A 57,671-nucleotide genomic window follows, 5' to 3' on the forward strand; every position below is an offset into this window, starting at 1 on the left:
CCCTCCGCTTTTCTTCCCGCAGGCTTGCCGAGGAGGCTCACGGGCTACCCGCGGAAAGCGAAGTCTTGCACGGAAATCATTAGCGGTATTAAGAGTCTACAATGAAATTGCCTCTTTTTAGATAAGGTGTCTTTAAATTAGAAATTGTTGTTTTAATATGTAGCTTAGCAGTATGATTTTTTATTTTTTCTTAGAACAAGAGTTCGTGGAAGCGTGTTATAATGGAGAAATAATAAATGGACAGGAGACATTCGATGAAAGTTGTGATAGCCGAAAAACCTGATCAAGGGGCAACTTTAGCCAAACCGTTTCCTCATCGGAAGAAACAGGGGTACATAGAAATACAACCGAACGATATGTTTCCAAAAGGGGCTTATATAACATGGGCTGTGGGACATCTCTTCGGGCTGCAAAGTCCAGAAAAATATGATAGCAAATGGAAAAAATGGATACTTGACGATCTTCCCATCATCCCGGCACGATTTCAGTATGAGCTGGCAAGAGCCAAAGCGAAGCAATTCGCAGTTATCAAGCAGCTGCTTCACAAAAAAGAAGTAACTGAAATCATCCATGCAGGGGATGCCGGACGTGAAGGAGAATTGATTATCCGAAACATCATCTCCATGGCAGGTGTGCAAAAGCCGATGAAAAGACTGTGGATTTCTTCACTGACTGAAAAAGCGATTGTTAACGGCTTTGGAGCATTGAAGGAAGAAGGGGAGCTGCGAAATCTTTATTATGAAGCATATTCACGAGCATGTGCCGATTGGCTGGTTGGTATGAATGCTTCAAGGGCCTACAGCATTCTTTTGAAACAGCAGGGAATGTCGGATGTATTTTCTGCAGGAAGGGTACAGACCCCGACGCTTGCTCTAATCGTTAAGCGTGATGAAGAAATTGACCGCTTTAAGAGTGAGCCCTTTTGGGAAGTGAAGGCTGATTTTCAGTTTGGAGATCATACCTACGAAGGAACCTGGCAAAAAGACGGAGAGAGCCGGATTACGAGCAGGGAGCTTGCCAGGAAAATTGCTTCATTTTGTGAAGATAAGCCTGCGGTGATAAAAGAAGTGAAAACAGAAAGAAAAGAGTTCTCACCACCCATGCTATTTAATCTTTCATCCTTGCAGGCAACCGTCAACAAGATATTTAAATTCTCACCAAAGAAAACACTGGATGTACTCCAGAAGCTTTACCAAAAAGGAATCGTGTCTTATCCACGCTCAGATTCACAGTATGTAACCAAAGGGGAGGCTGAAACATTTCCTGATATATTAAATAAATTGAAGGAATTCGGTCATTATAACCAATGGATACCAGCACCTAATGCGAGCTTGATGAATAATAAGCGGTATGTAAATGACGCTAAAGTATCCGATCACTATGCAATTATTCCGACAGAGCAGGTTACTGATCCCGACTCCTTGTCCCAGGACGAGAAAAAAATATACGATGTCATCATTAAGCGTTTCATTGCCGCTCATCACGATAAAGCCATCATAAATTATACAACCATAACGACCCTGGTGAATGAACGTGCAGAATTTGTGTCTAAAGGGAAGCAGATTCTGCAGGAGGGCTGGAGAAAGATCATTGCAGAAAATGAAAAAGAGAAAGAGCCTCTGCTGCCTCCCGTAAATGAGAGCGATCATGGCAGGGTAAATAAAGTGCATATCAAGGAAGGGAAGACTCAGCCTCCTAAAAGATACACAGAAGGACAGTTGATTACCTTGATGAAGACTGCAGGTAAATATATTGATAATGATGAACTCGAAAAGGTTCTCAAGCAAACGGAAGGGCTCGGTACAGAAGCGACACGTGCAGGAATCATTACGATGCTTAAGGACCGGCAGTACATAGATATACAGAAAAATATCGTATTCCCAACGGATAAAGCGAAGGTTCTCATACGTGCCATAGGAGATAACGTACTGGCATCAGCTGAAATGACAGCAAAATGGGAGCAGCGTCTCCAGCAAATCGGAAAAGGGAAAGCATCTGCCCCTGAATTTATGGAACAAGTAAAGAAACTGAGTCATTCTCTCGTACAGAACGCGTTACGAGAAGCAGAATCGTGGAATTTTACAGATCTCGATACAGCATCCATCCAGCGGACACCAGGCAAAAAAGGAAAACGGGGAAGCAAAGCAAGCCTTGGAACATGCTTGAAATGCGGTGGCAAAGTTATAGATAAGGGCAAGTTTTACGGCTGCTCTAATTACCAAAAGACGAAATGCAGCTTTACGATTTCCAAGACAATTCTTTCAAAAAAAATTACGGAAACAGTAGTTAAAAAAGTTTTAAAAGAAGGAAAGTCAGATCGCATCGACGGATTTAAAAAAGGTGACAAACAATTTTCAGCTTACCTTGGCTGGGATCCCCAGCAAAAAAAAGTACAGTTTTTATTTGATGTGAAATAAGGGTAATAACTTGAACAAAGGTGGTGAAAGCATGCTGGCAGCCAGTCTATTTAAAGAGGTTTTCTATCAATCTAGAATTCCCCAGCTAGTGATGACGCTAGATGAGACAAAGGTAATGGTCAATCCCGCTTTCAAGCAATTTATCGGGTACAAGGATGAAACATGGCAATGGAACTCCCTTAAAGTTTTTTCACATCCGGAGGATTATGAGGTTGATATGAAGTTTCTTCAGGAAGTGATTGAAGGGCAACGCAGAGAATACCAAATGGAAAAACGCTTCATCACCAGGGCAGGGGAGCTTAGAACTGGAGACCTGCACGTATCACTCATACAAGATCAAGGCGTTTCATATGTATTGGGTCAAGTGATTGATATCACTGAAAAGAAAGAAATAGAGGCCAAAAAACAAAAAAGCGATGAGAAATATCGTCTGCTGGCTGAAAATTCATCTGATATCATTAATCTTCATGAACCTGATGGGATGTATATTTATTTGTCTCCATCTATTCAATCACTAGGTTTCTCTCCGGATGAATTAGTGGGTTCGCACCCTTATGATATCATCCACCCGGATGATCAGACTAAAATAGAAGAATTATTATCCTCGCTCAATGAAGAGAACAACGTCATCCAAGCAACATATAGAGCAAGGACAAACTCGGGTGAATACAGCTGGTTCGAAAGTGTTCTTAAAGCAATTATCGACCCAGAGTCAGGGGAAACGACGAACGTTGTATCAGTTTCCCGTAATATTGATGAACGACTGTTGGTCGAGGAACATATCAAAAAATCAGAAAAACTCGCTGTCATAGGACAAATGGCTGCAGCTGTCGCTCACGAAATCAGAAACCCTCTTACACCGATTAAAGGGTTTCTTCAATTGTGTGATGATAAGAAGCAGTACAATGAAGATTATCTACAAATCGTAGTGAAAGAAATTAACAGAATGGAAGAAATCATTACCGACTTTTTGTATTTGGCTAAACCTCAGGAGATTATAAAGAAACCTTTGAATATCAATGAACTCCTCAATGAAGTGGTCACGATTGTAGAAAATGGGGTCGGGAATAAGAACGGGACTATCACCATTCAACCCTTTGAACAAAAAGGGACAGTACTCGGCTGCTCTAATGGGTTGAAACAAGTATTCTTCAACATTATCCAGAATGCCATTGATGCAATTGGGCAGCACGGCAGAATCGAGATTGAGACAAATTCTGAGCAAAATATGTATGTCATTATGGTCAAAGACGATGGAGAGGGGATTTCCAGTGAAGTGTTTCGACATTTAGGAGAGCCCTTTTACTCTACTAAAGAAAAAGGAACAGGACTCGGACTGCTGATTTCACACAAAATAATTGAAAATCACAATGGAAAGATCACTTATGAATCCCAAAAAGGGACAGGCACAATAGTAAAAATCTGCTTGCCTGTCCAAAATTGCGGTGCTCATTAAGAGCATAGCTGTTTTAGTTCCCACACACTTTTTATGAAGTAATTAATCATTTGGTGAACTAAACTTCCCACAAAACGTTTAATTTTCTTCAGAAAGGATAAAACAATTATGTACACAGGAGAAGTAGATATAAACTGGAGGGTATACATTGAAAAAAATATTAATGGTATTAACAAATGCAAGCAAAATTGACGATGAGCATGAAACTGGACTATGGTTATCAGAGTTTGCAGAACCATATGAGGAGTTTAAAAATCAAGGCTTCGAAGTCGATGTAGCAAGCCTCAAAGGGGGTAGGATACCTCTTGACCCTAATAGTTTGGATGACGAAAACGTGGAAAAATGGAAAGGCATTACAAAGGAACTTGATCAAACACTTGTGCTTTCACAGTTAAATGTAAATGAGTATAGCGGCATTTTCCTTCCTGGGGGACACGGAACGATGTTTGATCTGCCGGACAGTGCTGAACTTCAAAAAGCACTGGCACACTTTGCTGAAAGCAATAAAGCAATCGGAGCTGTATGTCATGGACCCGCAGGATTTGTGGGAACTAAGCTGTCAACTGGTAAATGGCTCGTTGAAGGAAAGAGCTTGACAGGGTTTACGAATGAAGAAGAACAGCAAACAGGTCTAGATTCTTTAATGCCATTTCTTTTAGAAACAAAGCTGCGTGAACAAGGTGCTCAATTTGAGAAGTCAGAAGCGTGGAGCGACCATGTAATGACGGACGGGAAATTTGTAACTGGTCAAAATCCTCAATCCAGTCAATCTACCGCAGAAGCGTTTGTAAAAGTCCTTTAACAGAACCTTCATCAGTGTGGGTTGAGTATCTAGACGGTTTCGTCATATCAGGTGGCTCACGGGCCACCCGCGGAAAGCGAAGTCTTGCACTGAAATCAAAAGCGGTATTTAACAGAGCCTATCAAAAAAAGCCAATGGAGTGATTACTCCTTGGCTTTTTTTCATTAAACTGAATCAAAACATCACACAACTCTTTTTGTCGGCATTATGTTAAAATCATCTCTAAAGTGATTGAAGGGAGCAAGCCATTGCAAGTCATCATTCAGATTTTAATCCTATGTTTATTTTATGAAGCCGGCAAATGGATTGCTGACTTATTTACATTGCCTATACCAGGAAGCATTATCGGAATGCTTCTCTTATTTACACTATTGATTACCGGAACCATTAAAGAAAAGCTCTTACTTGAGGGGGCCAACTTCTTTTTAAAGTATTTCTCGTTTTATTTCTTACCATTATCAGTAAGTGCGATTATGTTGGGACCTTATTTGCTCCAATATGGCTGGAGACTGGTATTCATCCTTGCGGCGAGTGTTTTTGCAGGTTTCATCGCCACGTCTTTATGGGTTCAGGGATTTATTCAGATGAAGGAGAAGAACTATGATCAATCTCATTAGCATCATATCAGCCATAGGAATAACGGTCATTTACTTTATTCTTTCAATTAAACTTCATCGCGTTTGGAGCAGTCCGTTAACGATACCCATTTTTTTGAGCTCGACAGCACTTATTTTCACATTACTTGTCCTTGATATACCTTACGAAACGTATGCTGAAGGCACTGCATTAATTACTTATTTATTAGGTCCTGCCACAGTGGCGCTTGCATATCCTTTGTATCAATTTCGGAAACTTCTCCTAAAGCATTGGCAGCCTATTTCATCTGGTATTATTGCAGGCAGCGGAGTATCCATGTTCATCTCTTATTTTCTTGCGCACTTTTTGGAGATACCCGAAGGATTCAACAGATCTTTTCTTGTAAAAACAATCACTACACCGGTAGCAGTGGATATAGGGAGACTGATAGAAGGCCAAATAGAAGTAATCCCAGCAGTGGTCATCATAACAGGAATAATGGGAGCTATGTTTCTTCCGTTTCTTATAAAGGTACTGAGAATCTCTCACCCAATCGCAAAAGGACTTCCATTCGGCGTCATCTCCCATGGCATTGGAACGGCTCAGGCCCTAAAGGAAGGGGAGCTCGAGGGAGCAGTAAGCGGTGCAGCAATGGCGTTAACTGCAGCGGTCATGTCATTTATCATCCCGATCGTGTTTCTGTTTATCTGATAAAACGACAACTGATTTTAAAGCTTTTTCTTTAAAAAATGAGACTGTTTCGTTATAGTAAGGGAAGATGAAATTCATAAAGAGAAGGAAGATTGTATGATAGTCAAAACAGATGAAGATTTACAAGCTTTGAAAGAAACCGGACGCATAGTCGCGATGATCAGGGACGAATTAAAATCTCAAACCAAACCTGGAATAACGACAAAAGAACTTGATGAGATTGCAGGAAGAATGTTTGAAGAAAACGGTGCGATTTCTGGCCCGAAAGGTGAATACGACTTTCCGGGGTATACTTGCATCAGTGTGAACGAGGAAGTGGCACATGGCATACCGGGAGACAGAGTCATTCAAGAAGGAGACCTTGTGAACATTGATGTGTCTGGATCAAAGAATGGTTATTATGCTGATACCGGTATTTCGTTTGTGGTGGGAGAAGGAGACCCAAAACTCACCGATTTGTGTGATGCCGCTCTGAAATCTTTTGAAGCTGGCCTGCGTAAAGCGAAAGCTGGTTCAAAGCTGAACGGGATTGGAAAAGCCGTTCATAATGAAGCGAGAAAAAATGGCTTCACGGTGATTAAAAACCTGACAGGTCATGGCGTTGGAAAATCACTTCACGAAAAACCGGACCATATCCTGAACTATTTCGACCCTTGGGATAACGGGCTTCTAAAAGAAGGCATGGTGATCGCCTTTGAACCATTCATCTCCAGAAGAGCTCAAAACGTCATCGAAAAAGGGGATGGCTGGACATATATCACTCCCGACAAGAGCCTCGTAGCCCAAATTGAACACACCATCATCATCACCAAAGATGAACCAATTATTTTAACACAGTAAAGCAGTGAGGGACGGGCCTTAAATAGGCCCGTCCCTCTTTTTATTAAACGATTTTTGTTTTACCGCATTCCTGGCACTTGCGATAGAACTTACCATCAAGCACACGGGATTTAAATACATTATTGCCGCATTCGCATCTGCCGGCATGCTCATCTGGTTCATCTTTATATAAGACAATATGCTCTTCTTGATTTTCCACAGATTAAACCTCCCACGCTAGTTCATATATCTATCTAAGTATAAATTGTAGCCAATGAGTTGTTAAGAGAAAAATAGATTTCTTTTCTTAACAATATCCATAACAGTTATTTCCTATTTTCAACCAACAAATCCAAGTTTATCTATATATATTGGTTTTTTATTCCTCTACAAGATAGTTTATACAGGAAAGCGCTTAATATTACAGGTGTGAAATATTTCTGACGCATGTTTATAATTTTCTTGTTATTGTATTGAGATTTTACTATGTTAGTATTTTCCCTGTTAGCAAAAAAATATATCGCTAGCTACATAAGGAGGAATTTTTCTATGAAACTTAAAAAATCGATTATTTCTGTTGCTGCATTCACCACTCTCGCAGTTTCAGGCGGTGCTAGCGCTTCAGCACAAGAAATCGAAGTCAAAAAGGGAGATACGTTATGGGGATTAGCGAGTGAATATGGAACAACTGTTGATCAACTTAAAACATGGAACAACTTAGGTTCAGATCTTATTTTTCCCGATCAGGAACTTAAAGTATCTTCTAAAGAATATTATACAGTAAAAAAAGGTGACACTCTTTGGGGAATCTCTTCAAACTATGGCATTTCAGTGGACAGCCTTCAAGGGTGGAACGCATTGGAAAGTGATCTGATCGTACCTGGTCAAGAATTATTGATCAACTTAGATGATAAGCAAACAACTTCAACTCCTGTAAATACTTCTGAGCAAGAAGAGGCAGCACCAACGCCTGCACCGGAAGAAACACCAGAAGTAGCTCCAGAAGCTGAAGAACCTGCAGCCGAGCCTGTACAAGCCGAGCCTCAGGAAGAACAGGAAGCGGTAGCAAAAGAACTAACGGTTGAAGCAACTGCTTATACAGCTGAATGTGAAGGCTGCTCAGGAATCACTGCTACAGGTGTTAACCTTAAAGAAAATCCTGATGCAAAAGTTATCGCTGTAGATCCAAATGTTATCCCACTGGGATCAAAAGTATATGTTGAAGGCTATGGCTATGCAACTGCTGAAGACACTGGCGGTGCAATTAAAGGTAACAGAATCGATGTATTCATCCCATCTAAAGATCAAGCCATTGACTTTGGACGAAAAACTCTTAATGTAAAAGTTCTTGAAACAAAATAATATAGATAAAAAACCTCATTGGGAGTCTTTCCTGATGAGGTTTTTTATTACTACTAATAATTGTAAATTCATATCACCACTCTATTTATTTCCATTCAACACACTTCATGGGTTAACTTCCAGTCCAGTTGATTAAAAACTGTTGCTTTCCCCTCATGTTACATCTATGTCATCTAATTGTTACTCACTTATAAACAGATTGATATACGCATGATGCATGTCTATGTTACTATTTCTTTTGTTGGTTTCATCTTCAAACCACAAAAGGAGGAATTTAACAATATGAAAAAAGTATTATTTTCCATCTTTTCCTTCACAGTCATACTATCAATCGGACTACCATCTGCAGTTGCAGATACAGACGATAACACAGAAAAAGATCTTAATGATTATCATAATATAGAAAAGGGCGATATCCTATGGGAAATTGCCAATCGTTATCATATTTCCATTGATGAAGTAGTTACCCGTCAGGAACTGCTTGAAAAAGGTGTTACTGTGAACAGTGAAAAGCAGCAAGAAGAAGATGTAAAGACTGCATCAACAAAGAATGCTGAGAATAAAGACAATGTCATTAACGAAATCGATGTAACAGCCACTGCTTATACAGCTTACTGTGAAGGCTGCATCGGTATTACGAAAACAGGAGTGGACTTAATCGAGAATCCTGACGCCAGAGTCATTGCGGTTGACCCAGCTGTTATTCCACTGGGATCAAAAGTATATATAGAAGGCTATGGCTATGCACGTGCAGAAGACACGGGCGGAGCGATTAAAGGAAACCGTATTGATATCTATATGGAGCATGAAAAGGACGCTCTTCAATACGGTGTACGAGACGTAAAAGTAAAAATCATAGAAGAATAAAATAAAAAAAGACGTTCTCCACTTTTCCTGGGAGCACGTCTTTTTTTAGGCTATGCACAGGTTGAAGCATTAAACAATATGGACAAGTCCACATTTGTTTATATGAAATTATCCAGAATGAAAACGCTCTATTGGCAAATACTAGACAAATCAAGGGTTTTGGCTTGCTTTTTCATCATTAATTTTGATAGTGTAACAAATGTTGGTTTCATGGGAGGAAAAAAGGGAATATGGTAAAGGGCCTATTCCTGATTTCACTCTCCACACACATATTTAAAAAATTCAAAAAAAGACAAAATGAAAGGAGATACTTATGAAACGCATTTCTAATGTTTTCTGGATTACAGTTGCACTCGTGGCAGCAGCTGTATCATATGGAGTAATTGCTCCAAAATCTTTTGAAACAGTAACCTCCAATATGCAGACGTTCATTACATCTACATTTGGCTGGTATTATCTAATATTAGTAACCGTAATTGTGATATTTTGTGTCTTCCTGATCTTCAGCCCTATGGGGACGATTAGATTAGGAAAACCGGATGAGAAGCCTGAATACACAAAAGGGACTTGGTTCGCTATGTTATTCAGTGCTGGTATGGGGATCGGACTTGTATTCTGGGGGGCTGCAGAGCCGCTTTCTCACTTTATGGCACCGCCACTTGCCGAAGGAGGTACGGACCAAGCAAATAAAGAAGCGATGCGCTACACATTCTTCCACTGGGGTATCCATGCTTGGGCAATATATGCGATCGTTGCTTTAGCTCTTGCATACTATAAATTCCGTAAAGATGAACCAGGCTTGATTTCTGCGACGCTCAGACCTATCTTCGGTAACAAGGTTGACGGTGTTTTAGGAACAGTAATTGATGTACTTGCCGTCTTCGCAACGGTAGTGGGTGTCGCGACGACCCTTGGATTCGGTGCTGCACAAATTAACGGTGGTTTGTCTTATCTATTTGGCATTCCAAATAACTTTACCGTTCAGTTCATCATTATTGCTGTAGTCACAGTATTATTCATGATTTCTGCCTGGTCCGGTTTGAGTAAAGGAATCAAATACTTATCCAACACAAATATGGTATTGGCAATTGGATTATTTATTCTAGTTTTCTTTATTGGGCCTACACTGTTAATCCTGAATATGTTCACTGATACAATCGGAGCGTATATCCAGAATATCGCTGCAATGAGCTTCAGAATAGCACCATTGAACGAAGAACATCGCTCTTGGATCAATGGATGGACTATATTCTACTGGGCATGGTGGATTTCATGGTCTCCATTCGTTGGGATCTTTATCGCCCGTGTTTCACGAGGCAGAACGATACGCGAATTCCTGATCGGCGTGTTGCTGCTTCCGGCACTTGTCAGCTTCCTTTGGTTTGCTGCATTCGGAACATCCGCGATCGAGATACAACAGGCTGGAACGGATTTATCCCAATTAGCGACTGAAGAAGTTCTCTTTGCTGTATTTAACAGCTTTGAATGGTCCACTATTTTATCTGTTGTTGCAATCACACTGATTGGAACATTCTTTATCACTTCAGCGGATTCAGCAACATTCGTTCTGGGGATGCAAACGACATACGGCTCATTAACTCCTCCAAATTATGTGAAACTAACTTGGGGAATCGCACAATCAACCGTTGCATTGATTCTCTTATACAGCGGCGGGTTGCAAGCACTGCAAAATGCGCTCATTGTCGCAGCATTGCCGTTCTCAGTCATCATGGCACTCATGATGATCTCATTATACAAATCACTAAATCATGAGAAAAAAGAACTTGGTTTATACATTAAACCCAAACCAAGAAAAACCACCGAACCTCATGAAAAAATTTAATCAATTATCTGCGTCCAGACATTGTCTGGACGTTTTTTTGCATAAAAGTTAATAAAATATAGGAACTTTGTTAAATAGGCTCTGTTAAAAGCTCCACCTTGATCATAAATGGTTATAGTTGTTGATTGCAGTGCAAGACGAACACTACTGCGGGGAAAAGACCATTATTAACATATAGACATTTTTATCAATTATCTTTTCAAAAAAGTCCTAATAAGCCTTTTATGCCGCGCTTTTTAACCATTAAGCACAAGACTTCTGATGATTTTGATTAACCTACAATTTGTCCCATACATACATTAATATCGTAGTTAGATAACTGGAGGTGACTGATTATGTATGGATACGGATACCCTGGATACGGATGCGGATACGGCGGAGCTGGATACGCGGGAGGCTTCGCATTAATCGTCGTTCTATTCATTTTGTTAATTATCGTTGGAGCAGCGTTTTGTTATTAATAAAAAATATAAAAATGAATGATCCGAAGAGTTCAAAAATGACTCAATCGGGTCATTTTTTTATTCTGAGAAAATCAGACAGTGGCAAACCAGAAAATTCCATAGAAAAAATATATACGATTGATTCCTTTCTACGATTGTATTAATCGTGTTCTCATATTAAAATACAAAAGGGAATATTCAATGAAGAAAGGGGCGTGTGTATATGCCAAAAAGACCAAAAAAGAAAAAGACAACCTACAAAAAGAAGCACGCCTCACCGTTTAAAATACTGTTGATTCCTTTTTTTATTTTGGTGGTTTACTTTGCAGTTAACGATATACCCAATAGCAATAAGCTTTCATTGTTTGGTAAAGAAGAGGTGCCGTCACAATATATTCCGATTTATAAAGCAGCCGAAAAAGAATACGGAGTCCCTTGGAATTTATTAGCTGCTCACCATCGAGTGGAAACAAAATTCTCTACAATGAAATCACTCATTTCCCCTGTTGGGGCTGAAGGACATATGCAATTTATGCCATGTACATTTGTTGGCTGGTCACACCCGACATGCGGTGATCTCGGCAAAGGGAATATTCCCGACGATCAAAAAACCAATCCTGACATCATTGAAAAATATGGGGGATATGGAGTTGATGCGAACGGGGATGGACTTGCCGATCCATTTCATATTGAAGACGCCATATTCAGTGCAGCAAATTATCTCGCACGGAATGGCGCAGCAAACGGTGATGTTGAACAAGCGGTCTTTGCTTATAATCACAGCACAGAATATGTAGAAGACGTCCTTTATTACGCTGAAAAGTATATTGAGAAACCTGAAGAAAGCGATAAGAATAAATAGTCCTAAAGTCCTGTTTGATAGACAATATTTTCACTAAACACCCTGCTTATCTGGGTGTTTTTTGGTATAGTAATAAGAGATGTTTTCCTATAGAGGATATATTATACAGACAAATGAGGGGTTTCAGTGTTACTAATGAAGAGAAAGAGCATTCAAGAAAACAGACTAAATGAAACAGAATGTCTCAGCAAAGTAAGCATTACAGTATCAAAAGACATGAGCGAACAGCTTGCAATGATTCAATTGACAGAAAACGATTTGGCAGTCCTGAAAGCTTCCCAACAGATCGTGGAAGATAATATTAAGGAGATCGTTGACGGCTTTTACTTTCCCATCGAACATAATCCAACGCTTTCATCGATCGTGAATAAATATAGCTCGATTGATCGTTTAAAAGGGACACTTGCCATACATATTTCAGAAATGATGGATGGAAAAATCGATCACACCTTTATTGATAAAAGAAGGAGAATCGCAAACATGCATATTCATATCGGACTTCCGACTAAGTGGTATATTGCTTCTTTCCAAAATATGCAGATGACGTTATTACAAGTATTATTCCGTACTTTCTCACACTCAGATGATTACCACAAAGTGATTAAATCTGTCACAAAGATTCTAAACCTTGAGCAGCAGCTTGTGCTGGAATCCTATGAAAATCAAAATGAACAAATGCGTGAGGACGCACATCTTCTTAAAGCAAATGTCACTAATAAAGTACAAGATGCCACTACCGGACTTGCTGCGATTTCGGAAGAATCAATGGCCTCCCTTGACACGATTACTTCACGGATGGAGGAAGTAAGTACACTAAGTTCAGAAGGCACACATGCAATTGAAAAAATCGGCGAGTTCTCAATAGAAGGAAAAGAGAAGATGGGCTTGCAAAAGGATCATATGAGTAAAATTCTTTCTGATCTTGGGGAGATGCTGAAAGAAATTCATCAGCTCCAGCAGATTTCCAATCAGATCTTTGATATTGTTTCCATTGTACAAACCATCGCCGAACAAACAAACTTATTGTCCCTCAATGCCAGCATAGAGGCTGCGCGAGCGGGTGAACATGGTAAGGGGTTTGCTGTCGTTGCCGAAGAAGTCCGCAAATTATCTGATCAAACAAAAAATTCCGTTTCGAATGTATCCAGTCTCATTTCAGGAACAAAGGAACAGGTGGACAAGATATCGAAGTACATTACATCTGTAGAAGGATTGGCTAAAACAGGAATGGATTCTACAAATGAAGCTCATCTGTTTTTTGATGGCATTGTAGAATCCATTGATGATAGTAAGAAGAAAAGCGAAAAAATCGAAGTGGAAATGAAGGAAATTTCTTTTGCCGTTGAGGAAATTTCACAGGCTATCTCCCAATTAGCCCATTCTGCAGATCAATTAAGCAATTTGACAACAGAATTATAATAGAGGCAAAAGGGAACCGGTTGTATCCGGTTCTCTTTTTTATCCTGTATTCACCCAATATTAATACCAAGTTCTAGCTGAAGAGTATTTCCCTTCACAGCCTAACAAAAAATTGTTATGATTATTTTTTGTTTGATTATAGAAGATACAGGTGGTTAAAGAATGAAGGTTACCTCTTTGATTGAGGAGTGGCAGACTGCTCTGGAGATTGAAATCGCACATTTAAGAAAACGAGAATCCACAGGAATTTATATAGAAGAGGGCAGGTGTTTGAGAAAGGATGAATCTACTTTCATTTATTGGTTCACCCTTGGATATTCTGCTTCCCTCCCCGAAGGTAGCAACATCTCCTTTAAAACAGGAGGGAGATTGCTGCCGGGTGTAGTGATCAGTTCTGAAGAGCGTGAATGCATCATTGAATTCGAACAGTTTATTGGAGACCCCGTTTCAGGGGGGCAACTTTTTCACGAGCCATGGGAGCTGCTTGAGAAATTGATTGAAAGGCTTGATGAGGCGAAAGAAAGACATGGAAAAGCAAGCAGAATATCAGATCTTATGTTTCCTTCAGAAAGAACATTTCATCATACAGCAGCTGTAAAAAACACCCTGCACGAAGCATATTTAAGAAGTAAACATAATCCTGTGACCTATCTTTGGGGACCGCCTGGAACCGGCAAAACGTTCACCTTAGCACGTGTGGCAGCCTATCATTACTCTGAAGGAAAGCGAGTGCTGCTCTTATCTCATAGCAACGCAGCGGTTGATGTATTAATAGAAGAAATGCGCCATTTCCTTTTCGAGCATGACCGCTGGAAATCAGGAGAGGTCATCCGGTATGGAATCAATCGAAAATCTTATCAGGATGAAGTAACTGATTTGAGCGTGACGCAGCTGTTGGAACAGCAGGACCCAAAGCTTGCGCTGGAAAAGGATAAAGTGGAGACCTACAGAAGGAAGCTGAAGAAAAAACTATCAAAGTCTTTCTCTCACTATGACTCCGAACGGTTATCACAGTTAGAGATACATTATCAAAAGTTGAAAGAACAACTTAAAAGGCGGGAAGGGGGACTCGTCGATGATGCGAGGGTGATAGGGACCACTCTTAGCAAAGCCGCGATCGATCCGCTTATATACGCTGAGGAATTTGACCTTGTTATTGTGGATGAAGCAAGTATGGCGTATGTGCCACAGGTTGGATTTGCTGCATCGTTAGGAAAGAAAATCATCATTTGTGGAGATTTCAAGCAGCTTCCGCCAATTGCAGGAAGCTTTCATCCATCGGTTTCGAAGTGGTTAAAAGAAGATGTCTTCCATTTATCGCAAGTGGCGGATTCGGTGGAAATGGGGAAGGAACATCCCCAATTATTGCTTCTCCCTGAGCAAAGGCGTATGCATCCAAGTATTTCCGCTTTCACCAACCACTTCATCTACCATTCTAAAGTGGGAGATCATCCCGATGCTGCCAAAATGAGAGAAGGGATTCTTTCAAGAGAACCATTCCCCCGAGAAGGAAGTATTCTGTTATCGCTACAGGAAGGATCGGAATGGGGAGAAACTGAGAGAGGATCGCGATGGAATGTGCTTTCAAGCTTGATCTCTGTCAAGCTTGTAATGAGAGCACTTGATGATGGAATTCGATCCATCGGCATCGTCACCCCCTACCGGGCACAGGCAAGATGGTACAACCTGTTGATTCAAGAACTCATTGAACCTCTCTATCAGCGGGAGAAACCAACCATTTATTCGGCTACAGTACACGGTTTTCAAGGTTCAGAAAATGATATGATCATTTTCGATGCTGTGGATGGAACAGCTCATGAAAAAGCAGGTTCTTTATTTACCCGGAGTGGTAGTGAGAGGCTTATCAATGTAGCCGTTACGCGTGCAAGAGGGAAATTCATCCTGGTCGCAAACGACGAATTCATGAAAAGAAGTACGAATCCATTGCAGCCCATTCATCAATTGATTAATTTCCTTCAAACCACAGGTTTTGTTAGAAGTGGTTCGGATTTAATGGAATCAGAGATCAGCTCCATTAAAAAATTGAAATGGTATTCAGTTCAAGACCAAAAGAGGATACTTAACGACCTGCACGCATGCAAAGAGGAGATAATTGTGAATGTTAACTCAATAAGCGATATTCCTTCTGAAATTATGTCCGCATTAAAGGATGCAGAATCAAGGATTGTCGTAAAAATATTATGTAAACAATATACAGACGAAAAGTACCATATTAAAACTGAAAAATCAACGACCAACGTTCCTTTCCTTAGCATGGATAGAAAAGTTCTCTGGTTTAATTGTTTCCTTACCGGGGAGCACCATAGGTATCCTTATCAAATAAGGATGTTTTCAAGGAGAATTCACCAGCAGTTCTTTAAGCTGATACAAAAAACCCCCTGAAAGTGAGTGAACACTTTCAGGGGGTTTTTTGTATCAATGAGAAATGGCATACTGCATTTTATAGTTCTCATACCAGTGTTTAAATTCCCAAGCGGTGAGAGGTATGCTGTAATAATATCCTTGAGCAATAATATCGCCTTTTGAAACAAGGTAATCCACTTGTTTTTTCGATTCCACTCCCTCACACACAACGGTGCTTTCCAATTTCTTAGTCAAATCCAGAATACTGTCAAGAAATGCTCTGTCCCTGTCTGATTCCACATGATCAATAAACACTTTGTCGATTTTAATTTTATGAAGAGGCAGCTCTTTCATTTGCCGTAAGGAAGAATATCCTGACCCGAAATCATCAAGAGCGAGTTTGATTCCCATCTTTTCAAGCTCGGTCAATGTCTGCAATGTCTGGCTTGAATATTCAAAGAACACATCTTCGGTAATCTCAAGTTCAATATATTCACTGGAAACATTCCATGCTTTGAAGTACTTGTTTAATACTTCGGCAAAACTTGAGTTAACAATAGTGGAAGGGGAGATATTAATCGCCATTTTCATACGCGGCATACCTTCTTCAGTCCAACTATTCTGCTGCTCCAAAGCTTTCTTTATCACCCAATGAGTCACTTCATCTATCATGCCGTTGTTTTCACAAAGTGGAATAAACTCAGCCGGTGATATCATCCCCAGTACAGGGTGGACGTATCTGAGAAGAACCTCAACACCTGCAATTTCATTGGATTGCACATGAATCTGCGGTTGATAAACAAGAAAGAAATGATTTTGCTCAAGTGCTACCCGCAATCCATTTTCTATCGTTGTTCGGCGGCTGTAGGTCTCTTCTATAATACTTGTATAAAATGAGGACGTATTTCTACCTTTCGATTTAGCATGATATAACGCCTGATCCGCATGTGCAAGAATCGATTTGAAATCTTTCCCGTCCATTGGATAACGAGCAATACCGATAGAAGATGTGGTAATGAATTCATGTTGTTTTATCTTCCAGGCTTTCTGAAGTGCTTTTAGCAATTTGTCAGATCTGCTTTTAATGTGTTCTATATTATTACAAGGCAGGATAAGAGCAAACTCATCTCCGCCAAGACGTGAAAAAAATTCATCTTTATCAATATTATCCTTTACACGTGCAACGAAATCGATCAATAATTGATCTCCAGTATCATGACCAAATGTATCATTTACCCATTTAAATCTGTCAAAATCCAAAATCATGACCGAAAACCCACCTGTTTCCTCTGAAAACTCTTTGATCTTTTCTTCTAATCGAGAAGAAAAATAGCCTCGATTTGGTATATGCGTAAGAGAATCATGATACGCGAGGAACCTCAGTTTCTCTTCTAATTCGATTCTCTCAGTAATTTCACGAGAGGTTACAAGATAATATTGTTCTCCAGACTCTATGATCGGAACCACGGAAGATTCCAAACAAATATAGTCACCGCTTTTCATCTTATACCTGAATATTTCATTAGAAGGAAGACAGGTCTTTTTTATTGTTGCAAAAGTACGTTCAGCTTTTTCACGATCATCAGGATGAATAAGGGCCAATGCGTTATATTGAAGTAATTCTTCTTCTTGATAACCTAACGTGTTGAAATGAGAAGGAGAAACAAATTTAGGAGTACCTGATGAATCCATTAAGAGGATCAGTTCTCTGCTGAATTCAGATACGAGACGATAATGATTTTCTTTTTCTGATAGTTTAAGTTTCAAGTGAACGTTTTCAGTTATGTCCTGAATGATTGCATACACACCGTTGATTTTTTCCTGATACACAATCGGAAAACTTTTTACTTTTATCGTGAGTTCTTCATTTATACCTGAGATGATTTTCGTTTGAAACTCTGCGGTGTTCCCTCTTAGGGTAGAAAAAAAGTTAGTAAGCGCTTCTTTATGATATTTCTTCGGAACAAAAGCACGGTAGGATTTATTAATGAGTTCTTCCAAGGGATACCCTGTTATTTTTTCTGCTGCAGGATTGCAGTTCACAACTCTTCCTCTAGAATCGAGCGCATAAATGGCATAGGGATTTTGATGGAAGAGGGAGTGTAACCGAATTCGTTTAATATCCTGTTCGCGCCTCATTCGCTGATTTGATAGCATTTGAAAGATAAACCCCGTTACTATCAGAATGAATGCGGCAATTGACACTAATATAAACGTTTCTCTTTCTGTCATAAGAAAAGCAGGCTGCACTGCTTCAGGGCTAGCCCATAAAACAAGGCTCTTCAGACAAAGATAATTCATGATCAGAATGCCCAATCCAAGGGAAGAAGTGCTTCTAAGAATATTGGTTGAAGCATTCAAACCATCGAATATGAAGTAAAAAGCTGCCAAGCTAATAAGAAAGGGTATTACAAGGGAAAGAAAAACGATCTCCCACTTAATATCCACCTGTACGTTCCACATTGAATACCCATAAATAACATGAACGAATTTAATCGTTCCCGTAAATGCCACTGCACTGCCCGTTACCGCTCTCCACTTGAAATCAGTGGAATGAATCATATGATAAGCAAGGAAACATCCTCCTGCAGCCACAATAAACCCAATGATGAAATACAGTTGATTATAGTATATTGGATTATCGTATCTGATGACTGACACATATTGTATAGACCAGATTGTCAAACCTAAAAGAACCGGACTAAACCATTTTTTCAGACGGGGAAACTTATGGTTTTCTCCACTCTGATGAAATAGCTGAATGGAAGTATAGCTTCCTGAAAAAGAGAGTAGGGCTATAAAAAATAGAGTAAAAGGTTCATAATTAAATGTGATTAAATCCATATATGTAAATTTCCTCCTTATACCATAGATACATCATAGAAAAGGGAGGGGGTGCCGTCAATCATAAAAGAAAAAATATGTGTTTATTAATATTGGAAATAAGATGTTTTTTAACTGAAAAGAAATCCATTGAGAAGAATGAAGAAGAATAATCAAAAGAAAACTTCTTACATAAAGAAAGTGAGCCCCGAGTGAAAATACCATCTCACAAGAAGCTCACTATGCTCTATTACTTTAAAACATAAATGGATTTATCTTTTTTATCAGTTACTTCCCCGATCAGCCAGGCTCCATCAGCATAGTCATTCATTTCCTCGATGTATTTATAGGCCTGTTCTCTAGGCATGCTTACCATTAAACCTCCGGATGTAATGGCATCACAAAGGATCAGCTGTTCATCTGTTGTAAGCGCAGAGTCATAGGTGACATCACCCTGCAGCCAAAGGTGATTCGCTTTGGATCCGCCCGGAATAACCCCTGCTGCCGCAAGTTCTTTAGTTCCCGATAACTGAGGGATCGATGAGTAAGAAAGTTGAAATGTTACATTACTACCTTTCGCCATTTCAAAGGCATGGCCTAAAAGTCCAAATCCTGTTACATCGGTGACAGCGTTGACTTGATACTTTTGTAAAATCTCTGCCGCCTTCTTGTTTAATAAGCTCATTGCTGCCACTACTTCAGCTTCCTGCTGTATCGTCAAAGACTGACGTTTGATACCTGTCGTCAATATCCCTGTGCCGATTGGTTTCGTCAATACGAGTACATCTCCCGGATGGGCGCCTTTATTCGTCCAATACTTTTCCGGATGAACGATGCCCGTTACACTTAATCCGAATTTCGGCTCCGGATCATCGATTGAATGGCCGCCGGCTGTAATGGCACCCGCTTCTAATACTTTCTTCTGAGCACCTGCAAGGATTTGAGTTAACACCTCACTGCCCAGTTTTTTAATCGGGAAGCCGACGATATTTAACACAGTTTTCGGTGTGCCGCCCATGGCGTACACATCACTCAAAGCATTTGCTGCTGCAATTTGACCAAACAGATAAGGGTCATCGACGATAGGGGTGAAGTAATCGACGGTTTGAACAAGAGCGATATCATCCGTTAATTGATAAACACCCGCATCATCAGAGGATTCATTTCCTACTAACAATTCTTTTGTTTCCGGTTGGGGAGGCAGCTGACGCAAAACTTGCGCCAAGTCGCTTGGACTTAATTTGCATCCTCAGCCAGCTTTAGAAGATAGAGCCGTCAAACGGATGATCTCTTCTTTACTCATAGCTTTCACTCCCTTTATGTATGGATATCTATATTGTACAGGAAACATAGGAGAACGAGCAAAATTTGCAAGGGGACATTCCTTTGTGATTTGCGTCAATAAATTGTCTCCTCTAGAATGTAGTAAAGGACAAAAAAGAAGGGGAGTTGATTATATGAAAAAAGCAAAAATCAAAATCGAATTCTGTTTGAGGTGAAACTACTCACCAAAAGCCGCGAGTTTCGCGGAACAGTTATTCACCCATTTCCGCTACGATATTGAGGAAGTACTTCTTATTCCTTCTTCCGGCGGAGCCTTTGAGATATTCGCAGGAGATAGCCGGATATACTCCAAACTGGATACAGGAGTATTTCCAGATATTAATGAAATCATCAACAAAATCGAAAGCATGTAACCATTAGAAAAAGCCTGGGAAGCCCAGGCTTTTTTATTTTAGAGAGAATGGTGATCATCGTCACAAATTCCTTGGACTCGAATAATTAACGAAGTATTCTCTGAACATTCGTGTTTCGGAATTTTGATTTCAATCGTATGGTGCTCTAAAGAATAGCTCAATCTTCTTTGACGGAGGCAAAAGGGAAATTCAATATCCCTGTTCCGTGCTTTCAATTCATTTTTTAACCTGATTGAAATGACAAGCCGGTGATCTTTTTTCATCAGAATTAATTCATCCGGACAAATATTTTCAGTTTCTACTTCAATTATGAATGCGTCTGTCGTGTCGAGGAAGTCTATTCGAAATTCTTTTTCATCTAGCCGAACTGTTTCAGGATCCAGTAACCATTCCTTCATTCTCTCTTCCCAGTTCTCTAAATAAAAATCTTCCTTGTCCTTACCCATTTACATCTGACCCCTAACTTCTCTTTTACACATTCTATTCTTTCTGCATTAAATGGTGAGGGTGTTATAATGGGAGAAAAGTTATAAGGAGGGGGAATCATGAAAGCACTGCTGAGACAAATCCCGCCAATCCATGAACTTCAGAATACAGCGGAATTTGTTCGCTTCATCACTACACAGGACCTTTCCCTCGAAAAAGGGACCGAGATAGTGAAAGAAAGTGTAGCCCTTATAAGAAAAAGAATCCTGGAAGACTTGTGGGATGGCCCTTCTCCTGATACAGGTCGTTTTCTTCATGCAATCTTCACTCAGGCCGCCCTTATTAAAAAGGAGAAACTCTCGCTATCTTTACATAAAGTCATCAATGCGAGTGGAACGGTTCTACATACGAATTTAGGCAGAGCACGTATGGGCCAGGAAACAATTGAGCACATGAGTAAAGTGGCAAGTTCCTATTCAAATCTTGAATATCAACTCGAAAATGGAAAAAGAGGGTCTCGCCACACACATGCAGAGAAATTCATATGTGAATTAACAGGTGCCGAGGCTGCAATGGTCGTTAACAATAATGCTGCAGCTGTGTTTCTCGTTCTTACTGCACTTGCCAAAAACAAGGAAGTGATCGTATCACGAGGGGAACTCGTTGAAATAGGAGGTTCCTTCCGTGTCTCATCCATCATGGAAGAAAGCGGAGCAAAATTAGTGGAAGTCGGCACAACGAATAAAACTCATTTAGGTGATTATCAAGAACATATCCGAGAAGAAACAGCGATGATCATGAAAGTACATCAAAGCAACTTTGTCATAAAAGGATTCACTTCATCAGTTGTTACTGAAGACCTTGTTAATCTGACAAGTGAGCATGAGCAGGTGATCTATTATGAAGATTTAGGAAGCGGGGCCCTTTATGACTTTTCAAAACGTGGAATCGGGCAAGAGCCGCTAGTAAGAGAGGTGATCCAGCAGGGATCCGACCTCGTATCATTCAGTGGAGACAAGTTATTGGGAGGACCCCAAGCAGGCATCATCGCAGGGAAGAAAAATATTGTGGACATATTAAAAAAACATCAGCTTGCCCGTGTTTTGCGTGTCGATAAGATGACACTTGCTGCACTTGAAATGACTCTTCTTCATTATCTGCAAGAAGAAGAAGATAAGATACCTGCCATCTACGCCATAACCCGGTCGAAAGATGAAGTGATGCAGCAATCCATCGAGATGATTGCACAATTAAAACAACGGAATGTTCCTTTTACATTTGAACTGATGGAAGGCAAAAGCCAAGTTGGCGGGGGGACCATGCCAGAAGTTGATTTGGATACATGTCTTATTTCTCTTTCTCATGATCGTTATTCTTCACATGAATTACACAAAGAATTGAGGCTCCAGGAACCTTCCATCATCACGAGAATTCAACAGGATCGCCTGCTTCTCGATTTAAGAACCGTTTCACGCGATGAAATGGATGAATTAATTGAAGTTCTTTACAATCTAAGCAATGATATAGACCGAGAGAACAATTAATTCAATAAAAAAGGCACATTCCATTTTATTTGGAAGTGCCTTTTCTGTTTTATTGTTGCTGTCCATTGACTTCAGTTACGATCGATTCAAGGTCTGACTTGAATTTTTGCAGCTGTTCTTTCTGTGTGTCTGAAGCTACCTCAAGAGCATTATCAATTTGCTGATACGCTTCGTTCACTTCATTTCGAAGGTGTGAAAGCTGTAAGCCATAGCTGCCGCCGTCAAGAACTAATTCATTCACCGTGTTTTGCACGTCTGTGAATCCCTGCTGTGCGGCTTGAAACGCTTGCTGTTTATTTTTATTATAAGGCATTATTTATCTCTCCTTCAAAGTAAAATCGCCTTTATATTATAGGCATTTTTGCACAGTTTTATACGAATGCATAAACTTTCATCACCAAATCCATTCTAAAGAAGAGGAGGGATGGATCATGAACAAAAATGACAGCAAAGACATGAGAAAAAACGCACCTAAACAATCCGGGCAGCCAGAACCGTTAAGCGGCTCCCACAAAGTGAAAAATCAAAACCATACCCGTCAAAAGCACAATAGTAATCACGATATGTAATTTACAAAAAACTCTGCAGTTGAATGTGCAGAGTTTTTTGTTTATTTTCCTATAGAAAGGGTAAGTGAGAAGGGAGTCTGACTATAGGGAGGATTCACCTTCTGTAAAGATGACTATTGATTTGTTTTGCGCTTTTTATTGTTCTGTCGCTGAGCTTCCGTTAATGGCTCATTGGAGTATTCTTCGTTATAACCGGCACCCTTGCCCTGAGCTTTAGCTGCGTTCATGCCATTTATCACGTGATTTGCTTTGCGTTTGGCCAATTGAAACACCTCCATAAGAATAGAATGCCACCATGACCATTCCGCTATTAGAGGAAAACCCTAACAAGCCCGTTTATTTTTTCGGAATAATAATTTTATTCCGCCGACAACTTTTGACATGGACAATAATCCTTCAATACCAATATTTTGTTAGAAAACAAAAGGTGTTTAGACATTCGGATAAGTAAAACTTATCAAAAACAATAACTTTATTGTTATTTACTTATGTAATCGCTTGTATTAATATTGTTATTGTGAGAAAAGTTCGTTAGTTATGAACGAAGACTTTTCGACTTAATGTGTATATGTAGTTAGAGGGGGAATCGAAATGGCAAAGAACGATGTATTTAATGCACGATCTTCTTTCGAACTGGAAGGAAAACGTTATCATTATTATCGCTTAAAAGCACTTGAAGAAGCAGGCGTTTCAAACATTAATCGTTTACCTTACAGTGTGAAGGTATTACTTGAATCAGTACTGCGTCAGTTTGACGGACGTGTGATCAATAAGGAACACGTGGAAAACCTGGCAAACTGGGGAGCAGCAAACAAGGATGCAGAGGTTCCATTCAAGCCTTCACGTGTCATCCTTCAAGATTTCACTGGAGTTCCGGCTGTTGTAGACTTGGCTTCATTACGTAAAGCCATGGCTGACATTGGTGGAGATCCTCAAAAGATCAATCCTGAAATTCCGGTTGATCTCGTAATTGACCACTCTGTACAAGTTGATAAATACGGTACAGCAGATTCATTACAAGCAAACATGGATCTTGAATTCGAACGTAACGCAGAGCGTTATCAATTCTTGAGCTGGGCACAGAAAGCATTTGAAAATTACCGTGCTGTTCCGCCTGCTACAGGTATCGTCCACCAGGTCAACTTAGAGTACCTGGCAAACGTTGTTCACGCTGTTGAAACAACAGAAGGCGATTTTGAAGCATTCCCGGATACTCTTGTTGGTACTGACTCTCATACAACGATGATTAACGGTATCGGAGTTCTTGGCTGGGGTGTTGGTGGAATTGAAGCAGAAGCTGGTATGCTAGGTCAGCCTTCATATTTCCCGATTCCTGAAGTTATTGGTGTTAAATTCACTGGCGAGCTTCCAAATGGAGCAACAGCCACTGACTTGGCACTGAAAGTAACTCAAGTACTTCGCCAAAAAGGTGTAGTTGGTAAATTTGTTGAATACTTCGGACCAGGGGTTGCTACACTGCCATTGGCAGACCGTGCAACAATCGCCAACATGGCTCCTGAATACGGCGCAACTTGCGGATTCTTCCCTGTGGACGCAGAATCACTTGATTACTTACGTCTGACAGGCCGTGACGATACGCACATCAAGATGGTGGAAGAATATTTGAAGCAAAACGAAATGTTCTTCACACCTGAGAAAGAAGAACCAACTTACACTGATGTAGTGGAAATCGACCTTTCCAAAGTGGAAGCGAACCTATCAGGACCAAAGCGTCCACAGGATTTAATCCCGCTTTCCGACATGAAAGAAACTTTCCATAAATCCATCACAGCTAAAGAAGGCGTGCAAGGCTTTGGTCTGGATGCTTCTGAAATTAACAAAAAAGCTAAATATACTACTGAAGACGGCAAAGATGTAACTATGCCGACAGGTGCAATCGGTATTGCTGCAATCACTTCTTGTACGAATACATCGAACCCATATGTAATGCTTGGGGCAGGTCTTGTCGCCAAGAAAGCTGTTGAACTTGGAATGGACGTTCCTGATTTTGTAAAGACATCCCTGGCTCCTGGCTCTAAAGTTGTAACTGGCTACTTAAGAGATTCCGGATTACTTTCTTACCTTGAGCAAATTGGATTCAACCTTGTAGGTTACGGATGTACAACATGTATCGGTAACTCCGGTCCATTACGTCCTGAGATCGAAAAGGCTGTATCTGAAGCAGATCTACTTTTAACTTCTGTTCTTTCAGGTAACCGTAACTTCGAAGGGCGTATCCATCCGTTAGTGAAAGCAAACTATCTTGCTTCACCACCGCTTGTCGTGGCTTATGCTTTGGCAGGTACTGTTGATATCGATCTTCAAAAAGATCCAATCGGCAAAGACAAAGACGGCAACGATGTATTCTTCAAGGATATCTGGCCTTCTCAGGATGAAGTGAAGGATGTTGTTAAATCAACAGTAACTCCTGAACTATTCCGCAGAGAATATGAGCATGTATTCACTGAAAACGAGCGCTGGAATGAAATCAAGACAAGTAACGAGCCTTTATACAGCTTTGATGAAAAATCAACTTACATCCAAAACCCGTCATTCTTTACAGGTTTGGCACCAACTCCTGAAGATATCCAAGGATTGAATGGTCTTCGAGTTGTAGGTAAATTCGGTGACTCAGTAACGACTGACCACATTTCACCTGCAGGTGCGATAGGTAAAGATACACCAGCCGGTAAATACCTGCGTGCTAACGGCGTAGAGCCACGTGATTTCAACTCTTACGGTTCTCGACGCGGTAACCATGAAGTAATGATGCGTGGTACGTTTGCCAACATCCGTATCCGTAATCAAATTGCTCCAGGTACAGAAGGCGGATTCACCACTTACTGGCCTGAAGATGAAGTTATGCCTATCTATGATGCATGCATGAAATATCAAGAAGACGGCACTGGCTTAGTTGTACTGGCAGGAAAAGATTACGGTATGGGATCTTCTCGTGACTGGGCAGCTAAAGGTACCAACCTTCTTGGAATCAAAACAGTTATCGCAGAAAGCTACGAGCGTATTCACCGCTCCAATCTTGTGATGATGGGTGTTCTTCCACTTCAATTCAAACAAGGCGAAAGTGCTGAAACTCTTGGCTTGACTGGAAGAGAAACAATTTCTGTTAACATCACCAACGATGTTAAGCCTCGTGATATCCTGACTGTCACAGCTGTTGCTGAAGATGGTACGAAGACAGAATTTGATGTGCTTGCACGCTTTGATTCAGAAGTTGAAGTAGACTACTACCGTCACGGCGGTATCCTTCAAATGGTACTTCGCGGCAAGTTCCAAGCATAATGAATAATGAAAGCCCTGAGAATTTTTTCTCAGGGCTTTTTTGTGATAGAAATCAATAAAAATATGCGTCTAATCTGAAAACAAATCATTAAAAAGACTAATCTGAGACAAGCTTACATAAGATGTTAATAATAACTATTCAGAAGGGGAGAGACGAGCTGTTGAAATCATTTTTCGGGGTTATGCTTGTCGCATTATTGGTATATACACTTTATGTTGACAATACCTCACGTCCTGATGTATTTACGAAAGAACAATTTGAGCAAGCTTCCGCTAATCAACCTTACGACCAGTTAATTGATATTGAAGAAGGGGAAGTGGCAAACAGTTCCGAACCAGCTGATCATTTTCCCGGCCCGACTGTGGGGGATAAAGCAATCGATTTCAAACTATCGGACCTGTCTGGAAAAGATGTGACATTATCACAATTTAAAGGGAAAAAAGTGATAATAAATTTCTGGGCGACCTGGTGCCCGCCATGTAAAGAAGAAATGCCCGTTATGGAGGAATTCTACAAAAAGCATGGCGAGAACACCGAGATACTTGCGATCAATATAGATCCTCAATATAACGTAAAGGAATATCAGGAATCCATGGGACTAACTTTTCCCATCCTTCTCGACAAAGACGATAAAATCAATAAAGCTTATGATATCCTTACCGTGCCGACAACGTTTGTAATCAGTGAACAAGGCATCATAACCCACAAACAAATCGGCGCCCTCACCACGCTTGATGCCTTCAACGCTATAGTTAATTGAAGGGCCTCCTTTGTGACTTTTGTTTAAAATATCAGAAATTTGGATATACTATTTATACAAGTCATAAAAGAGAGTGAGGTTTCCTTATGCGCAGACCTAGAAAGAAATCATTCGCAGATCTGGTGAAAGAGAACAAAAAACAGTTACTCCATGATCAAGATGCAATGAATGCAATTGAAGAAAGAATTGACGCACGTTTTGAAATCAAGCGTCCGCTGAATAAAGCCGAGTAATCATTTACGAGGCTTTATTTTTATTTTGAGCAACTATCCTAACTTGCCGCAGTAACCACAACCTCCTCCAACCAGCCAAAAATTCATGCTGCCAATTATTACGCCTAAACTTCCTCACCAAAATGGAAATGATAGTACTAAGGGGGGAACAACATTGAGTAATCCGAAAAGAAACAATAAACATTTCAATCCGAACCATATAGGAACACAATCAAGAGAAGCTGGCGGCAATAAAGGGAAGCAAATGCAGGATACCTCAGGAAAACATGCACAGGTAATCCAGACAAAAGGTGAATAATATCCTTTCGTTAGATGAAAAATAATCGAGGGACTGACCACAGGGCAGGCAGTCTTCAACACATCTTTAGGAGGAATGTAGGATGGCATGGAACAGTAAACCAAATCCGGATGATCGAAGTGATAATGTAGAGAAGCTTCAAGGTATGGTACAACATACGATTGAAAACATGGAAAAAGCAGAAGAGTCCATGGCTTTCACTGATAGTGAAGAGCAGCTTCAATCTATAAAGGCTAAAAATGAACGCCGCCGCGAGAGTCTGGAAGCATTCCGAAGTGAAATCAAAGATGAAGCCGGTCAAAATGATAACCGGTAAATTTCTAATCAAATGACAGGAAAACAACACGTATATAAGCCGCGAATATGCTTGATATATAAGCATATTCGCGCTTTTTTCTTGCAACCCTCTTTTAAGCGTATTTATACAATGAAGGTAAATTCTGTGATACTATAACTTTATTGCATTAAATATACAGAGAGGTGAATGAAATGCATATCTCAGAAAACACAGTACAAGTAAGGTACGCGGAGACGGATCAGATGGGGGTCGTGTATCACGCAAACTATCTCGTCTGGATGGAACTTGGCAGAACAAAGCTAATTGAAGATTTAGGATTTAACTACGCTGATATAGAAAAGGATGGGATTCTTTCTCCAGTCGTCGATTTGAACATCAGCTACAAAACTCCTGTACGATACGGAGAAAAAGCCCTTGTGAAAACTTGGGTTGAAGACTATGACGGTATCAGGATTACATATGGTTATGAAATTTATAACGAAGAACATCAGCTAGCGATTAGTGGGCAATCAAAACACGTTTGTGTCAAAAAGGAAAGCTTCCGTCCCATTTCAATCCGCAGAATGTTTCCAGATTGGCATGAAGCGTATGAAAAAGCTAAAAGATAGAAGGCTTCAGGTATTATTTGCAGAGCGAATGAAGATAAGGGGACAGCATCATGGCATTTGGGGTGAATCGAAAAGAATTGAATGCGTGGAAAGAAAGGGTCGGAAGCGGTGAAGTGGCCTTTATTACTCACTTTTGGGTAGATGAGCGGTTTCCGAATATCCGGTGCGTCACTAAAGCTGGGTGTGCAGATATCGACAGACTTACTTTATGGGGAAAGAAATATGGCCTAAAGGAAGAATGGATTCATAAGCGTAACGACGGCTTTCCTCATTTTGATCTTATGGGGGAGACTCAGCTGCATATCTTGAAAGAGGAAGGGCTGCAGGATCATATTAAACGTTTTCTAGAGAAATAAAGAAAGGTTAAGCCGGATGATTCATTTCGGCTTAACCACTCACTTACTTTTTATATTCATAAAGGGGCTCTTCAAGTTCTTGATCAAATTCCACATATAAATCGTGTCCGTCAAAGTACCAAAGGTCTCTTTCTTCCACAAAAAATATACGGTTATCAAGTTCGAGAATCTTACCGGCATCTATTGGTTCTTCCTTATTTACACCTAAAGAAAAACTGTCATGCAGAGCACTGGAACCTCCATATCGCACATAAAAACGAACATACTCTCCTTCATCAACCAGCATTTCGTTTTTAAACCAATTTAGGGCGTCTTTAGAAATATGTATTTTCATCGCTACAGGCTGACTCCTTTCCCTACATTCATTCTGGGACCATCCGGCTTGGACAAGCTGGGGGCCGTTTTTATATTATAAACATAAAGGACGCAGAACATCTACTAATTCGCACAGGAGTTGAATCACAATGAAAACACAAACCTTTCTATATTATATTGGAGCCTTTATTTTTGGAGGACTGGGTATATTGACGTTCCTTCAGCTCGATAAAGCAAGCTACAAGATGGAAGCAGCAGCATTTATCATCGCCGGTGCTGTCATTTATTATGGGATGGTGATTCTCTATTATAGAAGCAGGAAAAATACCTTTTTATTGGTTAATTTAGCTCTAGCCGTTCTTGCCCTTGGGGGAATATTTTTTAATGACGTACTGTTTGGCGGTCATTAAACTGACAATTGAAAAAAGCTGGCGTCTTTCAGCAGACGTCAGCTTTTTGATTTGGATTAAACATTTCGCTTTAACAGAACAGTTGTAAAAACTATTGCGGAACACCCTTCATCATATGAGAAACCATCTCATCCTCAGTATATGAGATAAATCCATTTTTTTGTGCAAAATCAAGCGGGTAGATACGATAGTTCTTATAATTGTTCTCAGCTACAAAGGTGGGGTAGAACTCAATTGAAGGATAGGTAATCACAGCCCCAGCCGGACTTCGCATCTTTTCAACTTGAACTTTAGCCATGCCGCCGATGTCTTTAAAATCATCTTTTTGGCCCGAAAGGAAATTCCCCAGCGAATAAATGACGACCGCGTCACGCCCGTCACTTGTTTTTAACGTCTGAATCGGCTGCAGGACGTGAGGGTGATGACCAAAAATGATATCAGCACCGTTGTCAGTAAGGACTTTCGCGAGTCTTTGCTGTTCATCCGTTGGAAAACGCTGATACTCATTTCCCCAATGAAGGCTCATGACCACCATATCAATATCCATTGTTCTGGCTTTCTTGATCTCTGCAATTATTTTCTGTTCATCGAGAAGATTCACCAAGTAATCCTTTCCTTCAGGTACAGGAATCCCATTGGTCCCATACGTATAAGAAAGAAGGGCGAACTTGATGCCATTTACATTGAATGTACGGATGTTTTCCTGATCTTCTGGATTTTTAAAAGCTCCGACATACGGCATTGAAATCTTTTCATAGTAGTCGATTGCACTCAGAAGTCCTTCTTCACCCTGATCGAGTGAATGGTTATTTGCTGTAGTGACTGCATCAACACCGGTTTCCTGAAGGGACTTTACAATTTCTTTCGGACTATTGAAAAGGGGATAGCTTGATAAACCAATTTCACTGCCCCCTGGTGTGGATTCCTGATTTGCAATCAGAAAGTCGGGTTGTGACAGTATCTCTTTTACCGGTGCAAACATCGGCGAAAAATCAAATTGAGAACCTAGTTGTGCATCTTCATAAACCTTGTCATGAAGGAGGATGTCCCCGATCGCTGCAATGCTTGCAGTAGACTTCATTGTTTTACCTTCTGCCTGGACTCCTCTCGTTGCATGAAGAAGAGAAGTCTTCTTGCCCGGCTGCTTATCAGCATTCCAGCTTTTATACTGGTCCGTAACCAAATATCCTATAACGAGCAGTAATGGTATCACAACCATCAAACTTGTAATGTATAACTTTCTATTCATGTTCAAACTCCTTCGTCCTCACTTCATCTATTCCCATACTATTTTACAGGAAAAAAATGAAAAGCGGGAGATGCAATTCAAGAAAAACCGATTAAATACGATGCGTTTTCCTTCTATTATAGTCGATATCCAAAGGGGTTAACCGTGCTTGACTAAATTGAAGTAGTCACAAGTGTCAGCCAGCCTCCATCCAATAAAATCACCATGTGAAAAAACGGCCTAAAACCGTGCATTTCATGCCGCTACAGCGTGAAATGACTAGTTTTAAGCCGTTAAATGTCTTTTAAAGCCACTTAATTTTAGGTTCAGTCCTGTTTTTAATACGAACAATGTTTGCACGGTGTCTGTATATGACGAACAAAGCGAGTACACCAACTACAATCATCAATGGAATATCCCCGGTGAATAAAGTGTAGGTAAAAGCAATGATGGCTGCAATCATGGATGATAACGATACGTACTTAGACACATATAAACCGAGAAAGAATACTGCAAGTAGTATTACAAATAGTAAAGGATCGTATCCCAAAAGTACTCCGCCGGAAGTTGCAACCGCTTTTCCACCTCTGAAATTGGCGAAAAGGGGGTACATATGACCAATAACTGCAAATATACCGGCCATAAGCATGAACATCTTTGGTTCAACACTGAAAATCAACGGCAATAAAGCTGCAGTCGTACCTTTTAGAATATCCATAATGGTTACGATCAGACCTGCTTTCACACCTAGTGTTCTAAACGTGTTCGTACCGCCAAGATTTCCGCTTCCATGCTCGCGGATATCAATTCCGTAAAACTTTTTCCCGATGATTAACCCTGAGGGAATGGAGCCCAGTAGATAAGCTATAACAAGAATAAGGGCATAAATCATAATCACTGCTCCTTTAATTATGTAGTGCGTTCTCTATTTTAACACGTTTTGGGTGAAAACGGGAGTGAATCAGGAATTTTTTAGTACCTGTTCATAAAACTAGATAATATTATTTAATGTTTGTTGAAGACACAAGCTCATCCCCTTTATATGATAAAATGAATACACTTTATACTTTTGGAATTGAAGGTGACATGTTATGCATTTGTTTTTGTCGGCGCTTCAATGGGTGGCCTTCATGGTCGCTGGATCAATTGCAGCTCCCATTGCGATCGCTGATTTATTTCAGCTGTCTCCTATAGAGACCGCAGGATTCATACAGCGGACCATCTTCGTATTAGGAGCAGCGGGTCTCATTCAAGCTCTGTTTGGACATAAACTGCCAATCAATGAAGGACCTGCTGGTCTTTGGTGGGGTGTATTCGCCATCTATGCGGGATTTTCAGGGACTCTATACAGCAGTCATAAATCAGTATTGACTGTTTTACAAGGCGGGATGATCGTCAGTGGAATCATTTTTTTCATTTTGGCTGCAACGGGTCTATTAAGAAAGCTAACTTCCTTATTTACTCCAACCATTACATTTATTTATCTGATGCTGTTGATTCTGCAATTGAGCGGTTCTTTTGTTAAAGGTATGTTCGGGATCAGCGGTGAAGGAGGGGCGATGCAGCCTTTCGTCCTCATTGGAAGTGTGTTGACCATACTTGTGGCACTGTATCTCTCCAGTCATAAAATCAAGTGGATGCAACAGTATTCCATCATCCTCGCTCTACTTGCAGGGTGGCTCATATTTGCCGTGATGGGATTAGGCGGCCAAGTAAATGTATCAAGTACATGGTTTGCTTTACCTGAAATTTTCGTATTCGGAACACCGGTATTTGATACCGGGGTCGTCATTACATCCGTCTTCATAACCTTTCTGCTAACGACAAATATGATCGCATCGATCAGAGTCATGGAAGAAGTAATGAAATCTCAGGGCCATCCCGTGTATGAACGGTATTCAAAGAGCGGGTTTGCTTCAGGTATCAACCAGCTTTTAGGTGGAGTATTTTCTGCCATCGGCTCCGTTCCTATATCAGGTGCAGCCGGTTTTGTGACAGCGACGAGAATGTATCGCCTTCTTCCATTCATAGTAGGATGTGCCATTATCATCGTCATCAGCCTCGTACCCAAAGTAATGAATGTATTTGCCAGTTTACCCGCACCGGTCGGATACGCGGTCACCACAGTTATCTTCATCAAGATGGTCGGCCTTGCCCTGGGAGAATATCAGAAAGAGACAAATCTGGAACGTACTCATTTTGTCGCCGGTATCTCTCTGATAATTGGTGTCGGGGCTATGTTCGTACCACCTGAGGCTTTTAAAGATGTTCCTGTGGTAGCAGCTTCCATACTCAATAATGGCTTGATTCTTGGGACCGTGACGGGAATACTGGTAGAGCAATCTATCAAGCTGAAAAAGGATAAATCGATGGAAAGCGAGTAAACTATTTGTTTACTTGCTTTTTTTCGTTTAGCATTAAATAAGTGGAAGATTTTTCATCAATGATTGTCAATATGTTTACCTATTTGAGATTGGGGGTATTCTTAGTATGTTTAGATTAGATTTCAGGCAGGTGGTTAAATGATTGAATTCAAGAATGTCAGAAAAGTGTATGAAGATGGAACAGAAGCGATTAAAGGAATCGACTTGAAGATTCCTGAAGGTAAACTTGTCGCATTGATCGGTCCAAGCGGGTGCGGAAAGACGACCACAATGAAAATGATCAACAAGTTGATCGGACTGACCAGCGGCACGATTACAATCAACGGCAGGGATATTTCGGAAGAAGATGAAGTGGAACTGAGAAGGAGTATTGGATATGTGATCCAACGTATCGGACTCCTCCCTCATATGACGATAGAGGAGAATATTAGTCTGACTCCGAGATTAAAAGGATGGAAGAAAGAAAAATACGAAAGCAGAGTAGAAGAATTGATGAACCTGGTGGGACTTGAACCTGGTATTTACCGTAAAAAATACCCACTTGAATTAAGCGGAGGACAGCAGCAAAGGGTAGGTGTCATTCGCGCATTGGCTGCAGAACCTCCTATTATTTTGATGGATGAGCCTTTCAGTGCACTGGACCCCATCAGCAGGGAGCAACTGCAGGATGAACTAAAGCACATCCAAAATTCGATACATAAAACCATCGTCTTTGTCACGCATGATATTGATGAGGCCCTGAAAATTGCAGATGTAATTGCCGTCATGCGGGACGGGAAAATCGAACAAATCTCCACTCCTCGGGAATTGATTTCTTCACCGGCCAATGAATTTGTCCGCTCCTTTATCGGGGAGCACCGATTAAATGTAAGTAAAAAAGAGTTCTTGGTGGCAGATATCATGGATGATGCCTCAATCTTCCCGGAATTTGAAGCAGCTGAATATGAAACAATTCCCCACGATGCCACCCTATCAGAAGCCGCGGGTATGTTTGTTTCTAAACAGCCCGATAAACTGGTCGTCATGAAAGGCGGCAGTCAGGTAGGCAGTGTATCAAGAAGTGATATATTGAAAGCTGTGGCATCAGAAAGCAGAAGGGAGGCTCAATCACAATGATCCAAGCCCTTTCGCTATCATTTATCAATACGCTTACAACCCGCTCGGATGATATCATGACCGGACTGGTTGAGCATCTTTATCTATCTTTTATCTCGATATTTATTGCGATTGTCATTTCATTGCCGCTTGGAATCTACATATCCAGAAAAAAGCAGATCGCAGAATTCTATATCGGGATCACCGCTGTCTTTCAAACGATACCGAGTTTGGCCTTATTCGGCTTTCTGATTCCTCTCCTCGGAACCGGAAGTACAACGGCGATCATTGCACTTACTGTGTATGCATTGCTGCCGATTCTCAGAAACACGTTTACCGGAATAGCAGGAGTAGATGAAGGAGTCATTGAAGCGGGAAAAGGAATGGGAATGACCAATTCACAGCTCTTATTTAAAATAGAACTGCCTCTTGCACTGCCCTTTATCATGGCCGGGATCCGCACCGCCACAGTCTTGACGGTCGGTGTTGCCACGCTTGCGACGTTCGTCGGCGCTGGAGGATTAGGGGACCTGATTTACAGGGGGCTATCTACATGGAATAATTCCCTTGTGCTTGCCGGGGCCGTCCCCGCTGCACTCTTGGCATTATTCTTTGATTTTCTGTTAAGACTTTTGGAAAAGGCCACAACCCCAAAAGGGTTAAAAGCCCGTAAGTAAATTTTCAAAAAAGGAGCATATCTATGAAAAAGAAACTGACACCCTTCATTATCCTTTTAGCTGCCTCGATCCTCATTGCAGGCTGCGGCAATAACGGGGGGAAAGACACAATCACAGTATCAGGGAAAATGTGGACAGAACAATTTATCCTGACTCATATCATGGCTGAATTGCTTAAGGAAAAGACAGACCTCGATGTCAAGGTTGAAGAAGGCTTAGGTGAGGTGTCGATCCTGACACCTGCTCTTGAAAAAGGTGATATCGATGTGTACGTGGAATATACCGGTACCGGTTTGGAAGCTGTACTTAAAGAACAAGCAGCAGAAGGAGCTTCCGGGGACGAGATACTTGAACAGGTCCGAAAGGGCTATGAAGAAAAATTCAATGTGACATGGCTGAAACCTCTGGGATTCGAAAATACGTACACCCTTGCTTATACAGAGGATCAGGATTTTGATGCTAAAACATTCTCTGACCTGGTGCCCCTTTCAAAGGACCTGAGCTTCGGGGCCCCTCACCAGTTCTACGAGCGTGAAGGCGACGGCTATGATGCTTTTTCAGAAGAATACGGCTTTGAATTTAAAAAGAAGGAAAGTTATGACCCGAATATCATGTATGAAGCAGTGAAAAACGGTGACGTTGATATCATCCCGGCGTTTACAACCGATGGCAGAATTGAACGATATAATCTAAAGTCAACAGAAGATGATAAAGGATTCTTCCCGCCTTATGATGCGGCACCGATCATCCGTCAGGAAGTACTGAAAGAGCATCCAGAGGTAGAAGACACGTTAAATGAATTAGCGGGTCAGATATCTGAAAAGGAAATGAGTGAATTGAACGCCAAAGTGGATATTGATAAAAAAGAACCAAAAGATGTAGCACGGGAGTTCCTCATTTCAAAAGGACTAATCAAGGAATAACCAAAGATAAAGTGAATCCTTCAAGATGGATTCACTTTATCTTTCGAAGAACATATTCATAAAATTTTGAAAAATACAGGAAAATATGCTATAAAATAGAATAGGACTTTAGAACGCATGCAACTGATATTCAGAAGGACGGTGTATTCTTATGATAGAAAATCCAACACGTGAAGAAATAGGACAAATATTGAAAGACTCGAAGCGGATTGCAGTCGTTGGATTAAGTGATAATCCACATCGCACATCCCATTCCGTGTCTAAGGCGATGCAGGACCAAGGTTACGAAATCATCCCGGTTAACCCTACCATCGATTCCGCATTAGGGGTAAAAGCGGTATCTTCTTTGGAGGAAATCGAAGGAACTGTTGATATTGTCAATGTTTTCAGGCGTTCGGAGTTTCTTCCCGGCATCGCTAAAGAATTTGATAAAATAGATGCTAAGGTTTTCTGGGCTCAGCTGGGTGTGATGAATGAAGAAGCTTACTCTTTTCTCAAAGAACGAGGATATACAGTGATTATGGATCGTTGTATAAAGGTTGAACATGCTTTAACCAAATAGTTCTCACTAGGTGCAAGCGGCGTCTACCGCTTGTTTTTTTTCGGAAAATTGGTTAATCGCTTTCATAGGGGATGATTCAAGCTTGAAAACCTGTGATAAATCCTCTGAAACCAGGCATTAATTAGAAAATTAATTTGCGAAAATGAAATAAAACGCTACAATATAGCATAGTGGTTTACCTTTGAAATGCGTAAAATAGGTAAACGAACAAATGTTCTTGTGTTATAGTAAATAGAGAACATATATTACCCGTTAAGATCTAGCAGATACGGGCAGAGAAGTTTGAAAGGGGAATGTTCGTGGCCAACAAGACACAGTCCATGGCTTATAATGATGATGCAATTCAGGTTTTAGAGGGCTTGGAAGCCGTTCGTAAGAGACCTGGGATGTACATTGGCTCTACTGACTCCAGAGGGCTGCATCATTTAGTATATGAAATTGTAGATAATGCAGTAGATGAAGCACTAGCAGGCTTCGGTAATGAAATCAATGTCACCATACATAATGATAACAGCATTTCCGTTCAGGACAGGGGACGAGGGATGCCAACAGGCATGCATAAAATGGGGAAACCCACTCCCGAAATCATAATGACCGTCCTTCATGCAGGCGGGAAATTCGGCCAGGGCGGATACAAGACAAGCGGCGGCCTCCACGGGGTAGGTGCTTCAGTCGTTAACGCCCTCTCAGAATGGCTCGTTGTTACAATTGAAAGAGACGGTATCAAGTATGAACAACGCTTTGTAAAAGGCGGAAAGCCGGAAACAACTCTCGAAAAGATCGGGAAAACCAAAAAAACCGGGACACGTATTCATTTTAAACCTGATCCTGAAATATTCAGTTCAATTACTTACAATTACGACACATTATGTGAACGATTAAGAGAATCAGCCTTCCTACTGAAAGGCTTGAAAATAGAAATCATAGATGAACGCCACGATCAAAAAGAAGTATTTCTTTATGAAAGCGGCATACAAGCCTTCGTAGAATACTTAAATGAAGAGAAGGACAGCCTCCATAACGTTGCGTTTTTTGAAGGAACCAATAACAGTATCGAAGTAGAGTTCTCATTCCAATTCAATGACGGATTCTCTGAAAACATTCTGTCTTTCGTGAATAACGTCCGTACAAAAGATGGCGGTACACATGAAGCAGGAGCCAAAACTGCAATGACAAGGGTATTCAATGAGTATGCCCGTAAAGCGGGAATCCTTAAAGATCGTGATAAGAATCTTGAAGGGACGGATATCCGCGAAGGCCTTGCAGCCATTGTATCTGTCCGTATCCCGGAAGAACTTCTTCAGTTTGAAGGACAGACAAAAGGAAAGCTCGGTACAAGTGAAGCCCGTTCAGCAGTGGATTCCGTCGTTTCTGAGCACTTGCTGTATTTTCTGGAAGAGAATCCTGATACAAGCTCACTGCTGATCAAAAAATCGATCAAAGCGGCTCAAGCACGGGAAGCTGCACGAAAAGCCCGCGAAGATGCACGAAACGGCAAGAAGCGAAAACGTTCTGAAACTGTACTTTCAGGCAAATTGACCCCTGCTCAATCGAGAAATCCTCAGCGGAATGAACTGTATCTGGTGGAAGGTGACTCTGCAGGAGGTTCTGCCAAGCAGGGACGTGACCGTAAGTTCCAGGCGATCCTGCCGCTTCGTGGAAAAGTCATCAACACCGAAAAGGCGAAGTTACAGGATATCTTCAAAAATGAAGAAATCAATACCATCATTCATGCGATTGGTGGCGGAGTCGGTCCTGAATTCAACGTAGAAGACATCAATTACGACAAAATCGTGATCATGACAGATGCCGATACGGACGGAGCACATATCCAGGTCCTGCTGCTTACCTTTTTCTACCGCTATATGAAGCCACTCGTTGAAGCGGGAAAAGTGTATATAGCGCTTCCTCCTCTTTACAAAGTGAGCAAGGGGACAGGGAAGAAAGAAAAGATAGAATATGCCTGGACGGATGAAGAACTTCATGGCGCCATGAAAAAAATTGGAAAAGGCTATATGATTCAACGCTATAAAGGTCTCGGGGAAATGAATGCCGATCAATTATGGGAAACGACGATGGATCCGGAAACAAGGGCCCTGATCAGAGTAAGAATCGATGATGCTGCACGTGCTGAACGTCGAGTCACGACCTTGATGGGCGATAAAGTCGAACCTCGTCGTAAATGGATCGAAAGCAATGTAGCATTTGGTTTGGAAGAAGACGGCAGCATTTTAGAAAACGAAAACATCACGGTCGCGGAGGAGGGGTAATACATGACAACTGTAGAGAGATATCAAGATTTGCCTCTTGAAGAGGTGCTTGGCGACCGCTTTGGACGATATAGTAAATACATTATCCAAGAACGTGCATTACCGGATGCACGGGATGGATTAAAGCCCGTGCAGCGCAGGATACTCTATGCGATGTATGTGGATGGTAACACACAGGAAAAAGGTTTCCGGAAATCCGCTAAAACGGTCGGTAATGTAATCGGTAACTATCACCCTCATGGTGACACCTCTGTTTATGATGCAATGGTGCGGATGAGTCAAACGTGGAAAGTACGTAACTACCTTGTTGAAATGCACGGGAATAACGGAAGCATCGATGGCGACCCGCCTGCTGCAATGCGTTATACAGAAGCCAGGCTTTCGGCAATTTCTATGGAATTACTACGTGATATCGATAAGAATACGGTAGAGTTCATCCCTAACTTTGATGATACTTCAAGTGAGCCAACCGTACTTCCTTCTCGATTTCCAAACCTGTTGGTTAATGGATCGACGGGTATCTCAGCAGGATATGCAACTGACATCCCGCCACACCATTTGGGTGAAGTGATTGATGCAACGATCATGCGCATTGAAAAGCCCGAGAGTTCAGTCGATGATTTAATGACTGTCATGAAAGGGCCTGACTTCCCTACCGGAGGAATTATCCAAGGGGTAGACGGTATTAAAAAAGCTTATGAAACCGGGAAAGGAAAAGTCGTTGTCCGCGGAAAAGCCGAAGTCGAAAATATACGGGGAAGCAAACAGCAGATTATCATCACGGAAATTCCTTATGAAGTGAACAAAGCGAACCTTGTAAAGAAGATGGATGAATTCAGGCTGGACCGAAAAGTTGAAGGGATCGCAGAAGTTCGGGATGAGACCGACCGCGAAGGGTTGCGGATCGTCATCGAACTGAAGAAGGATGCAGATGCGAACGGCGTGTTGAATTACCTTTATAAAAATACCGATCTCCAGATTTCCTATAACTTCAATATGGTAGCAATCCATAACCGCCGTCCTAAACTTATGGGGCTAAGAGAGTTATTGGACGCGTATATAAAGCATCAAAAAGAAGTGGTAACAAATCGTACAAAGCATGATTTGAAGAAAGCCAGCGATCGTCAACATATTGTCGAAGGGTTAATGAAGGCACTTTCCATCCTCGACGAAGTGATCGCTTCCATCCGCGCTTCAAAAGATAAAAAAGATGCCAAATTAAACTTGATCGATCAATTCCAGTTTACTGAAGCACAATCAGAAGCGATCGTTAGCCTTCAGTTATATCGTTTGACCAATACCGACATTACTGCATTAAGGATTGAAGCGGAAGAGCTTCAGAAATTGATAGCGGAATTAACGGGGATACTGGAAAGTGAAAACAAGTTATTCAATGTCATCAAGAAAGAATTAAAAACAATCAAAAAGCAATTTGCAGATGCAAGACGCACTCAAATTGAAGAAAAAATTGAAGAGATCAAAATCAATTTGGAAGTGTTGATTGCAAGTGAGGACGTCATGGTGTCAGTCACTCGTGACGGGTACATTAAACGCACAAGCCTGCGTTCATATGCAGCATCGAATGGGCAGGATCTCGCTATGAAAGAGACGGACAGGCTGCTTGCTCAGTATGAGATGAATACGACGGATGTTCTCCTGGTCTTCACCAATAAAGGGAACTACATCTACTGCCCGGTGCATGAGCTGCCGGACATCCGCTGGAAAGATCTTGGCCAGCATGTAGGTAACATCGTACCGATCGACCGCGATGAACAAGTGTTAAAAGCGATACCTATTAAAGAATTCAACGAAGAGCAATATCTTCTTTTCATAACCAGAAACGGTATGACCAAAAAGTCTGAGCTCTCTCAATATAAAGCACAGCGATATTCACGTCCACTTGTCGCCATCAACCTTAAGGGTGATGATTCATTAGTTGACGTACATCTGACCGATGGGAAACAAGATCTGTTCCTGGCTACCAACCTTAGCTATGGATTGTGGTTTGCAGAAGAAGATGTAAGTATTGTCGGCCCTAGGGCAGCGGGAGTAAAAGGAATCAATTTGAAGGAAGATGACTATGTCGTTTCGGGTAAAGTGATAACCGATCCGCTAAAACAGTATATATTCCTGGTCACTCATCGAGGTGCAGTTAAAAAGATGAAGATTTCAGAGTTTGAAAAAACCACTCGGGCAAAACGAGGGGTCATCATGCTCCGTGAGTTGAAATCAAATCCACATCGAGTCGTTCGCATTGAAGTTGTGAATGATTCAGATACGGTTGAACTGCTATCAAAAAAAGGCAAAAATGAACTTATAAAAATAACGGATCTTCGAGCCAATGATCGATATTCCAACGGATCATTCATTATAGATGAAGCTGAAAGCGGTCCTGTTATAGAAACTTGGTTAAAACCAACCGAAAATGAATAATAACTTAAAAACCGACTAAAGGGTGCTTAGTCGGTTTTTTTCTATTTCAACAGTCACCGAACAACCATAAGGTTTATTTTATCATTATGTAATTTGTATTTGATTGGAAACCGTTAATTTGATAGATTAAAAAGGTGTCGTCCGGGGTAAACATACATAGGTCATATATTTTACATTTTATTACAACCAGGAGGGGATTCATGTATGGAATTATTCAATACCGTACTCGGTACGTTAAATGAGTATATGTGGTCTTATATACTTATTGCAGGTCTTGTAGGACTCGGGCTTTATTTCTCGCTGCGTACCAAGTTCGTCCAATTTCGCTATATTGCTGAAATGGGACGTTTATTGACAGATAAAACGACAATATCTGCAAAAGGAAAAAGAGGGATTTCTTCTTTTCAGGCATTCACCATCAGTACAGCATCCCGTGTAGGTACAGGTAATCTTGCAGGTGTTGCTACAGCCATTGCCGGGGGAGGACCCGGAGCGGTATTCTGGATGTGGCTGATTGCATTACTGGGAGGGGCCACCAGCTTTATTGAAAGTACACTGGCTCAGATTTATAAAGTCAAAGATGGGAAAGATGGATTCCGCGGCGGTCCTGCGTATTATATGGAAAAAGGACTGAATGCCCGATGGATGGGAATTCTTTTTGCTGTCATTATTACATTTTGTTTTGGGTTAGTATTCAATTCCGTACAATCCAACACCATCTCTCTTGCTATGGAAGGTGCTTATTCCTTTGACCGCTTAACCACAGGAATCATTTTAGCGGTTATGACGGCAGTTGTCATTTTTGGAGGAATCAAACGGATCGCTCACGTTACTCAGATTCTCGTTCCAGTAATGGCCGTCCTCTATATTATTCTTGCACTCTATATTCTAATAACGAACATTACGATGCTGCCTGATATGTTCGTTATTATCTTTGAAAGTGCATTTGGATTCAGGGAAGTTGTGAGCGGCGGAGTAGGAGCAGCTATCATGATGGGGATCAAAAGAGGACTGTTTTCTAATGAAGCCGGTATGGGTAGTGCACCGAATGCAGCTGCAACAGCCGGTGTCACACACCCTGTTAAACAAGGATTGATCCAGACTCTTGGCGTATTCACTGATACATTAATCATTTGTACAGCGACTGCCTTTATGATCATCCTATCTGATCAATATACTACCGGTATCGACGGTATTCAGTTAACACAAGCCGCGCTGAGTTTCCATGTCGGTGCTTGGGCTGATTCATTTGTAGCTATTGCAATCTTTTTATTTGCCTTCAGTTCTGTAATCGGCAATTACTATTATGGTGAAACAAACATAGAGTTTATCAAATACAGTCCGGTCGCTCTGTTCATCTACCGAATTGCCGTAATTGGCATGGTGATTTTCGGTGCAGTAGTGAAGCTTGATGTGGTTTGGGGAATGGCAGACTTATTCATGGGCCTCATGGCCATCATCAACTTGATAGCCATCACTCTATTGACCAAGATTTCTCTTGCAGCCTTGAAGGATTATCGTGCACAAAAGAAACAAGGTAATGATCCCATATTCTACTCTAATTCGATTGAAGGGTTGAAAGGAATTGAATGCTGGGACGAGAAACCGGGTACGAAATCGGAGAATCTATAAAAACTTGCGGCATGTAAACAGTGACTCACATTAAATAAACATAGCAAAAGACCAACTCATTATTAAGAGTTGGTCTTTTTACATACTTTTTCCTTATTTGGTCATGATAATAGAGAATTATCTTACCGAGGAGAGATCACTATGCGTAAAGAGTTATTGTTTGCTTTTGGTGCATTTTTCATTATGTCATTACATGCGATTGCAGGAACTTTCACAGAAAAAAGTGCGGAACAGTCTGAAATCAATCAGTTGACGGTAAACACATATGAAGTGGATGTTACGGGAGACGGAAAAAAAGATAATATTCAATTGAACGCCATCCCGTTCTCTCCTGATGCATTATTCTTAAAAGAGGTATGGGCAGAAATTACAACCTCAAATGGAAGTGAAATACGGATAGATTATGATGGTGGCTATGAACCTCAGATAAAGTTTGTTGACCTGAATCATGACGGGATAAAGGATATGTTTTATTCTGCTGCAACGGGGGGAAGCGGAGGTCTGTACGACATGGCTTTGCATACGCTCGCTGATAACAAATTACTTGATTTGGGATTGCCTGAAGGACTTACCATCCAGGCTCAATTTCAAGACAATTATCAAGCCACTATTACATTCACAGACTCTAATCAGTCCTATACAGTGGATGTAAGCGACCGGAAAGAAGATTACGAACGCCTTGGAATCTATTCCGACGGAGAATTAAACGAACCGATGGAACTAACGGTCCTGCCGATTGCATTTTACGAACCTGTAAAGATAGAAGGGAAAACGGGTAAAGGGTTAAAAGGATACCAGCAGATCAGCGGAGCATATAAAGCTGATGGAATTGGCACTGCAGCTTCCTATTGGTATTACGAAAATGACGAGTGGAATTTGATTAAGATAGAGTGGCAGGAAGATTCTGGGGATAAGCACAGAAGGTAGGCGATTGACATACACTACTATAAGCCCAATTCTGAAGGAGGCTTATATATGAGTGATTTCAATCCTGATAAGTTATCTGTTACCTATTTGCCCCCAGCATCAATCTTTAATCCGATTGACAACAGGAAGTATACATTAACTCACTCTGATTTGACCGGGGAATTATACGTGAGTATTGGCTCTCAGTATGATTTAATGAAGATTAATGCACAAATGAGAGATGAAGTGCTTGGGGAATGGCGCCGGGAGCAAGGGCAATATACACTTTGCGGAAAGGTGTATGTGAGCGGCGGAGAGTTTGACGAGAAGCTGTCTAAGGTCCGATTCATGATTTTCAAGAAGGAGCTGCCATTGGCATTGACAGCCATCGTAAATGGCGATCAGGGGTTTTATACGTACTATCCGTGGCTTCTTGATGCGCCTATTTATATTTATTTCGAATCGGTATTTGATGAATTTAATCAGGTTATTTATTTCGGCACACCCAGACAATACTTATTAAAAAGACTCCATGCATAAAGAGCATTGTGCTCTTTATGCATTTTTTTATGTATATATGAAACCATTTGTACTCCTAAACGTACTAAGAGTAAAGAGGAGGGACTCATATGCGCTTTTATTCTAAAAAGGGGAAAGTGTTGTTTCCTTTACTAATTATCCTGTTGATTATCATGGCTGCATCATCGCTGACATCAATCCTGGATTGGGGTTTACTTCATAATATACCAGGGGTAGAAGAATCCGACGCAGGCTCATTATTTATTACTGTACCTGTAATGGCCATCATCATCTGGCTTATATCAGCAACTTATTATGAAATAAATGGGGAAGAACTTAAAGTTGCAGCAGGACCGATCAGATACAAGATTCATATCCATACGATCAGAGCAATCGAGGCTTCAAATAATCCTTTATCAAGCCCGGCATTATCATTGGACCGCCTTAAAATCACATACAATCAGAGCAATACAGTATTAATTTCACCGAAAGATAAGCAGGAATTTGTCAAAGAGCTATTGAAAATCAATCCGAGTATCAGGGTTGATTTGAAGAAAAAGTAAACGACAGTAATTATGTAAACTAAGACAAGTATGGACGGGAAAGCTGGAATCAAGGAATCCAGAAAGATCGTTCATATTTTTTTATTGGAAGAAAAATGATTGAATAATTATGATTGATTCTTTGTGTGAAATAAGCGATTAATCAATGAAAAAATTAATTCAAATTTGTTTATTAAAAAATGAAATGTGGATCAAGCAGATTTTGATCAACGAAATTAATGAAATAACCAACAGCTAATTAAGCTTATTTTTTAATTTTGTCTCAATATTAATAGTATACTTATGATATGAGACTGAAATCAGGATTTTTATTTAGGTTCCTAGAATTTATATTATGTAAAGTGTAAAAATTTTAAATAAGTACACCCTCTTATTTCCACTCACTATACAAACACAGTTCCTGCTTTTGTATATGCTCCCATCTCCATCAAAATAACCTCTTATGAAGTGGTTTAAGTAAGAGTCTGGTATTGTTGGGAGTTGAATGCTCAATGATTTATTGGGTTGAATACCATGTAGTGTCATAAGATCATCTTTAAGTATTTTACTGTGAATTCCCAAGGTGTAAACTCCTGTATCAGGATTTTGAACAAGTGGATGATTAGACTGCAATTCTATTTTGATTTTTTCTAGTATCTCTATATCTTATTAACACATCCATCTGCAGCAAAAAAACCCAAAATATAAGCCATATTGTTAGACCATTTCTTAAAGTAATGCTCGTTTACTTCATATTTACGCTTCCAGCTGCCTTTTGCTCTTCTCTTTACATTGTTTTTACGAAAAACCAAGTTTACATAACGTGACAAATATTGGCTATCTCTGCTATTGCCACTGTTCTCATGCCTTCTTCGTATAACTTTACCATCTCTTGAGCTTCTAAGGTGCATTTTTTCTTTACCATACCCAGCACCACCTTATTTATCACTAATTACAGTATACGAACATTTGTTCTTAACTGTAATTTTTAACACTTTCAGTGAAAATTTAAATGATTTAACATAAATTGCTATCAGTATTTTAAGCAGCTTCTAGTTTAATTATCATCATATCTGGCTATTGAATAAATGAAATCATTATTACAGAAATGAGGTTGTTAAAATGCGGGAAAATAAAGACCAAGTAAAGGGAAAGCGTAAGCAAACTAAGGGAGATGTACAGAAAACCTGGGGGAAACTCACAATGGATGATCAACAAATTGCAGAAGGCGAACGCAGAAAGGATAAAGGTAAGATTCAAGAAAAGGTTGGCGATGTAAAAGAATCTTTAAAGAAAAGTTGGTAGCTTCAATATGGTGTTTGACCCGACTGCACATCAATAAAGGACGATTTCCTACTTCTATAAAAAAGCAGGAAATCGTCCTTTATAATTTGTAATCGAGTTTTAGAAATACGTTACTCTAACAAATGCAGACTTCCCCTATTAAGTCCTCCATCATGAATTCATTCAAGCATTTTCCGATGTTGATGAGCATCTACCTCTGGCTAGACTTTTCTGCTTACTGCTTGAGGAGGTTCTTCAAACCATTTCTCCTTTATTGCTAACAGCAAACCTTGTCCGTAAAACTTCTTCATATCATCGGATATTCTGCCTAGTTTAAGAATTATATCTGTCCTTAAACTGGAGGTCATAGCTTGGTTGACCATGTTAAAACAGAAAATACCCAGACAAGTATTCACAAAAAACAGCATTAACTTATCAGAGAATGGAGAAATACCAATATTGGACATTTTATAGTCCCCTGATGCTGATACGGGAATATTTTCTTTATCCATTATTTCTTGAAGCTGATGTAATACTTTATCAATCTGATCTCTGCCTTTACCAAAGTGTTTTTTTACCTCTTTTTCTTTTGCAAATTTACTAAAAGTGACAAATACCATTTTTGAAAACTGTGCTCTATGGATAATTCTTGATAAGTTGGCGATTTCAGCAGTGTTCAAAGGTCTTGATGCACCCAGAAAACCATTGAGATAAATCATTGAATCAGCAAATTCCACCTCACTGTCTATCTCTATTTGTGGAGGTCTCAAATATACTCCTTGTGATAACATTATTTGTACAATCTTATTCTGAACTTCCACAGTGAACTCAATATTATTCTGGAAATGATCTCGTATCTTCTTTTTGGTACAGTCTGATAAGGCAGATGGATATGTACTCATAGAAAGATGTGTTGTATCAAAACAGATATACAATATAAATGTGTCTGAAAACACTTTGGGAGCATTAACATTTACGTCCTTATCGGTAAACCCAAGAGGAATGGTTAGATTCTCTTGGATAAAAATCTCTTCAAGTTCTTTTATATTTTCTTTAGATTGATTTAACATCTTTCCTATCACTTGCTTTATCTCATTATTTTCCGTGCTTACATGCAAATACTCAAAGAGCCTTCGATCCATACTGTTCTTTAAGTATGAAGACCAAAGATTAGAAACCTCATTCACAGTTAGATCTCCAAAAGGCATATTGTTCATTGCATTACTCATGTTCACCCGCTCCTTTATATGTAGTTTTCCTTATTTACAATTATTTATTTATAGAAAGTTTAAAACTGATATCAGTAATTGGTATATCTTTCTGATTGATTTTTTGTTTATTCTCTTTGATTCAGGGATATAGACTAATAAAGATAAAATTCTAACAGTGAGGTTGATAATATGAAGGAAAATAAAGATCAAATGAAAGGTAAACGTAAGCAAACAGAGGGAGATTTAAAGAAAACCTGGGGTAAACTTACGATGGATGATCAAAAGATTGCAGAAGGAGAACGTGATAAAGATAAAGGAAAGGTTCAAGAAAATTACGGAAGCGTGAAGGAATCCATTAAAAAGAAGTGGTAACCTCTCACCTTTTGCAGCAACACGGTGTTTAATCTAACAAGATTTTAAAAGGAGGATCCTTTTTATAACCAGAAAGGGTCCTCCTTTATTATTAGACATTTATCCGTTAACTACTCTAATTGCCATTTCCCCAATGTCAGAACATTAGTTCCTTTTTATAGCCGCTTCCTTATCTGTTTGAAAATTAACGATTTTTCAGGCACTCTTTTTAAAGAAGTACGTATTCATTGACTATATACTCGTTTAGATACTCCCCGATTTTGATGATCATTTCCCTTCCCTGGTGGATATCTTTCAGTCCTACAATCAAAACCGAAGCATAGACTGTATGTTCCTTATACCGTAAAATCGCGCAGTCATGCTCAACGCCCGGCAGCTCACCTGTTTTATTTGCAACATAGATATGATCTCGGTTAATTTTTGCCGGCAGCTTTTGATTAAATTGCTGGTTATGAAGCATCTTCAGCATTGACTCACGGCTGTTTGCATGAAACATTTCATCCTTATCAATGGCCTTTAAGCAGGTAAGAGCATCCCTTGCAGACATCTGATTATCGACCCCTGATTGCAGTGCATCTAAATCCATCAGTTTACGATTTAATTGTGTTTCTTTCAGTCCAAGTCGTTTACACATTTCATTGACCGCAATCATCCCTATACGGTCGATCAGAAGATTAGTTGCCGTGTTATCGGATACAATGATCATCAACGTGAGCAAATCGTGAATCGTCACGTTTGAATGCTGTGACAATAGGTCGAGGACCCCTGCTCCGCCCACTTTTTCTGGTTGTGGAACAGGGATGATCTCATCAGGATGAAGATTACCATCTTGAATCTGATAAAAGCCTTCAAGTAAAATCGGAAGTTTGATTAAGCTGGCTGCTGACAATGGCACTTCGCTATTATGCTTTATGGAGCATTCGGAAAGCTCTATGGCTAGACTGACTCGGCCTTGGCCTTCAGCTATCACTCTTTGAATCTTTTCCTCCAACACTTTAGCTTTGATCACATCCATTATTTCGTCGCTGCCACTTCATCATGATCTTTTCGTATCGTTTTATCATACAGATGACATGCCACATAGTGATTTTCCTCCACCTCATGCCATTTCGGCCCAATCGACGCACAGGCCTCCATCGCTGCAGGACACCTGGTTCGAAACACACAGCCGCTCGGAGGGTTCATAGCGCTCGGGATTTCCCCCTTCAGGATCATCCTTTCACGCGCATCCTCGACATCCGGATCAGGAATCGGAATCGCTGAAAGTAAGGCTTGCGAATAAGGATGGAGAGGCTTTTTATATAATTCTTTACTGTCAGTCAACTCGACGATGTGACCGAGATACATAACGCCGATTCTGTCGCTGATATGCTTAACCATGGAAAGGTCATGAGCGATAAAAAGGAATGTCAATCCCTTTTCATCCTGAAGCTTTTTCAACAAATTGACGATTTGCGCCTGTACGGATACATCGAGTGCCGAAATGGGTTCATCTGCAATGATGAATTCCGGGTCCAGGGCAAGAGCACGGGCAATTCCTATCCGCTGTCTCTGTCCGCCGCTGAACTCATGAGGATACCGGTTCGCATGATCACGATTAAGTCCCACATCTTCAAGAAGTTGATAGATCCGCTCCATCCGATCTTTTTTATCCTTATATAACCCATGGGCTTCCATTGGTTCCGCGATGATTTCACGTACGGTCGACCTGGGGTTCAGCGAGGCGTAAGGGTCTTGGAAAATCATCTGCATCTTGCCGTAAAACGACCGCTTCTCCTTTTCCGTCAAAGTGTGGACATTTTTCCCGCTATAGGATACTTCTCCCTCTGTTGCTTCGTATAGTCCGATGATGGTCCGGCCGGTAGTGGACTTTCCACAACCGGATTCCCCGACGAGTCCAAAGGTTTCACCTTTATAAATGTCAAAAGAGACGTTGTCCACTGCCTTCAGCACTTTCCCTTTATCAAGGGTGAAAAATTTTTTCAGATTATTGACTTCCAGAAGCTTTTGACTATTCACGATGCATCCCCCGTCTCCTGCCAGTAGCGTCTTGCTGCACAGAGTTCCTTTTCATAATAGGTCCCTTCGAGTGTGATGATTTCAATCGTCTTACCAGTATTAGGCGAATGGATCATCTGGCCATCACCGTAATAAATGCCAACATGGTGAATGCTTCCCTTCCCTTCTTCATAAGCAAAGAATAGAAGGTCACCCGGTTTTAAATCATCAAGCGTTATATCTTCCCCTTTCTTTGCCTGGTCGCCCGCGTCCCGGGGGATCACATATCCATTTGCTTTGCACATTGAATAACTAAATCCTGAACAATCGAATCCATAACTGCTCATGCCTCCCCATAAGTAAGGGAGATCAAGGAAAGCTTCTCCTGATTTTACGATATCCACTCCATTGCCTCTTCCATCCTTAACAGCTCCGCTGGAGACACATACATTCTCACGCTCAAGATAATGTAGTCCTAATGGTGTGCGAACCATAACTCTGTTTCCGTCTTCCCGCTCAATAGGCAGGGAGGTTAAAAAACTCAGCTCAAGTTCTTTTTCCCCTTCTTCTGTGAATAAATCAGCGAATTTGCTTGTTACAATGGCAAATGGACCCGTTTCCGTCTGGGTATCCTTTTTGCTGAGCTGGACGGCAGGAACCCAGCCTGGATATCCCCTCTCGTCTTTTGAGGATGCCTGGTCCAGGACGATTACATGAGACCAGCCTTCTTTTTCTTCGAGCACCAGTACTTCCTGCCCGAATAATGCCTGCGACTGGATGCGGTTCTCATCACATAGGGCAAGTCTAGTTTCGTGTGTTAAGGAATCGAGCCATTTTTTTATGTTTACTGGATTGGATACTGCGGCTGCATCGAGTCCGCGTGCTGATTCAGGTGATGTCCAAACCGTTGCTACCGGTACATTGACTGCGGCTTTAATTTTCATATGTATTCCTCCATTTACTTTAATGAATTTGTACTGATTTAACCCCTAGACCAGGAGCGTCGGGAATGGTGATCGTTCTGCCTTTATATTGAATACCTCCTGCTATGATATCGTCTGAAAGCATCAACGGGGCATCAAAGTCAAACCTTGTGATATTCTTTTTACTTGCTGCGAAATGAGCAGCCGCCGTTATACCAAGGCGGGTTTCGATCATGCTTCCCACCATGCATTCCACCCCGCAAATTTCAGCCAGAGTGTTGATTTTATGTGCCTGATAGATTCCGCCTGCCTTCATCAATTTGATATTAATGAGATCTGCACTTCGTGTTTTCAAGACCTGAAATGCCTGCTGCGGGGTAAACACACTTTCATCGGCCATGATGGGCGTATCGACATTGTCCGTTACTTTTTTCAATCCTTCTATGTCATGTGCTGGGACGGGCTGCTCCACCAACTCGATATTCAGGTCCAGGTCTTCCATCTTTCGAATGGCGCGCACAGCCGCTTTGGCTTCCCAACCCTGATTTGCATCGAGGCGGATCTTGATCGAGTCCCCGATAACCTGCCGGATTGCCTGAATGCGTTTGATGTCTGTCCCTATTTCATCCTTTCCCACTTTTATCTTCAGAACATTAAAGCCCATCATGCTGTATAGCAAGGCATCTTCAGCCATTTCCGAAGGACTGTTCACACTGACGGTATAGTCGGTTTCCAAAGTATTGCGGTATCCGCCTAGATATTGATAGAGCGGGAGTCTGCTATGCTGGGACAGGCAGTCATAGACGGCCATATCGACAGCGGCCTTTGCACTGTGATTTCCTACCAGGATCTTATGAATATCCTGGAAAATAGATTCATGGTTTAATAAACATCTTCCCACAAGGGCCGGCTTCAGGACGTCAAGGATGGCCGATTCGATACTTTTTAGGCTGTCACCTGTAATGACCAAGGTGGGAGGGGCTTCTCCCCAGCCTGTGATCCCGTTGTCACAAACCATCCTGACACCGATTGCTTCAGCAGTATGCACTGTTCGCAGAGCCGTCTTGAATGGTGTGTGCAATGGAACTGATACGCGGAACGTTTCCAGCTGTACGATATTCATGACTCTTCAACCTCCCCTTTTATGCCGCTTTCAACGGTGAGTGTTTTCTCTACTGTATTCATTCTGCCAATTGAGCCGACCGGTATGGCGAGACAAGGAGAAGAGTGGCCGATGAGGAACCCTTTCATTGCCGGCTTATTCGCTGGCTTGATATACTCATCGAACAATTGATCCAAGGTGAGGGACTCTTTTCTTTTATGGGGTCCGCAGTTTTTGAAATCCCCTATGATGATTCCTTCTGCATCCTTGAATTTCCCCGCCATCTTTAACTGGTTCAGCATGCGGTCAACTTTATACGGCTCTTCATCAATATCTTCTATGAAGAAGATTTTCCCTTTCGTATCCACTTCATATTCAGTCCCCAGTGTACTGACTAATAGTGTCAGGTTGCCTCCGATGACCGGACCGCTTGCTTTACCCTCCATTACAGTGTGAAGAGGAGCGGATTTATGAGTAAACTCAACATCCTTTGATTCAAAAAGCTGCCCGAAAGACTGCTTGGTTAACTCATGAACATCCGGTAAACCGACATCCGAGCTCAGCATTGGTCCATGAAATGTCACGAGGCCGGTTTTTTGGTGAATGGCTGTATGTAGAAAAGTAATATCACTATATCCCCAAAAAATCTTTGGGTTTCTTGCAATCAGCTCATAGTCAAGCTTTGACACGAGCCGCCCTGTCCCATATCCGCCGCACGCACAAATAATTCCATTGATAGTTGTATCCGAAAACATAGTATGTATATCTTCTGCCCGCTCTTCATCCGTCCCTGCTAAATAGCCATATTTGTTGTGAACCGAAGAGCCAACCTTCACGACAATCCCCATTCCTTCCAGAAACGTTATCGCTTTTTCCAGTGCTTCTTTTTTAGGCGGACTTGCCGGAGCAATGATCCCGACTGTATCTCCTTGCTTCAGCTTTGTAGCTTTTATGGTCATCATTCTTCACCCCTTTATTTAGAAAAAGAGGGAGGAGACTCTTAAAAAGAGCCCTCTCCACTCCATTTTTACTCAACTTATTTTTTATCTGCCCATTTTAATTCCATGTATCCGACTGGATGGCGAACGATCCCTGAAACATCTTCGTTTTGTAAGTATACGTAGTTATAGAAGTGAATAGGAATGATCGGCATATCTTCCATCAAAATCTTCTCTGCTTTATACATTAATTCAAAGCGTTTCGCTTCGTCTGCTTCATTTTTCGCCTGCTTGATCAAATTATCATACTCTGCATTGCTCCAGGCTGTACGGTTCATGGAATGACCCGTCTGGAAGTTTTCAAGGAAGTTGATCGGATCCCCGTAGTCAGCAAGGAAAGAGCTTCGTGATAGTTGGAACTTGCCAGCTTTTTGCTCATCCTGGAATACATTCCATTCCATATTCGCTAATTTCACATCCACACCCAGGTTCTCTTTGAACATTTGTTGAAGTGCTTCGGCGATTTTTTGGTGAGTATCACTTGTGCTGTAGGTCAAGGTGACTTCAGGAAGCTTGTCATAACCCTCTTCTTCCAATCCCTTTTCGAGCAGTGACTTTGCTTCTTCGATATTTGTTTTTACCAGGTTACCGCTTGTTTCGCGGAAGTCATTACCGGACGGATCATTGAATCCGCTTGATACGAAACCATATGCCGGCTTTTCTTTATTCTTCGTTACGAAGTCGACCATTTGCTGCTGATCGACAGCCATGGCAAATGCTTTACGGATGTTTTTGTTCTGGAACGGTTCTTTTTCCAAGTTGAAACGGTAGAAATAGGTACCCGCCTGATCCTCAACGTTCACTTTACCTTCCTCGAACAGTTGTTTACTCAAGTCAGCAGGTACATCTGACGTATCAAGTTCACCTGTTTTATACAATTGATAATCGGTATTCGAATCATTGACCATTGCCCAATTCACCTTGTCCAATTTAACGGAGTCTGCATCCCAATACTGCTCATTCTTTTCCATCACGAAGTGGCTGTCATGCTCCCACTCTGTTAATTTGAATGCTCCATTCGCTACAAACGTATCCGCTTCTGCAAACCATTCAGGGTTTTCCTTTGCCACTTTTTCATTGATCGGGAAGAAAGCGGGATTGGAAATGACACTCAAGAAGTATGCTTGCGGGCTTGTAAGCGTCACTTCAAACGTTTTCTCATCCACAGCTTTGACCTTCACTTCATCTGCTGAGCCGTCACCATTATTGAAAGCTTCTCCGCCCTCGATGAAATAACCAAGGAAGGCAGCCGGCGACCCTGTTTCCGGATTTAATAATCGTTTCCACGCGAATACAAAATCACCCGCGGTTACATCATCGCCGTTAGACCATTTAGCATTGTCGCGGATATGGAATGTGTATACTTTCCCATCTTCAGAGACATCCCATTTCTCGGCCATGGCGCCTTCAGGCTCATGATCTGCGTTCAAGCGTGTCAATCCTTCCATCAAATTGTTTAACGCTGTCCATGAATAGGAATCAAATCCGATAGGCGGGTCAAATGATGTCGGTTCAGCACCATTGTTTAAGTGCAGTACCTTTTCCCTGCTTTCCTTACTGTCCTTGCTGCCTTCTTCTTTCCCGGCATCCTGTGTCGCAGTACATGCAGCCAATACAAATAGAAGTAAACCCATTAAACATAACGATCCTACCTTTTTCATCTTTCTCCCCCTCATTGTTTTTTTCTATCACTCTATCAGCGTATAGTTAAACTGATAGTTGAAAGCATCACTTTTGCCCGCGGATCCTGAAGCCAGCAATCTACGTGATGGTCATTGGATAGCGTTGTCTTAACCGGATAGACACGGTCGCAGACTTCCATGGCCATATCGCAGCGGGCGGAGAACGGGCACCCTGCCGGAGGCGAAAATAAATCCGGCGGTGATCCGGATATTGGTGTAAGAGCCGCTCCATCAAGATCCAGCCGCGGCACCGATTTTAACAGCCCTTGTGTATAAGGGTGCTGAGGCTTATAAAAGATCTCTCTTCTTGTACCTTCTTCAACGATTTTCCCGGCATACATGACCGCAATGCGGTCTGCAACCTGGGCCACCACACCTAAGTCGTGTGTGATCAGTATGATAGAAACGCCAGTTTTACGCTGGACTTCTTTGAAAAGCTCCAGAATTTGGGCTTGAATCGTAACGTCCAGCGCAGTGGTCGGTTCATCCGCTATCAGGACATCCGGCTGACAGACGAGGGCCATCGCAATCACGATACGCTGTCTCATCCCGCCGCTGAACTGGTGAGGATACTGTTTCAAACGTTCCTCGGGATGAGGAATTCCTACCAGATTGAGCATCTCAACGGCTTTCTTGGATGCTGCTTTCTTTGGAATATTCTCATGCTGCAAAATGCCCTCCATAATTTGTTCCCCAATCGTAAGAGTTGGGTTCAGGGCCGTCATGGGATCCTGAAAAATCATGGAGATATCTTTTCCCCGCACATTTCGCATCTCTTTTTCTGATAACTTCAGTAAGTCCTGTCCTTTAAATAGAATGGATCCCTCTGTTATCCTTCCTGGAGGATTCGGAATGAGCCTCATGATGCTCTGAGAGGTCACGCTTTTTCCACACCCGGATTCCCCGACGATGGCAAGAGTTTCCCCTTTGTGCAATTGAACATTCACTCCCCGGACTGCCTTTACTTCCCCTCCATATGTAGCAAAGGATACATGCAGATCATGAACGGATAGTACAGTGTTTTTCATAGATGATTACCTCCTCAGCTTAGGATCTAGAGCATCCTGAAGCCCGTCACCTAACACGTTAAATGAAAACATCGTCAACGAAATAAATAATGCCGGGAAGAAAAGACGCCACCAGTAACCTGACAGAATCGTAGATAATCCATCATTGGCCATAACGCCCCAGCTTGCATAAGGTGCCTGGATCCCCAGACCGAGAAAGCTTAAGAATGCTTCTGCAAAAATGGCACTGGGCACCGTCAGCGTCATCTGGACGATGATCGGTCCCATCGTATTCGGCAGCAGATTCTTCCGGATGATCCTGGCAGTTTTTGTTCCAAACGTTTTTGATGCCAGGATGAATTCATAATTCTTGATTTGAAGCACCTGCCCGCGTACAATCCTCGCCATTCCGATCCAGCCTGTCACGGTCAATGCCACAATGATGGTAGACAAGCCGGGGCCCATCACGACCATCAATAAAATGACAACCAGTAAGTAAGGAAGTCCGTATAGAATTTCAACGATACGCATCATCACGTTATCCGTTTTTCCGCCTTTGTATCCGGCAACTCCCCCATAGATGATACCAATCACAAAATCAATCAATGCGGCCATGAAACCGACAAACAGAGAAATGCGTGCGCCGTACCAAGTCCTTGTAAACACATCCCGTCCTAAATCATCCGTCCCGAACCAGTGCTGGCTCGAAGGCGGAAGGTTCTGGTTCGCCAGTGTCTGTTTCGTCACATCGTGCGGGGAGATGATAGGACCAATGACAGCCATGAAGATCAACAGAATCAAGAAGACGAATCCCAGCATCGCCAATTTATTCTTTAAAAGGCGTATCCATGCATCCTGCCAGTAGGAAAGGCTTGGCCTTACAACAGCTTCAGCTTCTTCCTTATTTTTCTTTTTTGGAATGAACCATTCGTCCAATGCTTCGTCAGGCATCTTAGAATGTTGATGTTGTGGTGCCCCCATTATTTCGCCTCCTTCTTATGCAGTTTGATGCGCGGGTCCAGGAAGCCGTATGCTAAATCAACCAGGAACAGCATGACAATCAAGAATGCACTATAGAAGACGGTCGTTCCCATAATGACCGGATAGTCACGCTGGTTGATACTCTCTACAAAATATTTTCCCATCCCCGGGATGGCAAAGATTTGTTCAATGACGAACGTCCCCGTCAGAATGCCGGCCGCCAGGGTGCCCAGGACGGTCACTACCGGAAGCAGGGCATTACGCAGTGCATGCTTGATGACAATCTTGAAGGGGGATAAACCTTTAGCCCTGGCAGTACGGATATAGTCCTGTGTAAGAACCTCCAGCATGCTTGAACGTGTCAAACGAGCAATGATCGCCATCGGACCGGTGGCTAATGCAAGCGTCGGAAGGATCATATGCTTCCAGCTTGTCCATGTGGCCACCGGCAGGATTTGCCAGTTTACAGCCACCTGTTGAATTAACATCGTCGCCATGACAAAGTTAGGGATTGAAATCCCCAATACCGCAAAGGTCATTGCCATGTAATCGATCATCCGGTTATGCCGGAGGGCAGCCAATATACCAAGTATGATTCCTGACAATACAGCAATAACCAGGGTGATCATCCCTAATTCGAAGGAAATCGGGAAGCCTCTCCCTAATAAATCATTAACGGTTTGAGAAGGCTGTGTGATCGAAGGACCGAAATCCAATGTAACGAGTGATTTTAAATAAAGAGCGTATTGAACCAATAATGGTTCATCAAGATGATAGTGCGCTTCCAGATTTTTTTGAACCATTTCACTTGTGTTTCTCTCTTCGTTGAATGGCGACCCCGGAATGGCATGCATCAGGAAAAAGGTAAGAGTGACAATCAGCCACAATGTGATGACCATGGCCATAAGCCTTTTTAACAAATATGTACCCATCAGTTTTCACACTTTCTAACAGAATGTAGTTTTCATCGCCAGTTCGGTCATCACGACCATCGCCCGGTAAGCTTCTAATATATCTTTTGCCTGAAAACGGACAGTCGTTGTGCCTGGCTCAAGGACAGTGCCGGGCATGATGCTCGCCCATTCTGCCTGTCCATAGTTGGCAAACTCGATCCGGAGAACCGGGTTATCAGGCGGTACGAGCGGCTTTACATTCTTGCGGTTTAAAAGAGCTTGTTCCGTTTTTTCTTTTAATAATGTTTGTGCTTTAGCAGGGGTCAAGCTTTTGGCAACAGAGCGGGAGATTGTTTCCTTTACAACAGCGGTCGTCACGTTCGGTATGAGGCTCTCCGCTTCAAGGGCCGCTTGATCGTCTCCAGCCACAAGCAGGACAGGGACACCATAATGCCCGGCAACATATGCAT

General features: G+C 41.4%; 57 protein-coding genes and 2 pseudogenes (1 of these 59 running past the window's edge). 37 read left to right on the top strand and 22 right to left on the bottom strand.

Features of this window, described 5'->3' with window-relative positions:
- Positions 1-254: 254 nt before the first annotated feature.
- From AAEO50_RS07800 to map, 6 genes are all read left to right on the top strand, one after another.
- A complete protein-coding gene (locus AAEO50_RS07800) occupies positions 255-2,417 on the top strand; it encodes a DNA topoisomerase III (protein WP_341982214.1) in 2,163 nt (720 codons plus the stop codon).
- A 10-nt stretch (positions 2,418-2,427) separates the two neighbouring features.
- Positions 2,428-3,873: a PAS domain S-box protein gene (locus AAEO50_RS07805; protein ID WP_341982216.1), complete on the top strand. Its 1,446-nt coding sequence runs from the start codon at positions 2,428-2,430 to the stop codon at positions 3,871-3,873.
- A gap of 148 nt (positions 3,874-4,021) precedes the next feature.
- Complete coding sequence (locus tag AAEO50_RS07810) at positions 4,022-4,675, top strand: type 1 glutamine amidotransferase domain-containing protein (protein ID WP_341982217.1); 654 nt, start codon at positions 4,022-4,024, stop codon at positions 4,673-4,675.
- Positions 4,676-4,923: 248 nt separating this feature from the next.
- The gene (locus AAEO50_RS07815) at positions 4,924-5,292 is read left to right on the top strand and encodes a CidA/LrgA family protein (protein ID WP_341982220.1); all 369 of its coding nucleotides are present in this window, start codon (positions 4,924-4,926) and stop codon (positions 5,290-5,292) included.
- Positions 5,276-5,962 carry an LrgB family protein gene (locus AAEO50_RS07820; RefSeq protein WP_341982222.1) on the top strand — a complete coding sequence of 229 codons (687 nt, stop codon included), beginning with the start codon at positions 5,276-5,278 and terminating at the stop codon, positions 5,960-5,962. Before AAEO50_RS07815 ends, AAEO50_RS07820 begins: the two co-directional genes overlap by 17 nt.
- A 96-nt stretch (positions 5,963-6,058) precedes the next feature.
- A complete protein-coding gene (map, locus tag AAEO50_RS07825) occupies positions 6,059-6,802 on the top strand; it encodes a type I methionyl aminopeptidase (protein WP_341982224.1) in 744 nt (247 codons plus the stop codon).
- A 43-nt stretch (positions 6,803-6,845) separates the two neighbouring features.
- Here map and AAEO50_RS07830 read toward each other — a convergent pair whose 3' ends face one another.
- The gene (locus tag AAEO50_RS07830) at positions 6,846-7,001 is read right to left on the bottom strand and encodes a hypothetical protein (RefSeq protein ID WP_341982226.1); all 156 of its coding nucleotides are present in this window, start codon (positions 6,999-7,001) and stop codon (positions 6,846-6,848) included.
- A 329-nt stretch (positions 7,002-7,330) separates the two neighbouring features.
- Here AAEO50_RS07830 and AAEO50_RS07835 point away from each other — a divergent pair, with 329 nt between their 5' ends.
- The 7 genes and pseudogenes from AAEO50_RS07835 (at position 7,331) to AAEO50_RS07865 (ending at position 15,980) form a co-directional block, all read left to right on the top strand.
- On the top strand, positions 7,331-8,143 hold the full coding sequence (locus AAEO50_RS07835) for a LysM peptidoglycan-binding and 3D domain-containing protein (RefSeq protein WP_341982228.1): 813 nt from the start codon (positions 7,331-7,333) through the stop codon (positions 8,141-8,143).
- A 282-nt stretch (positions 8,144-8,425) separates the two neighbouring features.
- Complete coding sequence (locus AAEO50_RS07840; protein WP_341982229.1) at positions 8,426-9,010, top strand: 3D domain-containing protein; 585 nt, start codon at positions 8,426-8,428, stop codon at positions 9,008-9,010.
- A gap of 313 nt (positions 9,011-9,323) precedes the next feature.
- Complete coding sequence (locus AAEO50_RS07845) at positions 9,324-10,853, top strand: glycine betaine uptake BCCT transporter (RefSeq protein WP_341982231.1); 1,530 nt, start codon at positions 9,324-9,326, stop codon at positions 10,851-10,853.
- Between the two features lie 383 nt (positions 10,854-11,236).
- A pseudogene (locus AAEO50_RS07850) lies at positions 11,237-11,314 on the top strand (YjcZ family sporulation protein); the annotation flags it as partial.
- A gap of 205 nt (positions 11,315-11,519) precedes the next feature.
- Entirely contained in the window at positions 11,520-12,158 is a 639-nt protein-coding gene (locus AAEO50_RS07855; RefSeq protein ID WP_341982233.1) for a lytic transglycosylase domain-containing protein, read from the top strand.
- A 135-nt stretch (positions 12,159-12,293) separates the two neighbouring features.
- On the top strand, positions 12,294-13,577 hold the full coding sequence (locus AAEO50_RS07860; RefSeq protein ID WP_341982413.1) for a globin-coupled sensor protein: 1,284 nt from the start codon (positions 12,294-12,296) through the stop codon (positions 13,575-13,577).
- A 162-nt stretch (positions 13,578-13,739) separates the two neighbouring features.
- Complete coding sequence (locus AAEO50_RS07865; protein ID WP_341982235.1) at positions 13,740-15,980, top strand: DEAD/DEAH box helicase; 2,241 nt, start codon at positions 13,740-13,742, stop codon at positions 15,978-15,980.
- A 33-nt stretch (positions 15,981-16,013) separates the two neighbouring features.
- Here the strand turns inward: AAEO50_RS07865 and AAEO50_RS07870 are convergent, their stop codons facing one another.
- The 3 genes from AAEO50_RS07870 to AAEO50_RS07880 all read right to left on the bottom strand — a co-directional run bounded on the left by AAEO50_RS07870 (position 16,014) and on the right by AAEO50_RS07880 (position 20,166).
- On the bottom strand, positions 16,014-18,785 hold the full coding sequence (locus tag AAEO50_RS07870) for an EAL domain-containing protein (protein WP_341982237.1): 2,772 nt from the start codon (positions 18,783-18,785) through the stop codon (positions 16,014-16,016).
- A gap of 229 nt (positions 18,786-19,014) precedes the next feature.
- A complete protein-coding gene (selD, locus tag AAEO50_RS07875) occupies positions 19,015-20,067 on the bottom strand; it encodes a selenide, water dikinase SelD (protein WP_341982239.1) in 1,053 nt (350 codons plus the stop codon).
- Positions 20,014-20,166: a hypothetical protein gene (locus tag AAEO50_RS07880; RefSeq protein WP_341982419.1), complete on the bottom strand. Its 153-nt coding sequence runs from the start codon at positions 20,164-20,166 to the stop codon at positions 20,014-20,016. Before AAEO50_RS07880 ends, selD begins: the two co-directional genes overlap by 54 nt.
- A gap of 109 nt (positions 20,167-20,275) precedes the next feature.
- On the opposite strand from AAEO50_RS07880, the pseudogene AAEO50_RS07885 reads away from it, so the two are divergent.
- Positions 20,276-20,461 (top strand): annotated as a pseudogene (locus tag AAEO50_RS07885) (Rdx family protein); the annotation flags it as partial.
- A 38-nt stretch (positions 20,462-20,499) separates the two neighbouring features.
- Here AAEO50_RS07885 and AAEO50_RS07890 read toward each other — a convergent pair.
- Positions 20,500-20,907: an Hsp20/alpha crystallin family protein gene (locus tag AAEO50_RS07890; RefSeq protein ID WP_341982241.1), complete on the bottom strand. Its 408-nt coding sequence runs from the start codon at positions 20,905-20,907 to the stop codon at positions 20,500-20,502.
- Between the two features lie 99 nt (positions 20,908-21,006).
- Between AAEO50_RS07890 and selA the strand changes: the two genes are divergently transcribed.
- Positions 21,007-22,431 carry an L-seryl-tRNA(Sec) selenium transferase gene (selA, locus tag AAEO50_RS07895; RefSeq protein ID WP_341982243.1) on the top strand — a complete coding sequence of 475 codons (1,425 nt, stop codon included), beginning with the start codon at positions 21,007-21,009 and terminating at the stop codon, positions 22,429-22,431.
- Between the two features lie 49 nt (positions 22,432-22,480).
- On the opposite strand, the gene AAEO50_RS07900 is transcribed toward selA, so the two are convergent.
- Positions 22,481-22,744, bottom strand: coding sequence for a hypothetical protein (locus AAEO50_RS07900; protein WP_341982245.1), 264 nt, complete (start codon positions 22,742-22,744; stop codon positions 22,481-22,483).
- A 118-nt stretch (positions 22,745-22,862) separates the two neighbouring features.
- On the opposite strand from AAEO50_RS07900, the gene AAEO50_RS07905 reads away from it, so the two are divergent.
- The gene (locus tag AAEO50_RS07905; RefSeq protein ID WP_032088517.1) at positions 22,863-23,000 is read left to right on the top strand and encodes a small acid-soluble spore protein P; all 138 of its coding nucleotides are present in this window, start codon (positions 22,863-22,865) and stop codon (positions 22,998-23,000) included.
- Between the two features lie 113 nt (positions 23,001-23,113).
- On the opposite strand, the gene sspO is transcribed toward AAEO50_RS07905, so the two are convergent.
- The gene (sspO, locus tag AAEO50_RS07910) at positions 23,114-23,263 is read right to left on the bottom strand and encodes a small acid-soluble spore protein O (protein WP_341982247.1); all 150 of its coding nucleotides are present in this window, start codon (positions 23,261-23,263) and stop codon (positions 23,114-23,116) included.
- Between the two features lie 328 nt (positions 23,264-23,591).
- Between sspO and acnA the strand changes: the two genes are divergently transcribed.
- The 7 genes from acnA to AAEO50_RS07945 all read left to right on the top strand — a co-directional run bounded on the left by acnA (position 23,592) and on the right by AAEO50_RS07945 (position 28,854).
- Positions 23,592-26,300 carry an aconitate hydratase AcnA gene (gene acnA, locus AAEO50_RS07915; protein ID WP_341982249.1) on the top strand — a complete coding sequence of 903 codons (2,709 nt, stop codon included), beginning with the start codon at positions 23,592-23,594 and terminating at the stop codon, positions 26,298-26,300.
- Positions 26,301-26,461: 161 nt separating this feature from the next.
- Positions 26,462-27,061, top strand: coding sequence for a TlpA disulfide reductase family protein (locus AAEO50_RS07920; RefSeq protein ID WP_341982251.1), 600 nt, complete (start codon positions 26,462-26,464; stop codon positions 27,059-27,061).
- Between the two features lie 86 nt (positions 27,062-27,147).
- Entirely contained in the window at positions 27,148-27,294 is a 147-nt protein-coding gene (locus AAEO50_RS07925; RefSeq protein WP_341982253.1) for an FbpB family small basic protein, read from the top strand.
- A 154-nt stretch (positions 27,295-27,448) separates the two neighbouring features.
- Complete coding sequence (locus AAEO50_RS07930) at positions 27,449-27,592, top strand: acid-soluble spore protein N (RefSeq protein ID WP_175989349.1); 144 nt, start codon at positions 27,449-27,451, stop codon at positions 27,590-27,592.
- 82 nt (positions 27,593-27,674) lie between these two features.
- Complete coding sequence (gene tlp / locus AAEO50_RS07935; RefSeq protein ID WP_341982257.1) at positions 27,675-27,908, top strand: small acid-soluble spore protein Tlp; 234 nt, start codon at positions 27,675-27,677, stop codon at positions 27,906-27,908.
- Between the two features lie 173 nt (positions 27,909-28,081).
- Positions 28,082-28,498 (top strand): thioesterase family protein, encoded by a 417-nt coding sequence (locus tag AAEO50_RS07940; RefSeq protein WP_341982259.1) that lies wholly within the window; start codon positions 28,082-28,084, stop codon positions 28,496-28,498.
- Positions 28,499-28,548: 50 nt separating this feature from the next.
- On the top strand, positions 28,549-28,854 hold the full coding sequence (locus tag AAEO50_RS07945) for a hypothetical protein (RefSeq protein WP_341982261.1): 306 nt from the start codon (positions 28,549-28,551) through the stop codon (positions 28,852-28,854).
- Between the two features lie 43 nt (positions 28,855-28,897).
- On the opposite strand, the gene AAEO50_RS07950 is transcribed toward AAEO50_RS07945, so the two are convergent.
- Positions 28,898-29,188, bottom strand: coding sequence for a HesB/YadR/YfhF family protein (locus AAEO50_RS07950; protein WP_341982263.1), 291 nt, complete (start codon positions 29,186-29,188; stop codon positions 28,898-28,900).
- 130 nt (positions 29,189-29,318) lie between these two features.
- Between AAEO50_RS07950 and AAEO50_RS07955 the strand changes: the two genes are divergently transcribed.
- Entirely contained in the window at positions 29,319-29,579 is a 261-nt protein-coding gene (locus tag AAEO50_RS07955; RefSeq protein WP_341982265.1) for a hypothetical protein, read from the top strand.
- Positions 29,580-29,670: 91 nt separating this feature from the next.
- Here AAEO50_RS07955 and AAEO50_RS07960 read toward each other — a convergent pair whose 3' ends face one another.
- Positions 29,671-30,828 carry a CapA family protein gene (locus AAEO50_RS07960; RefSeq protein ID WP_341982267.1) on the bottom strand — a complete coding sequence of 386 codons (1,158 nt, stop codon included), beginning with the start codon at positions 30,826-30,828 and terminating at the stop codon, positions 29,671-29,673.
- A 283-nt stretch (positions 30,829-31,111) separates the two neighbouring features.
- Positions 31,112-31,699, bottom strand: coding sequence for a glycerol-3-phosphate 1-O-acyltransferase PlsY (plsY, locus tag AAEO50_RS07965; protein ID WP_341982269.1), 588 nt, complete (start codon positions 31,697-31,699; stop codon positions 31,112-31,114).
- Positions 31,700-31,898: 199 nt separating this feature from the next.
- Here plsY and AAEO50_RS07970 point away from each other — a divergent pair, with 199 nt between their 5' ends.
- The 11 genes from AAEO50_RS07970 (at position 31,899) to AAEO50_RS08020 (ending at position 44,771) form a co-directional block, all read left to right on the top strand.
- On the top strand, positions 31,899-33,191 hold the full coding sequence (locus tag AAEO50_RS07970; protein WP_341982270.1) for a purine/pyrimidine permease: 1,293 nt from the start codon (positions 31,899-31,901) through the stop codon (positions 33,189-33,191).
- 138 nt (positions 33,192-33,329) lie between these two features.
- Entirely contained in the window at positions 33,330-34,307 is a 978-nt protein-coding gene (locus tag AAEO50_RS07975; protein ID WP_341982272.1) for an ABC transporter ATP-binding protein, read from the top strand.
- A complete protein-coding gene (locus AAEO50_RS07980) occupies positions 34,304-34,963 on the top strand; it encodes an ABC transporter permease (RefSeq protein ID WP_341982274.1) in 660 nt (219 codons plus the stop codon). The genes AAEO50_RS07975 and AAEO50_RS07980 overlap by 4 nt, the downstream gene beginning before the upstream one ends.
- Before the next feature lie 23 nt (positions 34,964-34,986).
- Positions 34,987-35,886 carry a glycine betaine ABC transporter substrate-binding protein gene (locus AAEO50_RS07985; protein WP_341982275.1) on the top strand — a complete coding sequence of 300 codons (900 nt, stop codon included), beginning with the start codon at positions 34,987-34,989 and terminating at the stop codon, positions 35,884-35,886.
- A gap of 151 nt (positions 35,887-36,037) precedes the next feature.
- Complete coding sequence (locus AAEO50_RS07990; RefSeq protein WP_341982277.1) at positions 36,038-36,448, top strand: CoA-binding protein; 411 nt, start codon at positions 36,038-36,040, stop codon at positions 36,446-36,448.
- Positions 36,449-36,747: 299 nt separating this feature from the next.
- The gene (gene parE / locus AAEO50_RS07995) at positions 36,748-38,718 is read left to right on the top strand and encodes a DNA topoisomerase IV subunit B (RefSeq protein ID WP_341982279.1); all 1,971 of its coding nucleotides are present in this window, start codon (positions 36,748-36,750) and stop codon (positions 38,716-38,718) included.
- Positions 38,719-38,721: 3 nt separating this feature from the next.
- Positions 38,722-41,151 (top strand): DNA topoisomerase IV subunit A, encoded by a 2,430-nt coding sequence (gene parC, locus AAEO50_RS08000; protein WP_341982281.1) that lies wholly within the window; start codon positions 38,722-38,724, stop codon positions 41,149-41,151.
- Between the two features lie 204 nt (positions 41,152-41,355).
- Positions 41,356-42,783, top strand: a complete 1,428-nt coding sequence (locus AAEO50_RS08005; protein ID WP_341982283.1) for an alanine/glycine:cation symporter family protein — start codon at positions 41,356-41,358, stop codon at positions 42,781-42,783.
- A gap of 141 nt (positions 42,784-42,924) precedes the next feature.
- Positions 42,925-43,710 carry a hypothetical protein gene (locus AAEO50_RS08010; protein ID WP_341982285.1) on the top strand — a complete coding sequence of 262 codons (786 nt, stop codon included), beginning with the start codon at positions 42,925-42,927 and terminating at the stop codon, positions 43,708-43,710.
- A gap of 48 nt (positions 43,711-43,758) precedes the next feature.
- The gene (locus AAEO50_RS08015; protein ID WP_341982287.1) at positions 43,759-44,229 is read left to right on the top strand and encodes a staygreen family protein; all 471 of its coding nucleotides are present in this window, start codon (positions 43,759-43,761) and stop codon (positions 44,227-44,229) included.
- An 89-nt stretch (positions 44,230-44,318) separates the two neighbouring features.
- Complete coding sequence (locus AAEO50_RS08020) at positions 44,319-44,771, top strand: PH domain-containing protein (protein WP_341982289.1); 453 nt, start codon at positions 44,319-44,321, stop codon at positions 44,769-44,771.
- Positions 44,772-45,098: 327 nt separating this feature from the next.
- Here the strand turns inward: AAEO50_RS08020 and AAEO50_RS08025 are convergent, their stop codons facing one another.
- The gene (locus AAEO50_RS08025) at positions 45,099-45,296 is read right to left on the bottom strand and encodes an LAGLIDADG family homing endonuclease (protein ID WP_341982417.1); all 198 of its coding nucleotides are present in this window, start codon (positions 45,294-45,296) and stop codon (positions 45,099-45,101) included.
- Between the two features lie 576 nt (positions 45,297-45,872).
- Between AAEO50_RS08025 and AAEO50_RS08030 the strand changes: the two genes are divergently transcribed.
- Entirely contained in the window at positions 45,873-46,055 is a 183-nt protein-coding gene (locus tag AAEO50_RS08030) for a CsbD family protein (RefSeq protein ID WP_341982291.1), read from the top strand.
- A gap of 200 nt (positions 46,056-46,255) precedes the next feature.
- Here the strand turns inward: AAEO50_RS08030 and AAEO50_RS08035 are convergent, their stop codons facing one another.
- The gene (locus AAEO50_RS08035; protein WP_341982293.1) at positions 46,256-47,263 is read right to left on the bottom strand and encodes a DUF3231 family protein; all 1,008 of its coding nucleotides are present in this window, start codon (positions 47,261-47,263) and stop codon (positions 46,256-46,258) included.
- A gap of 171 nt (positions 47,264-47,434) precedes the next feature.
- Between AAEO50_RS08035 and AAEO50_RS08040 the strand changes: the two genes are divergently transcribed.
- Positions 47,435-47,617: a CsbD family protein gene (locus tag AAEO50_RS08040; protein ID WP_341982296.1), complete on the top strand. Its 183-nt coding sequence runs from the start codon at positions 47,435-47,437 to the stop codon at positions 47,615-47,617.
- A gap of 208 nt (positions 47,618-47,825) precedes the next feature.
- Here the strand turns inward: AAEO50_RS08040 and AAEO50_RS08045 are convergent, their stop codons facing one another.
- The 10 genes from AAEO50_RS08045 to AAEO50_RS08090 all read right to left on the bottom strand — a co-directional run.
- A complete protein-coding gene (locus AAEO50_RS08045; RefSeq protein ID WP_341982299.1) occupies positions 47,826-48,632 on the bottom strand; it encodes a serine hydrolase in 807 nt (268 codons plus the stop codon).
- Complete coding sequence (locus AAEO50_RS08050; protein WP_341982301.1) at positions 48,632-49,636, bottom strand: oligopeptide/dipeptide ABC transporter ATP-binding protein; 1,005 nt, start codon at positions 49,634-49,636, stop codon at positions 48,632-48,634. The genes AAEO50_RS08045 and AAEO50_RS08050 overlap by 1 nt, the downstream gene beginning before the upstream one ends.
- A complete protein-coding gene (locus tag AAEO50_RS08055; RefSeq protein ID WP_341982303.1) occupies positions 49,633-50,559 on the bottom strand; it encodes a C40 family peptidase in 927 nt (308 codons plus the stop codon). The genes AAEO50_RS08050 and AAEO50_RS08055 overlap by 4 nt, the downstream gene beginning before the upstream one ends.
- A 19-nt stretch (positions 50,560-50,578) precedes the next feature.
- Positions 50,579-51,661, bottom strand: coding sequence for a dipeptide epimerase (locus tag AAEO50_RS08060; protein WP_341982305.1), 1,083 nt, complete (start codon positions 51,659-51,661; stop codon positions 50,579-50,581).
- The gene (locus AAEO50_RS08065) at positions 51,658-52,599 is read right to left on the bottom strand and encodes an LD-carboxypeptidase (protein ID WP_341982307.1); all 942 of its coding nucleotides are present in this window, start codon (positions 52,597-52,599) and stop codon (positions 51,658-51,660) included. The genes AAEO50_RS08060 and AAEO50_RS08065 overlap by 4 nt, the downstream gene beginning before the upstream one ends.
- 77 nt (positions 52,600-52,676) lie before the next feature.
- Complete coding sequence (locus AAEO50_RS08070; RefSeq protein WP_341982308.1) at positions 52,677-54,299, bottom strand: peptide ABC transporter substrate-binding protein; 1,623 nt, start codon at positions 54,297-54,299, stop codon at positions 52,677-52,679.
- 35 nt (positions 54,300-54,334) lie between these two features.
- Positions 54,335-55,348 carry an ABC transporter ATP-binding protein gene (locus AAEO50_RS08075; RefSeq protein ID WP_341982310.1) on the bottom strand — a complete coding sequence of 338 codons (1,014 nt, stop codon included), beginning with the start codon at positions 55,346-55,348 and terminating at the stop codon, positions 54,335-54,337.
- A gap of 6 nt (positions 55,349-55,354) precedes the next feature.
- The gene (locus tag AAEO50_RS08080) at positions 55,355-56,278 is read right to left on the bottom strand and encodes an ABC transporter permease (RefSeq protein WP_425383173.1); all 924 of its coding nucleotides are present in this window, start codon (positions 56,276-56,278) and stop codon (positions 55,355-55,357) included.
- 29 nt (positions 56,279-56,307) lie between these two features.
- Positions 56,308-57,240, bottom strand: a complete 933-nt coding sequence (locus AAEO50_RS08085; protein WP_341982314.1) for an ABC transporter permease — start codon at positions 57,238-57,240, stop codon at positions 56,308-56,310.
- Positions 57,241-57,255: 15 nt separating this feature from the next.
- On the bottom strand, positions 57,256-57,671 hold the 3' portion of the coding sequence (locus AAEO50_RS08090; RefSeq protein WP_341982316.1) for a M55 family metallopeptidase. The gene runs 409 nt beyond the window's last position; the window shows 416 of its 825 coding nt (coding positions 410-825); the start codon falls outside the window, past its right edge — the gene reads right to left on this strand; its stop codon occupies positions 57,256-57,258.

The sequence above is a fragment of the Rossellomorea oryzaecorticis genome, assembly GCF_038405515.1.
Lineage (GTDB): Bacteria > Bacillota > Bacilli > Bacillales > Bacillaceae_B > Rossellomorea > Rossellomorea oryzaecorticis_A.

Coding starts and splice junctions, on each gene's coding strand:
- AAEO50_RS07800 (WP_341982214.1), top strand. CDS start 255: ATGAAAGTTGTGATAGCCGAAAAACCTGATCAAGGGGCAACTTTAGCC.
- AAEO50_RS07820 (WP_341982222.1), top strand. CDS start 5,276: ATGATCAATCTCATTAGCATCATATCAGCCATAGGAATAACGGTCATT.
- map (WP_341982224.1), top strand. CDS start 6,059: ATGATAGTCAAAACAGATGAAGATTTACAAGCTTTGAAAGAAACCGGA.
- AAEO50_RS07835 (WP_341982228.1), top strand. CDS start 7,331: ATGAAACTTAAAAAATCGATTATTTCTGTTGCTGCATTCACCACTCTC.
- AAEO50_RS07840 (WP_341982229.1), top strand. CDS start 8,426: ATGAAAAAAGTATTATTTTCCATCTTTTCCTTCACAGTCATACTATCA.
- AAEO50_RS07845 (WP_341982231.1), top strand. CDS start 9,324: ATGAAACGCATTTCTAATGTTTTCTGGATTACAGTTGCACTCGTGGCA.
- AAEO50_RS07855 (WP_341982233.1), top strand. CDS start 11,520: ATGCCAAAAAGACCAAAAAAGAAAAAGACAACCTACAAAAAGAAGCAC.
- AAEO50_RS07860 (WP_341982413.1), top strand. CDS start 12,294: ATGAAGAGAAAGAGCATTCAAGAAAACAGACTAAATGAAACAGAATGT.
- AAEO50_RS07865 (WP_341982235.1), top strand. CDS start 13,740: ATGAAGGTTACCTCTTTGATTGAGGAGTGGCAGACTGCTCTGGAGATT.
- AAEO50_RS07870 (WP_341982237.1), bottom strand. CDS start 18,785: ATGGATTTAATCACATTTAATTATGAACCTTTTACTCTATTTTTTATA.
- AAEO50_RS07890 (WP_341982241.1), bottom strand. CDS start 20,907: ATGGGTAAGGACAAGGAAGATTTTTATTTAGAGAACTGGGAAGAGAGA.
- selA (WP_341982243.1), top strand. CDS start 21,007: ATGAAAGCACTGCTGAGACAAATCCCGCCAATCCATGAACTTCAGAAT.
- AAEO50_RS07900 (WP_341982245.1), bottom strand. CDS start 22,744: ATGCCTTATAATAAAAATAAACAGCAAGCGTTTCAAGCCGCACAGCAG.
- AAEO50_RS07905 (WP_032088517.1), top strand. CDS start 22,863: ATGAACAAAAATGACAGCAAAGACATGAGAAAAAACGCACCTAAACAA.
- acnA (WP_341982249.1), top strand. CDS start 23,592: ATGGCAAAGAACGATGTATTTAATGCACGATCTTCTTTCGAACTGGAA.
- AAEO50_RS07925 (WP_341982253.1), top strand. CDS start 27,148: ATGCGCAGACCTAGAAAGAAATCATTCGCAGATCTGGTGAAAGAGAAC.
- tlp (WP_341982257.1), top strand. CDS start 27,675: ATGGCATGGAACAGTAAACCAAATCCGGATGATCGAAGTGATAATGTA.
- AAEO50_RS07940 (WP_341982259.1), top strand. CDS start 28,082: ATGCATATCTCAGAAAACACAGTACAAGTAAGGTACGCGGAGACGGAT.
- AAEO50_RS07945 (WP_341982261.1), top strand. CDS start 28,549: ATGGCATTTGGGGTGAATCGAAAAGAATTGAATGCGTGGAAAGAAAGG.
- AAEO50_RS07950 (WP_341982263.1), bottom strand. CDS start 29,188: ATGAAAATACATATTTCTAAAGACGCCCTAAATTGGTTTAAAAACGAA.
- AAEO50_RS07955 (WP_341982265.1), top strand. CDS start 29,319: ATGAAAACACAAACCTTTCTATATTATATTGGAGCCTTTATTTTTGGA.
- AAEO50_RS07960 (WP_341982267.1), bottom strand. CDS start 30,828: ATGAATAGAAAGTTATACATTACAAGTTTGATGGTTGTGATACCATTA.
- plsY (WP_341982269.1), bottom strand. CDS start 31,699: ATGATTTATGCCCTTATTCTTGTTATAGCTTATCTACTGGGCTCCATT.
- AAEO50_RS07970 (WP_341982270.1), top strand. CDS start 31,899: ATGCATTTGTTTTTGTCGGCGCTTCAATGGGTGGCCTTCATGGTCGCT.
- AAEO50_RS07975 (WP_341982272.1), top strand. CDS start 33,330: ATGATTGAATTCAAGAATGTCAGAAAAGTGTATGAAGATGGAACAGAA.
- AAEO50_RS07980 (WP_341982274.1), top strand. CDS start 34,304: ATGATCCAAGCCCTTTCGCTATCATTTATCAATACGCTTACAACCCGC.
- AAEO50_RS07985 (WP_341982275.1), top strand. CDS start 34,987: ATGAAAAAGAAACTGACACCCTTCATTATCCTTTTAGCTGCCTCGATC.
- AAEO50_RS07990 (WP_341982277.1), top strand. CDS start 36,038: ATGATAGAAAATCCAACACGTGAAGAAATAGGACAAATATTGAAAGAC.
- parC (WP_341982281.1), top strand. CDS start 38,722: ATGACAACTGTAGAGAGATATCAAGATTTGCCTCTTGAAGAGGTGCTT.
- AAEO50_RS08005 (WP_341982283.1), top strand. CDS start 41,356: ATGGAATTATTCAATACCGTACTCGGTACGTTAAATGAGTATATGTGG.
- AAEO50_RS08010 (WP_341982285.1), top strand. CDS start 42,925: ATGCGTAAAGAGTTATTGTTTGCTTTTGGTGCATTTTTCATTATGTCA.
- AAEO50_RS08015 (WP_341982287.1), top strand. CDS start 43,759: ATGAGTGATTTCAATCCTGATAAGTTATCTGTTACCTATTTGCCCCCA.
- AAEO50_RS08020 (WP_341982289.1), top strand. CDS start 44,319: ATGCGCTTTTATTCTAAAAAGGGGAAAGTGTTGTTTCCTTTACTAATT.
- AAEO50_RS08025 (WP_341982417.1), bottom strand. CDS start 45,296: ATGACACTACATGGTATTCAACCCAATAAATCATTGAGCATTCAACTC.
- AAEO50_RS08030 (WP_341982291.1), top strand. CDS start 45,873: ATGCGGGAAAATAAAGACCAAGTAAAGGGAAAGCGTAAGCAAACTAAG.
- AAEO50_RS08035 (WP_341982293.1), bottom strand. CDS start 47,263: ATGAGTAATGCAATGAACAATATGCCTTTTGGAGATCTAACTGTGAAT.
- AAEO50_RS08040 (WP_341982296.1), top strand. CDS start 47,435: ATGAAGGAAAATAAAGATCAAATGAAAGGTAAACGTAAGCAAACAGAG.
- AAEO50_RS08045 (WP_341982299.1), bottom strand. CDS start 48,632: ATGGATGTGATCAAAGCTAAAGTGTTGGAGGAAAAGATTCAAAGAGTG.
- AAEO50_RS08055 (WP_341982303.1), bottom strand. CDS start 50,559: ATGAAAATTAAAGCCGCAGTCAATGTACCGGTAGCAACGGTTTGGACA.
- AAEO50_RS08060 (WP_341982305.1), bottom strand. CDS start 51,661: ATGAATATCGTACAGCTGGAAACGTTCCGCGTATCAGTTCCATTGCAC.
- AAEO50_RS08065 (WP_341982307.1), bottom strand. CDS start 52,599: ATGACCATAAAAGCTACAAAGCTGAAGCAAGGAGATACAGTCGGGATC.
- AAEO50_RS08070 (WP_341982308.1), bottom strand. CDS start 54,299: ATGAAAAAGGTAGGATCGTTATGTTTAATGGGTTTACTTCTATTTGTA.
- AAEO50_RS08075 (WP_341982310.1), bottom strand. CDS start 55,348: ATGAAAAACACTGTACTATCCGTTCATGATCTGCATGTATCCTTTGCT.
- AAEO50_RS08080 (WP_425383173.1), bottom strand. CDS start 56,278: ATGCCTGACGAAGCATTGGACGAATGGTTCATTCCAAAAAAGAAAAAT.
- AAEO50_RS08085 (WP_341982314.1), bottom strand. CDS start 57,240: ATGGGTACATATTTGTTAAAAAGGCTTATGGCCATGGTCATCACATTG.